This window comes from Marinactinospora thermotolerans DSM 45154 (assembly GCF_900167435.1).
In the GTDB taxonomy this organism is placed as follows: domain Bacteria; phylum Actinomycetota; class Actinomycetes; order Streptosporangiales; family Streptosporangiaceae; genus Marinactinospora; species Marinactinospora thermotolerans.
Map to the genome: position 1 here is coordinate 1 of NZ_FUWS01000017.1, position 56,499 is coordinate 56,499.

50 protein-coding genes and 1 tRNA gene are annotated in these 56,499 nt (G+C 72.6%); 26 read left to right on the top strand and 25 right to left on the bottom strand.

Annotation, left to right across the window (positions count from 1 at the left end; genetic code table 11):
* Window positions 1-28: 28 nt before the first annotated feature.
* Window positions 29-346, top strand: a complete 318-nt coding sequence (locus B5D66_RS22950; protein WP_144390282.1) for a hypothetical protein — start codon at window positions 29-31, stop codon at window positions 344-346.
* Window positions 347-575: 229 nt separating this feature from the next.
* Window positions 576-998 carry a hypothetical protein gene (locus B5D66_RS22955; protein ID WP_394330084.1) on the top strand — a complete coding sequence of 141 codons (423 nt, stop codon included), beginning with the start codon at window positions 576-578 and terminating at the stop codon, window positions 996-998.
* 39 nt (window positions 999-1,037) lie between these two features.
* On the opposite strand, the gene B5D66_RS22960 is transcribed toward B5D66_RS22955, so the two are convergent.
* Window positions 1,038-1,994 (bottom strand): HpcH/HpaI aldolase/citrate lyase family protein, encoded by a 957-nt coding sequence (locus tag B5D66_RS22960; RefSeq protein ID WP_078763899.1) that lies wholly within the window; start codon window positions 1,992-1,994, stop codon window positions 1,038-1,040.
* Between the two features lie 133 nt (window positions 1,995-2,127).
* Between B5D66_RS22960 and B5D66_RS22965 the strand changes: the two genes are divergently transcribed.
* From B5D66_RS22965 to B5D66_RS22980, 4 genes are all read left to right on the top strand, one after another.
* Window positions 2,128-4,464 carry a molybdopterin-dependent oxidoreductase gene (locus tag B5D66_RS22965; RefSeq protein WP_078763900.1) on the top strand — a complete coding sequence of 779 codons (2,337 nt, stop codon included), beginning with the start codon at window positions 2,128-2,130 and terminating at the stop codon, window positions 4,462-4,464.
* A gap of 145 nt (window positions 4,465-4,609) precedes the next feature.
* Window positions 4,610-5,713, top strand: coding sequence for a FecCD family ABC transporter permease (locus tag B5D66_RS22970; RefSeq protein ID WP_078763964.1), 1,104 nt, complete (start codon window positions 4,610-4,612; stop codon window positions 5,711-5,713).
* Complete coding sequence (locus tag B5D66_RS22975; RefSeq protein ID WP_078763901.1) at window positions 5,710-6,813, top strand: FecCD family ABC transporter permease; 1,104 nt, start codon at window positions 5,710-5,712, stop codon at window positions 6,811-6,813. Before B5D66_RS22970 ends, B5D66_RS22975 begins: the two co-directional genes overlap by 4 nt.
* 45 nt (window positions 6,814-6,858) lie before the next feature.
* The gene (locus B5D66_RS22980) at window positions 6,859-7,752 is read left to right on the top strand and encodes an ABC transporter ATP-binding protein (RefSeq protein ID WP_078763902.1); all 894 of its coding nucleotides are present in this window, start codon (window positions 6,859-6,861) and stop codon (window positions 7,750-7,752) included.
* An 829-nt stretch (window positions 7,753-8,581) separates the two neighbouring features.
* Here B5D66_RS22980 and B5D66_RS22985 read toward each other — a convergent pair.
* Window positions 8,582-9,355, bottom strand: coding sequence for an SDR family oxidoreductase (locus B5D66_RS22985; protein ID WP_078763903.1), 774 nt, complete (start codon window positions 9,353-9,355; stop codon window positions 8,582-8,584).
* 224 nt (window positions 9,356-9,579) lie between these two features.
* Here B5D66_RS22985 and B5D66_RS22990 point away from each other — a divergent pair, with 224 nt between their 5' ends.
* Together B5D66_RS22990 and B5D66_RS22995 are read left to right on the top strand one after the other, a co-directional pair.
* Complete coding sequence (locus B5D66_RS22990) at window positions 9,580-10,893, top strand: aminotransferase class I/II-fold pyridoxal phosphate-dependent enzyme (protein ID WP_078763965.1); 1,314 nt, start codon at window positions 9,580-9,582, stop codon at window positions 10,891-10,893.
* A 91-nt stretch (window positions 10,894-10,984) separates the two neighbouring features.
* Complete coding sequence (locus B5D66_RS22995) at window positions 10,985-11,614, top strand: DUF6069 family protein (protein ID WP_078763904.1); 630 nt, start codon at window positions 10,985-10,987, stop codon at window positions 11,612-11,614.
* A gap of 61 nt (window positions 11,615-11,675) precedes the next feature.
* Here the strand turns inward: B5D66_RS22995 and paaN are convergent, their stop codons facing one another.
* Entirely contained in the window at window positions 11,676-13,358 is a 1,683-nt protein-coding gene (gene paaN / locus B5D66_RS23000; protein WP_235001181.1) for a phenylacetic acid degradation protein PaaN, read from the bottom strand.
* 205 nt (window positions 13,359-13,563) lie between these two features.
* Here paaN and paaI point away from each other — a divergent pair, with 205 nt between their 5' ends.
* From paaI to B5D66_RS23025, 5 genes are all read left to right on the top strand, one after another.
* Window positions 13,564-13,950, top strand: a complete 387-nt coding sequence (gene paaI / locus B5D66_RS23005; protein ID WP_078763906.1) for a hydroxyphenylacetyl-CoA thioesterase PaaI — start codon at window positions 13,564-13,566, stop codon at window positions 13,948-13,950.
* Window positions 13,947-15,287: a phenylacetate--CoA ligase PaaK gene (paaK, locus tag B5D66_RS23010; protein WP_078763907.1), complete on the top strand. Its 1,341-nt coding sequence runs from the start codon at window positions 13,947-13,949 to the stop codon at window positions 15,285-15,287. The genes paaI and paaK overlap by 4 nt, the downstream gene beginning before the upstream one ends.
* Window positions 15,288-15,350: 63 nt before the next feature.
* Window positions 15,351-15,962, top strand: a complete 612-nt coding sequence (locus tag B5D66_RS23015) for a TetR/AcrR family transcriptional regulator (protein ID WP_078763908.1) — start codon at window positions 15,351-15,353, stop codon at window positions 15,960-15,962.
* A gap of 77 nt (window positions 15,963-16,039) precedes the next feature.
* Window positions 16,040-18,316 (top strand): hypothetical protein, encoded by a 2,277-nt coding sequence (locus B5D66_RS23020; protein ID WP_078763909.1) that lies wholly within the window; start codon window positions 16,040-16,042, stop codon window positions 18,314-18,316.
* Between the two features lie 361 nt (window positions 18,317-18,677).
* Window positions 18,678-19,043 (top strand): STAS domain-containing protein, encoded by a 366-nt coding sequence (locus tag B5D66_RS23025; RefSeq protein ID WP_078763910.1) that lies wholly within the window; start codon window positions 18,678-18,680, stop codon window positions 19,041-19,043.
* Between the two features lie 54 nt (window positions 19,044-19,097).
* Here the strand turns inward: B5D66_RS23025 and B5D66_RS23030 are convergent, their stop codons facing one another.
* Entirely contained in the window at window positions 19,098-19,808 is a 711-nt protein-coding gene (locus B5D66_RS23030; protein ID WP_078763911.1) for a M50 family metallopeptidase, read from the bottom strand.
* A gap of 155 nt (window positions 19,809-19,963) precedes the next feature.
* Here B5D66_RS23030 and B5D66_RS23035 point away from each other — a divergent pair.
* From B5D66_RS23035 to selB, 4 genes are all read left to right on the top strand, one after another.
* Window positions 19,964-20,058, top strand: a tRNA-Sec gene (locus tag B5D66_RS23035).
* Window positions 20,059-20,080: 22 nt separating this feature from the next.
* Window positions 20,081-21,427, top strand: a complete 1,347-nt coding sequence (gene selA, locus B5D66_RS23040; protein WP_078763912.1) for an L-seryl-tRNA(Sec) selenium transferase — start codon at window positions 20,081-20,083, stop codon at window positions 21,425-21,427.
* A 132-nt stretch (window positions 21,428-21,559) separates the two neighbouring features.
* Entirely contained in the window at window positions 21,560-22,243 is a 684-nt protein-coding gene (locus tag B5D66_RS26400; protein WP_078763913.1) for a YrdB family protein, read from the top strand.
* A gap of 22 nt (window positions 22,244-22,265) precedes the next feature.
* Window positions 22,266-24,155, top strand: coding sequence for a selenocysteine-specific translation elongation factor (selB, locus tag B5D66_RS23050; protein ID WP_078763914.1), 1,890 nt, complete (start codon window positions 22,266-22,268; stop codon window positions 24,153-24,155).
* A gap of 74 nt (window positions 24,156-24,229) precedes the next feature.
* Here the strand turns inward: selB and B5D66_RS23055 are convergent, their stop codons facing one another.
* The 3 genes from B5D66_RS23055 to B5D66_RS23065 are packed head-to-tail and all read right to left on the bottom strand — an operon-like array spanning window position 24,230 to window position 27,233.
* Window positions 24,230-25,147: a DUF4097 family beta strand repeat-containing protein gene (locus B5D66_RS23055; protein WP_078763915.1), complete on the bottom strand. Its 918-nt coding sequence runs from the start codon at window positions 25,145-25,147 to the stop codon at window positions 24,230-24,232.
* Window positions 25,144-25,866, bottom strand: a complete 723-nt coding sequence (locus B5D66_RS23060) for a response regulator transcription factor (RefSeq protein ID WP_078763916.1) — start codon at window positions 25,864-25,866, stop codon at window positions 25,144-25,146. Before B5D66_RS23060 ends, B5D66_RS23055 begins: the two co-directional genes overlap by 4 nt.
* 2 nt (window positions 25,867-25,868) lie before the next feature.
* Window positions 25,869-27,233 (bottom strand): sensor histidine kinase, encoded by a 1,365-nt coding sequence (locus B5D66_RS23065; RefSeq protein WP_078763917.1) that lies wholly within the window; start codon window positions 27,231-27,233, stop codon window positions 25,869-25,871.
* Window positions 27,234-27,461: 228 nt separating this feature from the next.
* On the opposite strand from B5D66_RS23065, the gene B5D66_RS23070 reads away from it, so the two are divergent.
* From B5D66_RS23070 to B5D66_RS25575, 5 genes are all read left to right on the top strand, one after another.
* On the top strand, window positions 27,462-27,872 hold the full coding sequence (locus B5D66_RS23070; protein WP_078763918.1) for a TOBE domain-containing protein: 411 nt from the start codon (window positions 27,462-27,464) through the stop codon (window positions 27,870-27,872).
* A complete protein-coding gene (gene modA, locus B5D66_RS23075; protein WP_078763919.1) occupies window positions 27,865-28,674 on the top strand; it encodes a molybdate ABC transporter substrate-binding protein in 810 nt (269 codons plus the stop codon). Before B5D66_RS23070 ends, modA begins: the two co-directional genes overlap by 8 nt.
* The gene (locus B5D66_RS23080; RefSeq protein WP_078763920.1) at window positions 28,671-29,504 is read left to right on the top strand and encodes an ABC transporter permease; all 834 of its coding nucleotides are present in this window, start codon (window positions 28,671-28,673) and stop codon (window positions 29,502-29,504) included. The genes modA and B5D66_RS23080 overlap by 4 nt, the downstream gene beginning before the upstream one ends.
* Entirely contained in the window at window positions 29,501-30,559 is a 1,059-nt protein-coding gene (locus tag B5D66_RS23085; RefSeq protein WP_235001183.1) for an ABC transporter ATP-binding protein, read from the top strand. Before B5D66_RS23080 ends, B5D66_RS23085 begins: the two co-directional genes overlap by 4 nt.
* Window positions 30,560-30,703: 144 nt before the next feature.
* On the top strand, window positions 30,704-31,078 hold the full coding sequence (locus tag B5D66_RS25575; protein ID WP_159457306.1) for a hypothetical protein: 375 nt from the start codon (window positions 30,704-30,706) through the stop codon (window positions 31,076-31,078).
* A gap of 202 nt (window positions 31,079-31,280) precedes the next feature.
* Here the strand turns inward: B5D66_RS25575 and B5D66_RS23095 are convergent, their stop codons facing one another.
* From B5D66_RS23095 to B5D66_RS23125, 7 genes are all read right to left on the bottom strand, one after another.
* On the bottom strand, window positions 31,281-31,715 hold the full coding sequence (locus B5D66_RS23095) for an SRPBCC family protein (protein WP_078763921.1): 435 nt from the start codon (window positions 31,713-31,715) through the stop codon (window positions 31,281-31,283).
* A gap of 96 nt (window positions 31,716-31,811) precedes the next feature.
* Window positions 31,812-32,738: a histidine phosphatase family protein gene (locus B5D66_RS23100; RefSeq protein WP_078763922.1), complete on the bottom strand. Its 927-nt coding sequence runs from the start codon at window positions 32,736-32,738 to the stop codon at window positions 31,812-31,814.
* Window positions 32,731-34,797, bottom strand: a complete 2,067-nt coding sequence (locus B5D66_RS23105; RefSeq protein ID WP_078763923.1) for an RNA degradosome polyphosphate kinase — start codon at window positions 34,795-34,797, stop codon at window positions 32,731-32,733. The genes B5D66_RS23100 and B5D66_RS23105 overlap by 8 nt, the downstream gene beginning before the upstream one ends.
* A 188-nt stretch (window positions 34,798-34,985) precedes the next feature.
* Window positions 34,986-35,912, bottom strand: coding sequence for a CPBP family intramembrane glutamic endopeptidase (locus B5D66_RS23110; protein WP_078763924.1), 927 nt, complete (start codon window positions 35,910-35,912; stop codon window positions 34,986-34,988).
* A 10-nt stretch (window positions 35,913-35,922) separates the two neighbouring features.
* The gene (locus B5D66_RS23115) at window positions 35,923-36,840 is read right to left on the bottom strand and encodes a CPBP family intramembrane glutamic endopeptidase (RefSeq protein ID WP_159457308.1); all 918 of its coding nucleotides are present in this window, start codon (window positions 36,838-36,840) and stop codon (window positions 35,923-35,925) included.
* 178 nt (window positions 36,841-37,018) lie between these two features.
* Window positions 37,019-37,960, bottom strand: a complete 942-nt coding sequence (locus tag B5D66_RS23120; RefSeq protein WP_159457309.1) for a CPBP family intramembrane glutamic endopeptidase — start codon at window positions 37,958-37,960, stop codon at window positions 37,019-37,021.
* A 556-nt stretch (window positions 37,961-38,516) separates the two neighbouring features.
* Window positions 38,517-40,193: a pentapeptide repeat-containing protein gene (locus B5D66_RS23125; protein WP_144390284.1), complete on the bottom strand. Its 1,677-nt coding sequence runs from the start codon at window positions 40,191-40,193 to the stop codon at window positions 38,517-38,519.
* Between the two features lie 1,372 nt (window positions 40,194-41,565).
* Between B5D66_RS23125 and B5D66_RS23135 the strand changes: the two genes are divergently transcribed.
* Window positions 41,566-41,982, top strand: coding sequence for an STAS domain-containing protein (locus B5D66_RS23135; RefSeq protein ID WP_144390285.1), 417 nt, complete (start codon window positions 41,566-41,568; stop codon window positions 41,980-41,982).
* A gap of 413 nt (window positions 41,983-42,395) precedes the next feature.
* Here B5D66_RS23135 and B5D66_RS23140 read toward each other — a convergent pair whose 3' ends face one another.
* Window positions 42,396-43,034, bottom strand: a complete 639-nt coding sequence (locus tag B5D66_RS23140; RefSeq protein ID WP_078763930.1) for a TetR/AcrR family transcriptional regulator — start codon at window positions 43,032-43,034, stop codon at window positions 42,396-42,398.
* Between the two features lie 500 nt (window positions 43,035-43,534).
* Here B5D66_RS23140 and B5D66_RS23145 point away from each other — a divergent pair, with 500 nt between their 5' ends.
* Window positions 43,535-45,814: a glycoside hydrolase family 3 C-terminal domain-containing protein gene (locus tag B5D66_RS23145; protein ID WP_078763931.1), complete on the top strand. Its 2,280-nt coding sequence runs from the start codon at window positions 43,535-43,537 to the stop codon at window positions 45,812-45,814.
* Window positions 45,815-46,043: 229 nt separating this feature from the next.
* Here the strand turns inward: B5D66_RS23145 and B5D66_RS23150 are convergent, their stop codons facing one another.
* The 9 genes from B5D66_RS23150 to ectA form a co-directional block, all read right to left on the bottom strand.
* Entirely contained in the window at window positions 46,044-46,505 is a 462-nt protein-coding gene (locus tag B5D66_RS23150; protein ID WP_078763932.1) for a flavodoxin family protein, read from the bottom strand.
* A gap of 77 nt (window positions 46,506-46,582) precedes the next feature.
* Entirely contained in the window at window positions 46,583-47,404 is an 822-nt protein-coding gene (gene ehuA, locus B5D66_RS23155) for an ectoine/hydroxyectoine ABC transporter ATP-binding protein EhuA (RefSeq protein WP_078763933.1), read from the bottom strand.
* Window positions 47,391-48,044: an ectoine/hydroxyectoine ABC transporter permease subunit EhuD gene (gene ehuD / locus B5D66_RS23160; protein ID WP_078763934.1), complete on the bottom strand. Its 654-nt coding sequence runs from the start codon at window positions 48,042-48,044 to the stop codon at window positions 47,391-47,393. Before ehuD ends, ehuA begins: the two co-directional genes overlap by 14 nt.
* Window positions 48,041-48,754, bottom strand: coding sequence for an ectoine/hydroxyectoine ABC transporter permease subunit EhuC (ehuC, locus tag B5D66_RS23165; protein WP_078763935.1), 714 nt, complete (start codon window positions 48,752-48,754; stop codon window positions 48,041-48,043). The genes ehuD and ehuC overlap by 4 nt, the downstream gene beginning before the upstream one ends.
* Before the next feature lie 10 nt (window positions 48,755-48,764).
* Entirely contained in the window at window positions 48,765-49,673 is a 909-nt protein-coding gene (gene ehuB / locus B5D66_RS23170) for an ectoine/hydroxyectoine ABC transporter substrate-binding protein EhuB (protein ID WP_078763936.1), read from the bottom strand.
* Between the two features lie 215 nt (window positions 49,674-49,888).
* Window positions 49,889-50,800: an ectoine hydroxylase gene (thpD, locus tag B5D66_RS23175; RefSeq protein ID WP_078763937.1), complete on the bottom strand. Its 912-nt coding sequence runs from the start codon at window positions 50,798-50,800 to the stop codon at window positions 49,889-49,891.
* A 55-nt stretch (window positions 50,801-50,855) separates the two neighbouring features.
* Complete coding sequence (locus B5D66_RS23180) at window positions 50,856-51,260, bottom strand: ectoine synthase (protein WP_078763938.1); 405 nt, start codon at window positions 51,258-51,260, stop codon at window positions 50,856-50,858.
* Window positions 51,261-51,361: 101 nt separating this feature from the next.
* Window positions 51,362-52,627: a diaminobutyrate--2-oxoglutarate transaminase gene (ectB, locus tag B5D66_RS23185; protein WP_078763939.1), complete on the bottom strand. Its 1,266-nt coding sequence runs from the start codon at window positions 52,625-52,627 to the stop codon at window positions 51,362-51,364.
* 98 nt (window positions 52,628-52,725) lie between these two features.
* Window positions 52,726-53,238, bottom strand: a complete 513-nt coding sequence (ectA, locus tag B5D66_RS23190) for a diaminobutyrate acetyltransferase (RefSeq protein ID WP_235001184.1) — start codon at window positions 53,236-53,238, stop codon at window positions 52,726-52,728.
* A gap of 803 nt (window positions 53,239-54,041) precedes the next feature.
* Between ectA and B5D66_RS23195 the strand changes: the two genes are divergently transcribed.
* Together B5D66_RS23195 and B5D66_RS26230 are read left to right on the top strand one after the other, a co-directional pair.
* Complete coding sequence (locus tag B5D66_RS23195) at window positions 54,042-54,305, top strand: WhiB family transcriptional regulator (protein WP_078763940.1); 264 nt, start codon at window positions 54,042-54,044, stop codon at window positions 54,303-54,305.
* A 106-nt stretch (window positions 54,306-54,411) separates the two neighbouring features.
* Window positions 54,412-55,623: a copper resistance CopC family protein gene (locus tag B5D66_RS26230; protein WP_235001185.1), complete on the top strand. Its 1,212-nt coding sequence runs from the start codon at window positions 54,412-54,414 to the stop codon at window positions 55,621-55,623.
* Between the two features lie 78 nt (window positions 55,624-55,701).
* On the opposite strand, the gene B5D66_RS23205 is transcribed toward B5D66_RS26230, so the two are convergent.
* Window positions 55,702-56,463 carry a PP2C family protein-serine/threonine phosphatase gene (locus B5D66_RS23205; RefSeq protein WP_078763941.1) on the bottom strand — a complete coding sequence of 254 codons (762 nt, stop codon included), beginning with the start codon at window positions 56,461-56,463 and terminating at the stop codon, window positions 55,702-55,704.
* Between the last annotated feature and the right edge of the window lie 36 nt (window positions 56,464-56,499).

Below are 56,499 nucleotides of genomic sequence, written 5' to 3' on the forward strand. Positions count from 1 at the left end.
CCCAACCTGCAAGCCCAGGAAGAGAGCTATGCGCGACCTTATCAGCCGCGTCATGGCCGCGTTCGCGGTCATGCTGCTGGCCCTCGCCCACCCCCGCACCGCCGAGGCCATCACGGCGGCGTTGACCGCCACCACCGCGCCCGCACGCCCCGAAACACCACCCCCGGCCACACCCGAACCCACGCCCCCACGGCCGGGCACCGAGCGCGTGCGCCCCTACGCCACCGCCTCCCACACCCCCTACGCCTTCGGCTCCCCACAATGGTGGGACGCCCACGCCGCCACCAAACGCCCCCAGACCTTCATCCACGACGGCCCGCCCTACCGCCCCTACCTGACCGCCTGACACACCCGGCGGCCGCCACGCCGCCGGGGTCCGCCGGCAGCCGAGGAGACGAGGCCGGCGTGCTCCCGTTGCCGGGCGGTAAAACCTGGGTCCGGTCCGGGAGGTCCGGCGGTGGCGGGGTAGCGGCGCCCCGAACACGTGCGGCCGTCGCGACGTTTCCGGGGCGGCGGCGAACCGACCACGCCTGGAGGACTCCATGGGAGCGTTGACCCGACCCCATCACATGCCGATGCGCCTGATCACCGGCGCGTTCATCCTCAACTCCGGCCTCAGTAAGCGCAACGCCGACGAGGACACGGCCTCCTACCTGCACGGTGAGGCGTCACGGGCGTGGCCGTTCCTCAAGGACATGGAGCCCAAGCGGTTCACGCAGCTGCTCAGCAACGGCGAGATCGCGCTGGGGGCGGCGCTGCTGCTGCCGGTCTTCCCCAGCGCCCTGGTCGGCACCGCCCTGACCGGCTTCGCGGGCGGCCTGCTGGGGCTGTACTTCAGCAACCCCGAAGCGCGCATGAGCGACGGCATCCGTCCCACGCCCGAGGGGCTGGCCCTGGCCAAGGACAGCTGGCTGTTCGGCATCGGGCTGAGCCTGATGATGGACGGGATGGCCCCGGCCCGGTGCGGGCGGAAGCACGTCAGGAAGCACCACCACTGAGCGCGGGTTCCGGGCCGGTCCGCTCGGCCCGGAACCGCCTCACTCCTCCTCGGGCACGAACTCCTTGGTCCTGCGCAGCCCCGCGGCCCGCCCCTTGGCCGCGATGACCAGGGCCATCTTGCGTGACGCCTCGTCGAGCATCTCCGCTCCGAGCATGACCGCCCCCCTGCGGCGGACCTGGGTCGCGTGGGCGTAGGCGTCCAGGATCAACTCGGCGTGGTCGTAGTCGTCCTGGTCGGGCGCGTAGACCTCGTTCGCGGCGGCGACCTGGCCGGGGTGCAGGACCCACTTGCCGTCGAACCCGAGCGCCGCGCTGCGCCGCGCGGAGCGGCGGAACGCCTCCACGTCGCGGATCTGGAGGTGGGGGCCGTCGATCGCCTGGAGGTCGTTGGCGCGGGCCGCCATGAGGATGCGCATCAGGACGTAGTGGTAGGCGTCACCGACGTCGTAGCCCGGCGGTTGCTCGCCGACCACGAGCGTCTTCATGTTGATCGAGGCCATGAAGTCGGCCGGGCCATAGACCAGGGTCTCCAACCGGGGCGAGGCGGCGGCGATCTCGTCCACGGTGACCAGGCCGCGGGCGTCCTCGATCTGGGCCTCGATGCCGATCCGGCCGACCTCCAGCCCGTTGGCGCGTTCGATCTGGGTCAGCAGCGTGTCCAGCCAGCGGACGTGCGAGGCGTCGCTCACCTTCGGCAGGACCAGGCAGTCCAGCATGGCTCCGGCGCCCTCCACCACGTCGATGACGTCGCGGTAGGTCCACTGGGTGGTCAGGTCGTTGACCCGGACGGTGCGGACCCGGCTTCCCCATCCCCCCTCGTTGAGCGCGGCCACGACGGCGCGGCGCGCGTTCTCCTTCTCCAGCGGGGCGACCGCGTCCTCCAGGTCCAGGAAGAAGGCGTCGGTCGGCAGCTCCCGCGCCTTCTCGATGAACCTCGGGTTGGACCCCGGAACCGCGAGCACCGACCTGCGCGGCCGTGTCTCGACCGAACCCATGCCCACCTCTCCTCCTCGACCGTGGTGTGGGGTCAGTCTGGCAAAGCCGGCCCTTCGGCGCCCGACCCACCTCCCCCGACCCGCGCATAAGCTGACGCGAGGGCAGCCCACCGGCCCGGGAAAGGACACGACCATGACCGTCTCCGAAGACGTCACCGCCCACTCGACCAGTTCGCACTGGGGGACCTATGAGGTCCTGGTCCGTGGCGGCACCGTCGTCGGCGCGCGCCCCGACCCCGCCGACCCCGCGCCCTCCCCGCTGTACGCCAACGCGCCCGCCGCCCAGCACCACGCCACCCGGATCGCCCGTCCGGCGGTGCGACGGCGCTGGCTGGACAACGGCCCCGGCCCCGACGACCGGCGCGGTCACCCCGACGACGAGTACGTCGAGGTCGACTGGGCGACCGCGCTGGACCTGCTGGCCGGTGAGCTGGAGCGGGTCCGCCGCGAGCACGGCAACGCCGCGATCTACGGCGGCTCCTACGGGTGGGCCAGCGCCGGGCGGTTCCACCACTCCCAGAGCCAGCTGCACCGCTTCCTCAACACGATCGGCGGCTACACCCGCACGGCCAACACCTACAGCCACGCGGCCGTCGAGGTGCTGTTCCCGCACATCGTCGGCCTTCCGGGCGCCTACGACCTGCTGTACCGTCCCCCCACGTGGGAGGCCATCGCCGGGCACACCGACCTGCTGGTCACCTTCGGTGGCCTGCGCGTGTCCAACACCTGGATCGCCTCGGGCGGCCGTGCCGCGCACACCGCAGAGCCCGACATGCGGAAAGCCGCCGGGCGCGGTACCCGGTTCGTCTCGTTCAGCCCGTTGCGCGACGACACGCTCGACGAGCTCGACGCCGAGTGGCTGGCCGCGGCGCCCGGCACCGACACGGCCATCCTGCTCGCGCTGATCCACGTGCTGTTCGACGAGGGGCTCGCCGACGAGTCCTTCCTCGACCGTTACACGGTCGGCGCCGACGTGCTGCGCGACTACGTCACGGGGGCCTCCGACGGTGTGGCGAAGACCCCCGAATGGGCGGCCGGCATCAGCGGGGTGGACGCCGCGACCCTGCGGGATCTGGCCCGGCGGATGGCGTCCGGGCGCACCCTGGTCAACGTCGGCTGGTCGGTGCAGCGCGCGCGCTACGGCGAGCAGCCGCTGTGGGCGGGCCTCGCGCTCGCCGCCTGCCTGGGGCAGATCGGCCTGCCCGGCGGCGGGTTCGCCAGCGGGTACGGTTCGATGGGCAACTACGGCGGCGGGGCCACCCCCCACGGTCTGCCGAAACTGCCCCAGGGGTCCAACCCCGTCGACTCCGTCGTCCCGGTGGCCCGCGTCTCCGACACGCTGCTGCGTCCCGGGGAGCCGTTCGACTTCAACGGCCGGCGGCTGACCTACCCCGACATCAGGCTGGTCTACTGGTCGGGGGGCAACCCGTTCCACCACCACCAGGACCTCCGGCGGTTGAGCCGTGCCTTCGGCCGTCCCGAGACGGTGGTCGTGCACGAGACCCACTGGACGTCCACCGCGCGCCACGCCGACATCGTGCTGCCCTCCACCACGACGCTGGAACGTGACGACATCGCCGCGAGCCGGGGCGACCTGCGGTTGCGCGTGATGCGGCGGGTGGTGCCGGCGCACGGCGAGGCGCGCGACGAGTACGCGATCTTCACCGACCTGGCCCGGCGGCTGGGCGTGGAGAAGGCGTTCACCGAGGGGCGCTCCACCGCGGAGTGGCTGGAGCACATCTACGAGGAGTGGCGGGCCGGCCTGGCCGAACCGGTCGCGCCGTTCGCCCGCTTCTGGGAGCAGGGCGGCATCGACATGCCCGCCCGGCACGAGGCGACCGCCCTGTTCGGCGCCTTCCGCGCGGACCCGCGGGGCAACCCGCTGCACACGCCCAGCGGGCGGATCGAGCTGTTCTCCGAGACGATCGCCGGCTTCGGCTACGCCGACTGCCCGGGGCATCCGGTCTGGTTGGACCCGTGGGAGGGGGCGGACCGCGACCCCGCGCGAAAGTGGCCCCTGGTGCTGGTCGCCAACCAGCCGAAGGGTCGGTTGCACAGCCAGCAGGACATGGGCGCGCACAGCCGGTCGGAGAAGATCGCCGGCCGGGCGCCGCTGCGCGTGCACCCGCAGGACGCCGCCGCCCGCGGCCTGTCCGCGGGGGACGTGGTGCGGGTGTTCAACGATCGGGGGAGCTGCCTGGCCGGGGTGGTGATCGAGCCGGGCATCCGGCGCGGGGTCGTGCAGCTGTCGACGGGGGCGTGGTTCGACCCGTCGGCGCCGTGGGCGGCGTCGTGCGTGCACGGCAACCCCAACGTCTTGACCGATGACGTGGGGACGTCGGCGCTGAGTCACGGCTGCACCGGGCAGCTCTCACGGGTGGAGGTCGGCCGTTTCGAGGGGGAGTTGCCGCCGGTGCGGGTGTTCGACCCGCCGCGGCTGGTGGCTGGGGAGGCCCCGGACGCCTCATGACCTGCGTCTCATAAGCCTTATGCCCCACTTCCTCCCGATTGAAGGATAGGTTAGCCTTTACTAAGTTCGAGCGACGTCGACACGGGAGGACCCTGGTGTCCCATTGGTTTCGGCGCGCCCTCCCCCCATGTCCGGGCGGCGCGCGATGACCTTGGAACGGCCCACGGCCATCGCCATCGGGACCGGGGACGGTGACGACCGCGTCGCCGCCGAGACCGCCCTCGAACAGCGCACCTCCGCCCAGGGCCGGGTCCACCTGCTGCGCACCGTGGGCCTGCTCGCGGCGCTCGGGGCGCTCGGGCTGTGCATCCTGCTCAGCATCGCGGTGGGCGCCAAGTCGATCCCGGTCTCCACCGTGTGGGCGGCCCTGTGGGACTTCGACAACGCCTCCTACGACCAGACCGTCGTGTTCGAGCTCCGGCTGCCGCGGACGATCCTGGGGCTGTTCATCGGCGCCGCGCTCGGCCTGGCCGGCGCGCTCATGCAGGCGCTCACCCGCAACCCCCTGGCCGACCCCGGTCTCCTCGGGGTCAACGCCGGGGCGTCGGCGGCGGTGGTGACCGCGATCTTCGTCTTCGGCATCACCTCGCTGACCGGTTACGTGTGGTCCGCGTTCGCCGGCGCCGGGCTGACCGCCATCGCGGTGTACTTCCTCGGCTCACGCGGCCGGGGCGGGGCCACCCCGATCCGGCTCGCGCTGGCCGGCACCGCCATCGGCGCCGTGCTCCAGGGGGTCATCCACGGCATCATCGTGCTCGACGACTACGTCTTCGACCAGATCCGGTTCTGGCAGGTCGGTTCGCTCGTCGGGCGGGACATGGGGCTGTTCGTCCAGGTCCTGCCGTTCATCGCCATCGGCATCGTCATCGCGCTGTTCCTGGGCCCCGCCCTGAACGCGATCGCGCTCGGCGACGACCTCGCCGCGGCGCTCGGCGCCCGCATCAACCAGATCAGGGCGATCACCGCGGTGGCGATCGTGCTGCTGTGCGGCAGCGCCACCGCGGCGGCCGGCCCGATCGGCTTCGTCGGACTGACCGTGCCGCACATCGCCCGCGCGATCGTCGGCCCCGACCAGCGCTGGGTACTCCCCTACTCGGCGGTGCTGGGCGCGATCCTGCTGGTCGGCGCCGACACTCTGGGGCGGGTGGTACTGCCCAACGGGGAGCTGGAGGTCGGGATCATCACCGCCTTCGTGGGCGCCCCCGTCTTCATCGCATTGGTCCGGCGCAAGAGGATGGCCCAGCTATGACCGCGTCGCTCACCGGCTCCGCGCCGCCCTCCGGCGGGACGGAGCCTCCCAAGGACGAGCAGGCCCCCGTACGGATCGTCCGCCTGTTCGGCGACCGCGTGTCCTTCCGGATGCGGACCCGCACGGTCACGGTCTACCTCGGCCTGGTCCTGGCGGCGGCGGTCGTCTTCGCGATCAGCCTCATGGTCGGCGACTACGAGATCCCGCTGCCCGACGCGCTGCTCGCGCTCACCGGCCAGGGCGAACGCCTGGACGTGTTCTTCGTCCAGGGGGTCCGGCTGCCGCGGGCGCTGACCGCCCTGCTGGTCGGCATGGCCCTGGGCGCGGCCGGCGCGGTGTTCCAGAGCCTGTCCCGCAACCCCCTGGGCAGCCCCGACATCATCGGCTTCACCAGCGGCGCGGCGACCGGCGCGGTGCTGACGATCCTCGTCTTCAACGGCACCATGGCCCAGACGTCGCTCGGCGCGATCGTCGGCGGTGTCGCCACCGCGGCCCTGGTCTACCTGCTGGCCATGAAGAAGGGCGTGCAGGGATACCGGCTCATCCTCGTCGGCATCGGCGTCAGCGCCATGCTGGTGTCGGTGCGCGACTACCTCATCACCCGCGCCGACCTGACCGACGCGACCAACGCCCAGGTGTGGCTGGTCGGCAGTCTCAACGCCCGCGACTGGGACCAGGTCGTCGCGGTCGCGATCGGGGTCGCCGTGCTGCTCCCGGTCCTCCTCGCCCTCGGGCCCCGGATGCGCCTGATGGAGATGGGCGAGGACACCGCGCACGCGCTCGGCGTGCCCACCCAGGCCACCCAGGTCGCCGCGCTGGTCGCGGCGAGCGCGCTGACCGGCGTGGCGATCTCGGTCGCCGGCCCGATCGGCTTCATCGCGCTGGCCGCTCCCCAGCTCGTCCGGCGGCTGGCCCGGGCCGACGGCACGGTCCTGGGCGGCGCGGCCATCATGGGCGCCTTCCTGCTGGTCACCTCGGACCTGGTGGCCCAGCGGCTGCTCGCCCCCACCCAGCTTCCGGTCGGCGTGATCACCTCGGTGATCGGCGGCGGCTACCTGGTGTGGTTGCTGTATCGGGAATGGCGCACCGGCCGCGCCTAGGGTTCCACCGTGACGTCCCGCAGGAAAACGCGACAAGGAGAGAACATGTCCGAACCGGCCCGGTTGTGGGGGGAGAACCTGACGCTGGCCTACGACCAGCGCGTCATCTCCCGTGAACTCGGGATCACCATCCCGGACAACTCCTTCACCGTGATCGTGGGCCCCAACGCCTGCGGAAAGTCGACGCTGCTGCGCGCGCTGTCGCGGATGCTCAAGCCCACCGCGGGGGCCGTGCACCTCGATGGACAGGTCATCAGCTCCTACCCCTCCAAGGAGGTGGCCCGGCGGCTGGGGCTGCTGCCCCAGTCCTCCATCGCGCCGGACGGCATCACCGTCGCCGACCTGGTGGCCCGCGGGCGCTACCCGCACCAGAAGTTCCTCAAGCAGTGGTCGCGCGCCGACGAGCAGATCATCACCGAGGCGATGGAGTCCACCGGGATCACCGACCTCGCCACCCGCATGGTGGACGAGCTGTCCGGCGGACAGCGCCAGCGCGTGTGGCTGGCGATGGTGCTCGCCCAGCAGACGCCGCTGCTACTGCTCGACGAGCCGACGACCTACCTCGACATCGCGCACCAGATGGACGTGCTCGACCTGTGCGCCGAGCTGCACCACGAACGCCAGTACACGCTGGTGGCGGTGTTGCACGACCTCAACCAGGCGTGCCGTTACGCCACGCACATCATCACGATGAAGGACGGCCGCGTCGTCGCCGAGGGCGCGCCCGCCGACATCATCACCGCCGAACTGGTCGAGGACGTGTTCGGGCTGCCCTGCCGGGTCATCCCCGACCCCGAGACCGGCACCCCGCTCATCGTCGCCTCCGACCGCCGTGGCGCCATCCGGCGGCGCGGCCGGCAGGAACGTCCGCAGGAGGGTAAGGACGCCGCGGAGGGGGCCGGGGAGACCGCCGGGATCGGCGCGTCCAGCAGCGCCTGACCCGTTCGGGCGGCCTCCACGGACCGGACGGTCCCCCTCCCCGGTCCTCGCCACGCCCGCCTCGGCATGGTCCCGCGGACGCGGGCGCGCCATGAGCGCCGGCGATGTCCGGGGCGCTCCTCGGACGACCGCCGCTCGCCGTGGGCGACCTGGCGCGCCCCGGGAGCCGGCACCACGAGCCGGCGCGGCGTGCGGCTCGGCACGTCCGCTCGGCGATGCGCCAGGACCCGGACGCCTCGAACACCGGCCGGCCCGGCCATGGGGTCGACCGCGCCCGGGGGTGTCGCCGGCGCTGAAGCCGTGGGTCATGGTGGACCCCGCCGAACCCGTCCCCGACGCCGGCGGGGTGGGCGACGCGAGGCCCCCACAGAGCGTCGCGCTGCTCAGCGCGACCGAGCGCGCGCCGGCCGCGACTCTCCCATGCCGTCGGCACGGCCCCCGGCGAGGCGGGGAACCAGGTCGGCGCCGGATTCGGAGGTCATGGCACCGGATACGCCCGCCCGGCCACACCGAAGACCGAGCAGCCCGGCAGCCGAGCGGCCCCGCAACAGCCCCGGAACGCTCGCCCCTCCCAGCGGCACGCCAGGGAGCGCATGGACCCCCGGCACCGGCTCCCCGGCACAGCGATGACCAGAACCACGCCCTCACAGCCGTCCCGCCGACCCCGGCCTTCGGACCTCTCGGTGAAGGCGTGCCCGCGCGGCGAGCGCGCCAGGTCGCGGGATAGGCCCGCCTCGACGTCGGCCGTACCGGACCGTCGGCCCCGGTGCCGAGGCACCGATCGGGGCCCGGCCGGCCCCAGGCGAGGGCGACCGGCGCGCTCGGGGTGTCACAGCGCGCGCAGGAGTCCCCCGTCGCAGCGGATCTGGCTCCCGGTCACGTAGGAGGCCGGGGCCCCGGCCAGGAACGTGACCACCGCGGCGAACTCCTCGGGCGTTCCCAGGCGGCCGACGGGGATGCGGGCGACGGAGTCCGCGCGCACCTGCTCGGGGGTGCGTCCGCTCCGGCGCGCCGCCTCCCGGTCCAGGTGCGCCACCCGGTCGGTGTCGATCCGGCCGGGCAGCACCATGTTCACGGTGACGCCGTCCGCGGCGACCTCGGCGGCCAGCGTCTTGAGGTAGGCGGCCAGCGCCGCGCGCCCGGTGTTGGAGCCGACCATGTTCGGCGCGGGTTCCTGGACGAACGCCGACCCGACGGCGACCAGACGCCCCCAGCCCCGTTCGCGCATCCCCGGAAGCACCGCCGCGGCCAGGCGCTGGTGGGTGAGCAGCTGGGTCTCGACGGCGCGGAGGAGGTCGGCGTCGGTCGCCTCCAGCGCGGTGCCCGGGGCCGGGCCACCGCCGTTGAGCACGCAGACGTCCACCTGACCGAACCTCTCGACGGCGGCCCCGACCAGCCGCCGCGCCGCGTCCGGGGCGGTGATGTCGATCTCGACGGCCAGCGCCGAGGGCAGCTCGGCGGCGTGGCGGCGCAGCAGGTCGCCGCGGCGCGCCGCCATGACGACGTTCGCCCCCTCGGCGGCGAGCGCCCGGGCGATGGCCAGCCCCAGGCCGCTGCTCGCCCCCGGTACGAGCGCGGTGCGTCCGGCGAGTCCGATGTCCATCTCGTGCCCCTTCCGTGCGGGCCCCCGCCCTCGCGGAGGAACCGTCGAACATTGTCGCCCTCCCCCGCCCACCGCCGGACCCGAGGCCGGCCGCGGAGACGTCCGCCGGTCCGCACGGGTCCTCGCTCACGCGTCGATCGCCCCGGCGGGACACCGTCGAGGAGGGCCGGCCGGCGCGGTGGCCGTGACACGGCCGGCGGCGCGGCTCGGGGATAATGCGGACCATGGTCATCACCGGGCGTGGATCGCATGAGATCGCGGACAGTGTGGAACGGGCGATCGCCACCGGGGAACTGACCGTCGACGCCGTCCTGCCCCCGATCCGGGATCTGGCCAGGGAGCTCGGCGTCAACCCCAACACGGTCGCCTCGGCCTACCGGCTGTTGCGCGACCGCGGCCTGGTCGAGACCGCCGGCCGGCGCGGAACCCGGGTGCGGGCCCAGCCGCCCGAAGCGCCGCGCGAGCCCGTGACCGGGGTGCTGCCCCCTGGTGTGCGCGACGCCGCCAGCGGCAACCCCGACCCCCGGCTGCTGCCCGACCTCGGTGACGCGCTCGCCGCCGTCGCCGCCCGGCGGCGCGGACGCCACCGGCTCTATGACGCTCCCCCCGTCCTGCCGGAGATGACCGAGGTGGCTCGCGCCTGCCTGGGCGGTGACGGCGTGGACAGCGCCGAGACGACCGTGACCTCCGGAGCGCTCGACGGAATCGACCGGCTCCTGCGTTCGGGGCTGCGTCCCGGCGACGCGGTGGCGGTGGAGGATCCCGGCTGGCACAGCGAGCTCGACCTGGTGGCCTCCCTCGGCCTGCGCCGGCTGCCCGTGCGCGTGGACGACGAGGGACCGCTCCCCGACGCGCTGGCCGCGGCGCTGCGGGCCGGCGCCCGCGCCGCCGTGCTGACCTGCCGCGCCCAGAACCCCACCGGAGCGGCGCTGGGCCGCGAACGCGCCGCGGAGCTGCGGGAGCTGCTGCGCGGGCACCCTCACGTGCTGACGGTCGAGGACGATCACGGTTTCGGGTTCGTCGACACGCCGTTTTGGTGTGTCGCCGGGGCCACCGACCGCTGGGCGGTGGTGCGCTCGGTGGCCAAGGGGTACGGCCCCGACCTCCGGCTGGCGATGCTCGCCGGTGATCCGGTGACCGTCGACCGGGTGCGGGCGGGCCAGCGCCTGGGACCGGGCTGGGTGAGCCACGTCCTCCAGGAGACGTTCGTGGAGCTGTGGCGTTCGGGGGTGGTGGACGCCGGCCGGGCCGCGCGCTCCTACACCGATCGCCGTGACGCGCTGATCGCGGAACTCGCCCGTTACGGGATGGCGGCCCACGGCCGGTCCGGTGTCAACGTGTGGGTCCGGGTCGCCGACGAGGCGATCGCGGTCGCCCAACTGCTGGCGCGGGGCTGGGCGACCTCGCCGGGAAGCCGGTTCCGGACCGAGAGCGAGCCGGGGATCCGGGTCACCGTCTCGGAGTTGACGGTGGCCGACATGCCGGCCCTGGCCGCCGACATCGCCGCCTCGGGCGGTCTGGCCGGTCCGCACGTCTGACCTCAAAGCGATATCACCCTATGTTACGAGCTGTAAACAGGGGGTATTGGGGCGTGTGACCGTGTTCGGCGCCGTATCGGGGGGTAACGGCATGAGCGGAAACGGCTACGGCGACAGTAGACGGCGGCTCAACGCCGCCCGGTTGTGGTCGGGCGGGTTGGCGACCGCGGTGGTGGCCGGCCTGGTGGTCCTGGTCGGCGCACTCGTGGCACGGGGCGTCCTGGGCGTTCCCGTCCTCGCGCCGGAGGAGGCGGGGTACTTCGGCGACGCCGGAACCGGCGTGTACGCCGCGCTGGCCGCCCTGTCGGCCCTGCTGGCCACCGCGCTCCTGCACCTGTTGCTGGTCAGCGCGCCGCGTCCACTGGCGTTCTTCGGCTGGATCATCGGACTGGCCGTGGTGATAGCGGCCGTCGGCCCCTTCGCCCAGGAGGCCCCGCTGGCCACCCAGGTCACCACCGCCACCATCAACCTCGTCGCCGGCCTGGCGATCGCGTCCCTGCTGGGCAGCGTGGGCGCCGGCGCCCGGACACGGCGGCCGGGGTCCCACGCGCCCGACGGTGTCGGACCGGCCGGAGGCGCGCGGCAGCGCCCCAGGCGCGGGGACGGGACGCTGCCCGGCACCGGTTACACCACGCAGCCCGCGGGGACGCCGATCCCGCAGCAGCGCAGCGGGCGCCACCGCGGCCCCGCCGACCCGACCCTCCGGCTGCCCCGCGACTGACCCGCCCCTTCTCACCGGCGCGCGGGCGGGCTCCGGGGAGCCCGCCCGCGCGGGGTCGGATTCAGACGGGCCGGCGCGACTGCACGAAGGAGAAGCGGCCGGCGACGAACGCCGGGTCGGTGAGCGAGGCCGTGGCCGCCGGGTTGGCGCCGGTCCCGTGGTAGTCGCTGAACGCCGCGGACTGGTTGACGAAGACCTGCCCGGTGAGGTTCTCCGAGAGGTTCACCCCGGCCTCCAGCGCCGTCCGCCGCGCCGCGTCGAGGACGCGCTCGTCGGTGGAGTGGACCGACGCGGTGAGCGCGCCGCTCTCGCCCACGGTCGAGCGGACCAGGCGCAGCGCGTGGTCGGTGTCGTCGGTGGCGACGACGAAGGAGACCGGGCCGAAGTGCTCGCGGCCGAACACGTCGTCGCGTCCGGCGTCCACGCGCACGATCGCCGGCGTCCGGACCGTCGCCTTCTCGAAGTCGGGGTGGGCGACGGGGCGCGGCGCCAGAACCGTCTCGCCGAGGGACCCGGCGTTCTCCAGCCGCGCCAGGATCTCGTCGCTGGCGATGGCCCCGAGGATCCCGACGGCGCGCGCGGGATCGGCGAGCAGGCGTTCGACCGCGGCGGCGAGGTCGGCGGCGAACGCGGCGGGCGACTTGACCCCCTCGTCGGTGGCGATCCCCCCGCTCGGAACGAACAGGTTCTGCGGGGTCGTGCACATCTGCCCGCTGTACAGCGACAGGGAGAAGGCGAGATTGCCCAGCATGCCGGCGTAGGCGTCGGTGGAGTCGATCACGACGGGGTTGACGCCGGCCTTCTCGGTGTTGACGAACGCCTGGGTGGCGTTGGCCTCCAGCCAGTTCCCGAAGGCGGTCGAACCGGTGAAGTCGATGACCCGCACCTCCGGGCGGGTGGCGAGGTCGGCCGCGAGCCGTTCCTCGGGCCGTTCGGCCGCCAGCAGCACGGTGTCGGGGTCGAGTCCGGCCTCGGCCAGCACCTCGCGGGCCACCGCGACGGTGATCGCCAGCGGCAGCACGGCGCGCGGGTGGGGTTTGACGATGACCGGGTTGCCGGTGACGAGGCTGGCGAACAGGCCGGGGTAGGAGTTCCAGGTCGGGAAGGTCGCGCAGCCGATGACGAGCGCGAGCCCCCGCGGCGCCACGGCGAACCGCTTGTCCATCACCAGCGGCCCCCCCTTGCGCTGGGGTTTCTCCCAGCGCACCGTCTCGGCGTAGTGGGTGATCATGTCGTAGGCGTAGGCGACGGCCTCCAGGCCGCGGTCCTGCGCCTGGGGGCCGCCCGCCTGGAAGGCCATGACGAACGCCTGTCCGGTGGTGTGCTGGACGGCGTGGGCCATTTCGAACGAGCGCGCGTTGAGCCGGTGCAGGATCTCCAGGCACACGCCGGTGCGCGCCCGGACGCCGGCGTCGCGCCAGGAGGGCAGCGCCTTCGAGGCGGCCGAGATCAGCGCGTCGGCGCCGGCGTGCGGGTAGCCGACGCCCAGTTCGACGCCGTAGGGGGAGCGTTCGGTGACGACGCGCTCGTCCCGGCCCGGCCCGTCGAGGGGGAAGTCGCGGTCGAGGTGGGCCTCGAACGCGGCCCGCCCCTGTTCGGCCGCTTCCGCGCCGTAGACCTTCGGGCTGGGCGACTCGGGGTAGGGCGTCCAGAAGTGCCGGCCGCGGATCGCGGCGACGGCCTGCTCCAGGGTGCCGCCGTGCCGCTCGAAGAACTCGGCCGGTGTGGTGATGACGTTGCCCACGATCCGTCTCCTGCAATCTCCGGTGCCTCGGCGGACGGTGCCGCCCCTTGACAGATCACCTGCCGGGGATGTTTCCCTTAGGTGTATTACTAACCGACCGTTCGTTAAGTACGCAAGGGACGGCGGACACGGGAGGCGGGTGCGCGTGGCAGTGGACACGAGGACGACGGACCCACGACGAGCGGCCGAGACGGCGGTCGCGGCGATGCTGGCCCGCGACGCCGCCTCCACCGGGCTGGGCATCGACGTCCACGACGTCGCCCCCGGCCGGGCCCGCGCCACGATGCGGGTCGGCGCGGGCATGCTCAACGGGCACGGCACCTGCCACGGCGGATACGTCTTCCTCCTCGCCGACACCGCCTTCGCCGCCGCCTGCAACAGCCACGGGACGACAACGGTCGCGGCCGGCGCCGACATCGTCTTCGCCGCCCCCGTCCACGGTGGCGACCTCCTCGTCGCCACGGCCACCGAACGCACCCGCTACGGCCGCAACGGCGTCTACGACGTCACGGTCGCGCGCGACGACGGCGCCGTCGTCGCCGAGTTCCGGGGCCGCAGCCGAGAACTCCCCCGGAGGGTGGAAGGTCGATGACCGAGCAGGCCACCCCGCGCGCCGTCGTCCCCCCGCTTCCCCGCCCCGCCCCCGCGGCCGGCGGCGCCGACCCGCTGGAGACCGCGCCGCCGGAGGTCCTACGCGAGCACCAGCTCCGGCTTCTGCGTCGAACACTGCGCCGGGCCTACGACGCCCAGCCCTTCTACCGGCGCAAGTGCGAGGCCGCCGGGGTGGTCCCCGAGGACTGCCGTGAGCTCGACGACATCGCCCGCTTCCCCTTCACCACCAAACAGGACCTGCGCGACGCCTATCCTTTCGACGCCTTCGCCGTCCCCATGGACCAGGTGGCGCGCGTCCACGCCTCCAGCGGCACCACCGGGCAGGCCACCGTCGTCGGCTACACCCGGGGCGACCTGGAGACGTGGGCGGAACTCGTCGCGCGCTGCATCCGCGCGGCCGGCGGGCGGCCCGGCGAGAAGGTCCACGTCGCCTACGGTTACGGCCTGTTCACCGGCGGCCTGGGGGCGCACTACGGCGCCGAACGGCTGGGCTGCACCGTCATCCCGATGTCGGGCGGTCAGACCGCCCGCCAGGTGCAACTCATCCAGGACCTGCGCCCCGAGACGATCATGGTCACCCCCTCCTACCTGCTGACGATCGCCGACGAGTTCCGCCGGCAGGGGATCGACCCCCGCACGACGTCGTTGCGCACCGCGATCCTCGGCGCGGAGCCGTGGACCGAGGACATGCGCGCCGAGATCGAGGAGACGTTCGCCCTGGACGCGGTGGACATCTACGGGCTCTCAGAGGTCCTGGGCCCCGGGGTGGCCGGCGAGTGCGTGGAGACCAAGGACGGTCCCCACGTGTGGGAGGACCACTTCCTGCCCGAGATCGTCGACCCGCTGGGCGACACCCCGCTCCCCGACGGGCAGACCGGCGAACTCGTGTTCACCTCCCTCACCAAGGAGGCGCTGCCGATCGTCCGCTACCGGACCCGCGACCTCTCGCGCCTGCTCCCGGGCACGGCCCGGCCGTCGATGCGGCGCATGGGCCGGGTGGCCGGGCGCAGCGACGACATGCTGATCGTGCGCGGGGTCAACCTCTTCCCCAGCCAGATCGAGGAACTGGTGCTGCGCGTGCCCGCGCTCGCCCCGCACTTCCAGCTCGTGCTGACCCGGCCGGACCGGATGGACGAGCTGACCGTGCGGGTGGAGCACCGCCCGGACGCGGGCGACGCGGACGCGGCCGGCCCCGCGCTGCGGCACGCGATCAAGGAGCACCTGGGGGTGACCGCGGACGTCGAGGTCGTCGCCCCGCAGACGCTGGAACGCTCGGTGGGCAAGCTCCGCCGCGTCGTGGACCACCGCCACCGTTGACCCGCCCCGGTGCCCGGCTCGGCCGGCCACGCCAGGGCACCGTGTTTGAGAACATGGGGAGCTGTGTCCGTCTCTCCCGCCTCAGGTCCCCTCCGCCGACGCTCCGGCCGCCCCGGCCACGACGCCGAATCCGTGCTGCGCGTGGCCGTCCGGGTGTTCAACGAACGCGGCTACGACGGCACCAGCATGGAGGACCTCGCCCGCGCGCTGGGCGTGACGAAGTCGGCGATCTACCACCACGTCGCCGGCAAGGAGGAGCTGCTGCGCCAGTCGCTGGACCGGGCGCTGGACGCCCTGTTCGCGGTGACCCGCGAACCCGGCGCGACCGACGGCCCGGCGATCAGCCGGCTGGACCACGTCCTGCGCGGCAGCGTCCGGGTCCTCGTCGAGGAGCTGCCCCACGTCACCCTCCTGTTGCGGGTGCGGGGCAACACCGGGGTGGAGCGGCGGGCGCTGGAGCGGCGGCGCGAGTTCGACCACTTCGTCGGCGCCCTGATGCGCCAGGGGGTCGCCGAGGGCGACATCCGCCCCGACATCGACCCGGCCCTGGCGGGCCGGCTGCTGTTCGGCATGGTGAACTCGATCGTCGAGTGGTACCGGCCGGAACGCGGCCTGGACGCGACCGCGCTCGCCGAGGCGCTCGCGTCGGTCGCCTTCGACGGATTGCGCGTCTAGGGCTCATCCCCCGGTCACCTCGTCCCGGCGGTTAGTGTGGGACGGGGACTGCCGGGAACGCGGAGGGGGTTCGCTCGGTGACGCATCGGAAGAGGTGGTCTCGGCTCTCGGTCGTCCTGGCGGCGCTGCTGACCGCGCTGTCGTCGATCGCCGCCCCCGCCCTGGCCAGAGACCCCGTGGCCGACCCCCCGGTCGGCCCGGTCGTGCTCGTCGGCGTGCCCGGGCTGATGTGGGAGGAGATCGACGCCGACACCATGCCGCACCTGTGGCGGCTCGCCCAGGACAGCGCCATCGGCAACATGTCGATCCGCACGGCGACCTCGCGCACGTGCCCCGTGGACGGCTGGCTGAGCGTCTCGGCCGGTCAACGCGCCTCCAGCGAACGCCAGACCTACTCCATCTGCGAGCTGCCCCGCGTCCCCGAACGCGAGGGCGAGGGCGCGTTCATCCCCGACTACACCGAGCACATCGCCTACAACGCCGACTCCAAGTTCGCCGCGCGGGTCGGCCTCCTCGGCGACACCGTGCACGCGGCCGGCGGGACCACGATGGCCGTGGGTCCCGGAGCCGCCCTGGCCGTCGCGGACAGCGAGGGACGGGTCGACCGCTATTTCAACGGTGTCGGATCCCTGCGGGCCCAGGACTGGGAGGGCCCCGCCCTCGTCGTCATCGAGCTCGACGACCTGGCCGACCTCTACCTCGACCTGCCGGTCAACCCCGACGCCGAGGTCGACGCCGAGGACGCCGCCGCCAGCGACGCCGAGGAACCCGAACCCGACCCCGTCCAAGACGCCGACCGGCTGGAACGGCTCGCCTCGGTCGACGAGCAGCTGGGGACGGTCCTGGCGGACCTGCCCCCCGGTTCCACCCTCGCCGTGGCGGGCGTGTCCGTCGAGGCGGGGGCCTCCAACCTGAACGCGGCGCTGTTGCACGGGATCGGCCCGAACGGGGAGGACTACGACCGCGGTTACCTGACGTCGGAGTCCACCCGCCGCGCGGGCCTGGTGACCCTCACCGACCTGACCACCACGCTGTTGCACGCGCTGGGGTTGGAGGCGCCGTCGCGGATGGTCGGACGCGCCTGGGACGAGACCGCCAGCCCGGGGGACTTCGAGGCGGCGGTGGAGTCGCTGGTGGAGTTCAACACCGCCGCCAAGGTCGTCGAGTCGTTGATGGCGGGCTTCTTCAGCGGCCTGGTGGCGCTCCAGCTGCTCATCTACGCTGCGGCGGCCCTGTCCCTCAAGCGCTACGGTGGCCGCGACCGCAAGAAACGCGCCCTGGCGCTGTCGGTGACGCGGGTGGTCGCGCTGGGCGGCGCGGCGTTCCCGGTGTCGAGCTACCTCGCCAACCTGATCCCCTGGTGGTCGGCGGCGGTCCCCGAACTGGCGTTGCCGGCCTGTGTGCTGCTGGCCGACGTGTTGGTCGTGTCGGTGGCGATGGCCGGGCCGTGGCGGCGCGACATCCTCGCGCCGACCACGATCGTGGCGGCGATCACCACGGTGGTGCTCTTCGTCGACATGTGCACCGGCGCGAACCTCCAGATGAACTCGCCGACCGGCTACACCCCGATCGTGGCCGGACGCTTCTACGGCCTGGGCAACATCGCCTTCGCGACCTTCGCCACGGGCATGCTGATGACCGTCGCCGGGATCGCGCACATCCTGCTGGCCCGCGGACACCGCACGTGGGCGGTGGCGGTGGCGATCACGGTGGGCCTCGCGACGCTGTTCGTCATCGGCTGGCCGGGGCTGGGAACCGACTTCGGCGGTGTGATCGCGCTGGTCCCCGGCCTGGCGGTGACCGTCCTGATGATCGCGGGCCGCCGGGTCACGGCGCTGCGGCTGCTCACCGTCAGCAGCATGGCGGTCGTGGTGATCGCCGCGCTGTCCTACCTGGACTACCTGCGCCCGGCCAACCAGCGCAGCCACTTCGGCCTGTTCGCGGCGCAGGTGGTCGAGGGCGAGGCGTGGACGGTGGTGTCGCGCAAGCTCGGCGCCATGCTGGGGACGCTGGGCAACTGGCAGATGACCCTGTTGTCGGCGTGCGCGCTGCTGTTCCTGTTCGCGGTGTTGAACAAGCCGACGGACTGGCGGATGGGGGCGCTCCAGCGTGTCTACGAGTACGCCCCGACGCTGCGGGCCGGGCTGACCGGTTCCCTGGTGACCGCGTTGGCCGGGTTCGCGGTCAACGACTCGGGGATCGCGATCCCGGCGCTGGCGTTGACCGTCGCGGTCCCCCTCACCCTGGCCGCGTGCACGTGGGTCCTGCGACGCGAGTGTCCACCCGCCTCGGCCCCCGATGAGGAGGTCCGATCGGGGTTAGAAGCGGAGTCGTCGAATTCACGGATCCATTGATCCCCATTGTGGTAATGTCCGGGGACGGATGCTTGTTTCGAGTGTCCTAGGAATCAACGGGCGAACGCTTGTAACACACAAGCCGTCTACTGGGCCTTCCCGCCGGAGTCAGACCGGACCTGGCCGCCCGAGCCACAGTCGAGAGCCACATCGGCCGACGACGATGACTTCACACGTGTCCGACACATCCTCGATGTCGGCATGAGGGGTACCAGGAAACATGAGAAAGCATCCCCGCCCTAACGGCGCGCCCGTGGACACGTTGTCCCGCGGCCCCGCCGGACGCCCCCGCAGGGGCCGTGTTCGGACCGCCTCGCCATCTGGCCGGGCAACGGCATTGGCGTACCACCCCGGAGCGAGCATGCCCGCGCTGAAGATCACCAGCCGTACCCATGACGACGGGACCGTTCTCGTCCTGGAGGGAGAGGTCGACATCGCCACCGAGGACGAGTTCCGCACCGCGGTGCTGGACGCGGTCTCGGAACGCCCCCACGGGCGTGTCGTCCTCGACTGTGACCTGTTGAGGTTCATCGACTCCAGCGGACTGCGCGTACTCATCCAGTGCCACAAGGCGGCGAAGGAGCGGCACAGCCGCCTGTTCGTCGCCTCGGCCTCCGAGCGTGTCGCGCAGATCCTGCACGTCACCGCCCTGGACACGCGCATCCCCGTGGTCCCCACGGTGGACAGCGCGCTGGCCGAGCCCCTGGACGCCCCCGGACAGGGCTGAGATCGCGCCGAGGGCGCCGCGGGAGCTCCCGTGGCGCCCTCCCCGCCCCCACGGTCACAGCAGGAGCAGCCACCCGCCGAACGCCAGCACCGCGACGTTGACCAGCCCGAACACCATCACCCACGCGGTCCCCGGCAGTCCGGTCAGCCGGGCGAGCTGGTCGGCGTCGGAGTGGGGCGAGGGTTGCCTGCGGCGCTGGGCCTGGAGCTCGAACACCGGACGCACCCCCGCGAACAGGAGGAACCAGGTGAAGAGATAGGCGAACGCGCCCTGCACCTCCTCGGGTGTGAACCACGAGATCAGGAAGACCAGCGCCCCGGTGGCCACCACCGAGATCACGCCGTAGACGTTGCGGATGAGCAGCAGCATCGCGGCGAGCAGCAGGATGCTGATCCACAGCAGCGCGGTGATGCGGTCGGCGAGCAGGAGGAGCAGCCCGCCCAGTCCGACCAGCGAGGGGGTCACGTACCCCGCGGCGACGGTGAGCACCATCCCGATCCCCTCGGGGCGCCCGCGCGAGACCGTCACCCCCGACGTGTCGGAGTGCAGGCGGATCCCGGTGAGCTGGCGTCCGCTGAGCAGGGCCACCAGAGCGTGGCCGCCCTCGTGGGCGATCGTCACCACGTTGCGGGCGATCCGCCAGGGTCCCCGGACCAGTACCGCGGCCAGCGCGACCGCGGCCGAGGCGATCACCACCCACTGCGGGGGCGGGCTCTGGGTGAGGAAGACGTCCTGCCAGACCTCTGCGAGCGTCGTTGCTTCCATGGCCCCCGCTATCCGAGTCGGTTCCGCACGCGCTAACGAACTGTAGGACATACCACCGCGACCCGAAATTCGGTTGAGAAGAATATGGCCCGTCGGCTCGCCGTAAAGGCGTCCGGTACAGCAGAATGACAGAGGACGAACGCCCCTCCCCTCGGGGAGGCGTACCCGGTCTGGTGACCGGCGCGGTCTTCAAAACCGTTGAGCGACAGCACCTGCCGCTGGCGGGTTCGATTCCCGTCCGCCTCCGCCATCCCTTCCCGGGAGCAACCGTCGTGACCGACCTTCGCAGACGTGTCCCGCGCACCGACGCCGTGCTCGCCGATCCCCGCCTCGCCGAGGCCGAACGGATCCTGGGGCGTTCCACGGTGAAGTCCGCGGTCGCCGCCGCGCAGCGGCGTGCCCGGGCCGGCGAGATCCCGCCCGAGGAGGTCGTCGCGGCGGCCGTCGCGGCCCTGCCGGCCACCGCGGCGTCCCTGCGCCCCGTCATCAACGCCACCGGTGTCCTCGTCCACACCAACCTGGGCCGCGCACCGCTCTCCCGCGCGGCGCGGGAGGCCGTCGCCGCCGCCGCGGGCGCCTGCGACGTCGAGTTCGACCTGGCCAGCGGCGAACGCGCCCGGCGCGGCCGGGGCGCCCTGGCCGCCCTGGCCGAGGCCGTGCCCGAGGCCGCCGCGGTGCACGTGGTCAACAACAACGCCGCCGCGCTGCTGCTGTGCGCGCTCGCGCTCGCCGGCGACGGCGGTGAGATCGTCGTGAGCCGCGGCGAGATGGTCGAGATCGGTGACGGCTTCCGGCTGCCCGACCTCCTGACCGGCGCGGGCGCCGTGCTGCGCGAGGTCGGCACGACCAACCGCACGACCGTGGACGACTACGCGGCGGCCGTCACAACGCGGACCGCGTTCGTCCTGCGGGTCCACCCGTCGAACTTCCGGATCACCGGGTTCACGTCGGCCCCGGAGACCGCCGAGCTGGCCGGGCTGGGCGTCCCGCTCGTGGTCGACGTCGGCTCGGGCCAGCTGACCCCCGACCCGCTACTGCCCCGGGAGCCCGATGTCACCTCGGCGCTGCGCTCCGGTGCCGCGCTGGTGACCGCGAGCGGGGACAAACTCCTCGGCGGCCCCCAGTGCGGCCTGCTGTTCGGAGCCGCCGACCTGGTCGAACGGCTACGGCGGCACCCCACCGCGCGTGCCCTGCGCGTGGACAAGCTGACGCTGGCCGCGCTCGAAGCAACGCTGCGCGGCCCCGCGCCCCCCGTACGCGCCCGGCTGGAAACGCCCGTCGCCGAGTTGTCCGCGCGCGCCGCCGCGCTCGCCACCCGGTTCCGGCGCGCGGGACTGGACGCCCGCGCCGAACGCTCTCAGGCGGCCGTGGGCGGCGGCGGGGCCCCCGGAGTGGAGCTGCCCAGCGCGGCCGTGAGCCTGCCGGCCGCCTTCGCCGCCCCCTTGCGCGCGTCCCGCCCGGTCCCCGTCGTGGGACGGGTCCGGCGCTCCCGTTGCCTACTCGATCTGCGCACGGTGGCGCCGGCCGAAGAGGAGGACCTGGCCGCCGCGGTGCTGGCGGCGGGCCGCCACCTCGCCCCTGTCTCTGTCTCCCCCGTCGCCGTGGACGGTAGCGCCTGATGTCCGCTGTCCACGGTCCTCGTCCCTTCCGCCCCCGACCCGACCCCACGGACCCGCGATGACCCTCATCACCGCGCCCCCCGGCGCCTCCCGGTCCCTCCTCCCTTCGACCACGCTGGGAGCGTGGGCCGCGTGAGCCGCAACTTCGTCCACGGTTCGCGCCTGCCCGACCAGCGACTGCCCTGGTGCTCCCGGCACGGCGGCCTCCCCCACCGCGCCGCCGCCCGCACCCCCCACCCCCTCGCGACGGCCCCGCACGCCGGTCACCGTCGCCTTCCCCGCGGCCACGACCACGCCCCCCGTTGCCGGCTGTCCCGCGGCCACCTCCCCCACCCGGCCGGCCCGCGAAGGCTCACCCGGGCCGGGAGCGGCCTGGACCTGTGCGGGCGTACCACCCCCACCGCGGCCGTCACCGCGCCGGCCGACCAGCCCCAACGGCTCCGGCCGTCCCGGGTGGTGGCGCGCGCGCTCAACTCCACGTTGCGTTTCACCCTGGAGCTGTGCGCCATGGTCGCCCTCGCCTTCTGGGGGTTCGAGGCCGGCGACGGCATCCCCGGCAAGGTCGGGCTGGCCATGGCCACCCCCTTGATGGCCGCCGTCGCCTGGGCCATGTTCGTCGCTCCGGGCGCCGAGATGTTCCTGCCGCTGCCGGGACGGCTCCTCATCGAACTCCTCGTGTTCGGCGGTGCCACCGCCGGCCTGGCCGCCATCGGCGAACCCGTTCTGGCCGGTGTGTTCGGCGCGCTCGCGGTGGGTAACAGCGTCCTCGTGCACGTCTGGCGCCAGGACGTGCGGACACGCCCCGTCCCCCTCTGAGGGGGCGACCCGAGGGGGGCCGATGCACGTCGTCGCGACCGCGGGCCACGTCGACCACGGCAAGTCCACGCTGGTCCGCGCCCTGACCGGAATGGAACCGGACCGCTGGCGGGCCGAACGCGAACGGGGTCTGACCATCGACCTCGGGTTCGCCTGGACCCGGCTGCCGTCGGGACGCCGGGTCGCGTTCGTGGACGTGCCCGGGCACGAGCGGTTCGTCCCGAACACGCTCGCGGGCCTGGGGCCGGTCCCCGCCGTCCTGTTCGTGGTCGCCGCGGACGGCGGGTGGATGCCGCAGTCCGCCGAGCACCTGGCCGCGCTCGACGCGCTGGGGGTGGGGCACGGACTGCTCGTGGTGACCCGGGCCGACCTCGCCGACCCCACTCCCGCGCGCCGCGTGGCGCTGGAGCGGATCGCGGCGACGACGCTGGGCGAGATCCCCTCCGTCGTGGTCAGCGGGGTCACCGGCGAGGGGATGGCCGAGCTGCGCGCCGGCGTGGACGCGCTGGTGGGGCGGCTTCCCCCCGCCGATCCGGACGCGGACGTGCGACTGTGGGTGGACCGGTCGTTCACCGTCGGCGGCTCGGGGACCGTGGTCACCGGCACGCTGGGCGCCGGGACGGTGCGCGCGGGTGACACGCTGCTGCTCTCCTCCACCGGCGAGCAGGTCCGGGTCCGCGCGGTGGAGTCGCTGGGCGAGGCCGTCGCCGAGCAAAGGGCGGTGGCCCGGGTCGCGTTGAACCTGCGCGGCGTCGAACGGTCCCGCGTGCGGCGGGGCGACGCCCTGCTCTCCCCGGGGGTCTGGCGGTTGACCGACGCTATCGACGTGGAGCTGCGCGGCTCTGCGGAGGCGCCCCCGCCCCGGCAGGCGATGCTGCACGTGGGGTCGGCGGCGGTCCCGGTGGAGACGCGCCCCCTGGGCGCGGCGTGGGCACGGCTGCGGTTGGCCCGGCCGCTGCCACTGCGCTTCGGCGACACCGCTCTCCTGCGCGACCCGGGCGCGCACCGGATCGTGGCCGGGGTCCGGGTGCTGGACGTCGACCCGCCGCCGTTGCGCCACCGTGGCGCCCCGGCCCGGCGCGCCGCCGAGCTGGCGGCGATCGTGGCGGGCGGCGCGCGCGAGGCCGCGCGCTCCCGGCTGCTCCGGTCGGGGTTCGTCCCGGTCGGCGAGCCCCGGGTGCTGGGGTTGCCCGCGCTGGGCGAGGTGCGCGCCGGCTTCCACGTCGCCCCCGAGGCGTGGGCGCGGCTGCGGTCGCGTCTGGGGTCCGTGGTCGCGGCCTGGCGGGGGCACCGCCCCCTGGAGCCGGGGCCGCCCGTCGAACAGGTGCGGCGCGAGCTGGGGCTGCCCGCCCCGCGTCTGGTGACGCTCCTGGCCCGGGAGTGCGGGCTGGAGGTGCGCGAGGGCCGGGTGCTGTCCCCCGACGCCGTGGGGGACCTGCCGCCCCGGGTGCGCGGGAGCCTGGAACGGCTCGCCCGCGACCTGCGCCGCGCCCCCTTCGCGGCGCCCGACACGCCCCGGTTGGCCGAGCTCGGGTTGGGTCCCCGCGAGATCGCGGCGTCGGTGCGGGCCGGACGGTTGATGCGCGTCGCCGAGGGGGTCGTCCTGCTGCCCGGGGCCGTCGAGCAGGCGCACGCCGAACTGTCCCGCCTCCCGCAGCCGTTCACCGTGAGCGCCGCCCGCCGCGCCCTGGCGACGTCGCGCCGGGTCGCCGTCCCCCTGCTGGAACTGCTGGACCGGCGCGGTCTCACCCGTCGGCTCGACGCCGACCTGCGCGAGGTGGTCGGCGAACCGGGGCGAGTGGGGACGGCCTTCCCCCGGCCGGAAGAGGCGTCCGCCCGGCCGGGGCCGCGACGCGGCCCGGCCCGGTGCGCGCCGCCCCCACCGGGACGGGACCGCGGACCGGCCGCCTAGGCCGGCCCCGAAAGGCAACGGCGCGTTCGTCCCCGTCCCCGTCCGGCGCGCCGGACGGGGACGGGGAACAGGCGTCAGTCGGTCTCGACGGTGACCGACCCGGTGCTCGTGGAGGCGTCGATCACCTGCTCCGCGTTGCGGTCCACGCGCACGTGGATGTCGCGGTCACCGGTCCCGGAGTCGCCGATGACGTCGTACTCGCCCGCGGGCACCTGGACCATGACGTCACCGGTCGTGGTCTGAACCGAGATCCGCTCGAAGGGCGACGCCGTGCCGACGTGGACCTCCCCGGTCGTGGCCGCGACGGTGAGGGTGGTGAAGCCGCCGGGCGCGTCGATGTTGCCGGTCGTGGCGCGCACCTCGGCGGTGGTGGCGGTGAAATCCTCCAGGTCGATGTCACCGGTCGTGCTCGTGGCGCGGACCACCTCGCCACGGCCCTCGGCGCTGATCTCGCCAGTGGTGGTCCGCAGATCCAGGTCGCCCTCGACACCGGACAGCTCGACCTCGCCGGTTCCGGCGGTGACGGTGATGTTGGCGGCGACCCCCTCGACCTCGACGTCGCCGGTCTCGCTCTCCACCACCACCTCGACGCCCTCGGGCACCTCGACGGAGTAGTCGACGGCGCAGCCCCCGAACATCTGCCACCCGTCGCAGTTCGCGGTGGCCCGCACCTCGTCGCCCTCCATGCCGACCCGCTCCGCGACCTCGGTGACGGGCGACTCGCGGGCCTCCCGCCCGACGACGACCTGGTCGCCGCTGGTTCCGGTGATCTCCACGTCGCCGTTGGTCCGGTTCTGGATGACCACCCGCGCGGCCCCGTCGAAGGAGTCGACGCGCTCGGCGTGGTTGGTGGAGAAGGAGGACAGGACGCTGGCCGCGGCGACGATCAGCGCCACGACGCCGACGACCGCGCCGATGAACAGCCAGCCGCTCCTGCGCCCGCGTGGTTCCTTGCTGGAGGAGGCGTACAGCCCCCGACCGGTGAACGTCATGGTCTCCCCTGCCTCGGGTCCGTCGGGAACGCGCCCCCGGGGCCGGCGGGCGCGGAATCTGGGTCGTGCGGGGCGCCCCCGCGCAGGTATTGCAGGACCGCCAGTACGCGGCGGTGCTCGTGGTCGTCGTGGCCCAGGTCGAGTTTGGTGAAGATGGCCCTGATGTGTTTCTCGACGGCGCGCTCCGAGACGAAGAGCCGGGCCGCGACGCCGGCGTTGTTGAGTCCCTCGGCCATCGCGGCCAGCACCTCGCCCTCGCGCGGGCTGAGCCGGTCGAGGGCGCTGTCCCGGTTACGGCTGAGCAGCTGTGCCACCACCTCCGGGTCGATGGCCGCGCCTCCCGAGGCGACGCGGCGCAGGGTCACGACGAACTCCTCGATGTCGGCGACCCTGTCCTTGAGCAGGTAGCCGATCCGGCCGGAGCCGCCGCCCAGTAGTTCGGCGGCGTAGCGTTCGACCACGTGCTGGGAGAGCATCACCACCGCCACCCCGGGATGCTCGCGGCGGATGCGGACCGCGGCGTGCATGCCCTCCTCGGAGTAGGTGGGGGGCATCCGGATGTCGACGATGCACAGGTCCACGTCGGGGTGCCGCTCGACGGCGGCGAGCAGTTCCTCGGCGTCCCCCACGGCGGTGACGACCTCGATCCCCTCGTCCTCCAGGAGCTTGACCATGCCGCTGCGCAGCAGCACGGAGTCCTCCGCGACGATGACGCGCACGTCTATGCCTCCCAGGGGATGTCGGCGGTGAGGACGGTCCCTCCGCCCTCGGGGCTGTCGACGCTCAGCGCGCCGTCGACCGCGTCGACCCGGTCCCACAGGCCGTACAGCCCGGTCCCGCGGTCGGGGTCGGCGCCGCCCCGCCCGTCGTCGGTGACGGTGAGCCGCAGCAGGTCGCCGGCGCGCCGGCGCACGCGCTCGGCGCGGACCGTGATTGTGGACGCGTCCGCGTGCTTGGCGACGTTGGTGAGCGCCTCGCAGGCGACGTAGTAGGCGACCCCCTCGGCGCGCGCCGAGGGGCGGGTGGGCAGATCGACCTCGACCCGCACCGGGATCGGGCAGCGCCCGGCGGCCACGGGCAGGGCGGCCTCCAGCCCGTGGTCGGTGAGGACCCTGGGGTGCAGGCCGCGCGCGACCTCGCGCAGTTCGGCCATGACGGCCTTGGTCTCCTGGCGCGCCTCTTCGACCAGGGCCCGCGCCTGGTCGGGGTCGCGGTCGAACTTGGCCCGCGCCCGGGTCAGCGTCATGGTGACGGCGAGCAGCCGTTGCTGGGCGCCGTCGTGGAGGTCGCGTTCGATGCGGCGGCGTTCGGCTTCGGCGGCGTCGACCATCCGCAGCCGGCTGTCGCGCAGCTGGAGCAGGCGGCGGCGCACCCGCGCCTCGGGGGCGTCGAAGAGCGGACTGCGGACGACCAGGTTCTCCAGGTCCACCAGCGCCGGGGCGACCCGCACGCCGACGAACGCGGCCGCCGGGCCGACGACGAGGACGGCGAGCGGGCCGGTGATCAGGGGGTCGCCGAGGGCCGTCGCCAGGGAGTCGTACACCACCGCGTAGCCGACGCCCATGAGGGCGCCCAGCGTCGCGCCGGTCCCGTAGGCGGCCAGGCCGAGCGCGAGCGCCCCCGCGGCCAGCCCGTAGGCGCCGATGACGGTGCTGTGCAGGACGCACGACCACGCCTCGCGGCCGTAGAGGAGGACCAGCCATCGCCAGGGGGCGACCGGCGTGGGCGAGAGGGGCTCGGTGACGACGGGAAGCGGCGTGTCGCCCAGGCGGACCCGCTGGATCCAGCGGTTGATCCGGGCCAGCAGAGTGGCGGCGGGGGCCAGGACCCCGCCCCACAACATGAGGATGTTGGCCAGGATCCCCCAGCGCCACTCTCCGCCGGGCGGGGCGAACAGCTCGCGGGAGAACATGTCGGCGCCGACCAGGAGCAGCAGCGCGGGAAACAGGTAGAGCAGGGACAGCGCCAGCGAGGTGAGCAGGTGCAGCACCGCGACGAGCCGCTCGCGGGGGGACCGGTGCGCCGTGATCCCGTCGAACACCGGTTTCAGCCACGTCATGGCCGTCACCGGTCGCGTGGTCGCCATGCGCCCCGTCCTCCCTCCGATCCTCCTCCACGTTAGGTCTTCGGTGGAAGGACGGCGATGACACGACCACGTGGAGGCGGAGTAGTGCTGGCACGACCCCGAGGTGACATGGCGTGACGTGCGGCGTTCGCTGGGAGCCGGTGCCCGTCCGCGTCACGGGGACGCCCTGGGCACACGCGAGGGCTTTTCCCCCTTTCCATAGGCATCTGCGAGGGATACGTTTGCCTCGTGCCGAATTTCCGTATCAGCGAGGTCGCCGAACTCGTCGGCGTGAGCGGTGACACGGTCCGCCGCTGGGTGGACTCCGGGCGCCTGTCCGCCGTGCGCGACGAACACGGGCACCGGCTCGTCGACGGCGCCGCCCTGGCCGCCTTCATGCGTGAGGGCGCGGACGAGGATCCGGCCCGGCGCTCCTCCTCCGCGCGCAACCGCTTCCGCGGTCTGGTGACGGACGTGCGCCGGGACGGGGTCATGGCGCACGTGGAGATCCAGGCCGGCCCTCACCGGGTGGTGTCGCTCATGAGCCGTGAGGCGGCCGACGAGTTGGGGTTGGAGGTGGGGGCCCCGGCCACCGCGATCGTCAAGTCGACCGCCGTCATCGTGGAAACCGGCTCGTCCTCGGGAGCGCGCCATGCCTGACCGCTCCGGCTCCCCCGCCCCTGGCCGCCGCGCGGCGCTCGCCGCCGCCCTCCTGCTGTCCGTGGTGGCGGCCTGCGCCCCGGTCGAGGAGGGCGCGGACGGCGCCACCTCAACGGACGCCTCCGCCGAGCGCACGCTGACGGTGTTCGCGGCGGCGTCGTTGACCGGCTCCTTCGAGGAACTGGCCGAACGGTTCGAGGACGGCCACGCCGGCACCCGCGTCGAGTTCAACTTCGCCGGCAGCTCCGACCTGGCCGCGCAGATCGCCGCGGGGGCGCCCGCCGACGTGTTCGCCTCCGCGAACACGTCCACCATGCGGCGCGCCGTCGAGACCGGCGCCATCGCGGGAGAACCGGAGGTCTTCGCCCGTAACGTCATGGAGATCGCCGTCCCCGCGGGCAACCCCGCCCGGATCGAGGACCTGGACGACCTGGCGCGCGCGGACGTGAAGGTCGCCCTCTGCGCGGAGGAGGTGCCCTGCGGCACCGCGGCGCGCACCGCCCTGGAGGAGGCCGGGGTGCAGGTCGACCCGGTCACCCTGGAACAGGACGTCAAGGCGGCGTTGACCAAGGTCCGCCTGAACGAGGTGGACGCGGCACTGGTGTACCGGACCGACGTGCGGGAGGCCGGCGACGCGGTCGAGGGGATCTCCTTCCCCGAAGCGCGGTCCGCCGTCAACGACTACCCGATCGCGGTCGTGGCCGAGTCCGCCCAGGCCGACCTCGCCGAGGCGTGGGTGGGGCTGGTGACCTCCGACGAAGGGCGCGCGGTCCTCCTCGACGCGGGGTTCCAGGCACCGTGACCGGGACGGGCCCGACGTCCGGACCGCCGCGCCGGGGGCGGCCGGCGGCCCGACGGCGCTTCCCCTGGCTCCTGGCGGTACCGGCGGCGCTGGGGTTCGCGTTCCTGATCCTGCCGTTCCTGGGGCTGCTGGCGCGCACCCCGTGGTCCACGCTCGGCACGCGCCTGCTGATGCCCGAGGTCCGCGACGCCCTGCTGCTGTCGTTGGGGACGGCGACCGTGACGACGGCGATCGCGCTGGTGCTGGGGGTGCCCTTGGCCTGGCTGCTGGCGCGGACCGAGTTTCCCGGGCGGGGGATCGTGCGCGCCTTGGTGACGGTCCCCCTGGTCATTCCTCCGGTGGTGGGCGGTGTGGCGCTGCTGCTCGCCCTCGGCCGCAACGGCGTCGTCGGCCGTCCCCTCTACGAGTGGACGGGCTACTCCCTGCCCTTCACCACGGCGGCGGTCGTGGTGGCGCAGCTGTTCGTCGCCATGCCGTTCCTGGTCATCAGCGTCGAGGGGGCGTTGCGCGGCGCGGATCGGCGCTACGAGGAGGCGGCGGCGACATTGGGCGCGTCGCGCGCGACGATCTTTCGGCGGGTGACCCTGCCGATGGTCGGGCCGGGCGTGCTGGCGGGCGCCGTGCTGTGCTGGTCGCGGGCGCTCGGCGAGTTCGGGGCGACGATCATGTTCGCCGGCAACTTCCCGGGCCGCACCCAGACCATGCCCCTCGCGGTCTACCTGGCGATGCAGCAGAGCCCCGAGGGCGCGGTCGTGCTCAGCCTGGTCCTGCTGGTGGTGTCGCTGGCGATCCTGATCGGGTTGCGCGACCGCTGGGTGGGCACGCCGTGAGGCCCGACGCCGCCCTGTCGGCCCGCCTGGTCGTGGAGCGCGCGGGTTTCCGCCTGGACGCCGGGCTGGAGGCGGACCCGGGGGAGGTGGTGGCCCTGCTGGGCCCCAACGGCGCGGGCAAGTCCACGGCGCTGCGGGCCCTGGCCGGGCTGGTCCCCCTGTCGTCGGGGCACGTCACCGTGGAGGGGACGGACCTGACCACCACCCCGACCGAGCACCGGCCGATCGGCATGGTCTTCCAGGACTACCTGCTGTTCGGCCACATGAGCGCGTTGGACAACGTCGCGTTCGGGCCGCGCTGTCAGGGGGTGGGCCGGGCCCGCGCACGCGCGTTGGCGGCCGACCTGCTCGACCGGTTCGGGCTGTCCGACCAGGCCCGGCTCCGGCCGCGCGAGCTGTCGGGCGGTCAGGCGCAACGGGTGGCGTTGGCCCGCGCGCTGGCGGCACGGCCGCGGCTCCTGCTCTTGGACGAGCCGCTGGCCGCGTTGGACGCGCACACCCGTGTAGCGGTCCGCTCCCGCCTGCGCGGGGACCTGGCGGACTTCGACGGCGCGACCGTTCTCGTCACGCACGATCCGCTGGACGCGATGGTGCTGGCCGACCGGGTGACGGTCATCGAGAACGGCGCGGTCGTGCAGCAGGGCCGGCCCGCCGACATCGCCCGGCGTCCGCGTACCGCTTATGTGGCCCGGCTGGTCGGGCTGAACCTGTATCGGGGTGTCGCCTCGGGAACGCGGGTGGAGGTGCGGGTGGCCGACGGAGGGCCGGTCGAGGTGACGATCGCCGAAAGGCGGTACGGCGACGTGTTCGTCGCCTTTGCTCCGCGCGCGGTGGCCCTGTATCGGGAGCGTCCTGGCGGTTCGCCGCGTAACGCCTGGCCGGCGCGGATCGACGGCGTCGAGCGTTTCGGCGACCAGGTCCGGGTGCACCTCGACGGCGATCTCCCCTTGAGCGCCGACGTCACCCCGGCGGCCCTGGCCGAACTGGGTCTGGGGGTCGGTGACCGGATCTGGGCGGGGGTCAAGGCGATGGAGATCGCGGCATATCAAGCCTGAATCGCCCACCAGTCCACTTTTCACCGTAAAAGACCGGCCATAGAACCGCGTGTCGATGCGCTTCTGATCACGGGAGGGCTGGGGTACGCTTCCCGCGAGTGATCACTCTACGCAACAATTCAGTTACATAGCGAGAGGAACAGCATGTCCCTGCAGCGCATCGTCGCGTCCGCTCTGCTCACCGCCGTCGCCGGCGCCTCCTTCGGCCTCCTGGGCGGCGCGCCCGCTTTCGCCGCGGAGGGCGCCCACACCTCCGACGGTTACTGCGCGAAGGCCGAGGAAGAGCGGAAGAAGGGCTACTGCGAGGAGAAGGACAAGGAGGAGGACAAGGACAAGGGCCACCACGGTCACGGCAAGGAAGAGGACAAGGGCAAGGACAAGGGCCACCACGGCTACGACAAGGACAAGGCCGAACACGACAAGGACAAGGGCAAGGGCAAGGAAGACGACAAGAAGGGCAAGGACAAGGGCCACCACGGTTACGGCCACGACCACGACCACGAGCACAGCCACTCCTGAGACACCCTGCCCCGGGGTACCGGCGGAAACTCCCCGGTGACGTCCGCGACGCCGCCGCACGCGGCCATCGATCCCTGAAAGACGGCTCGCACCGACGTCACGCCCATGAGCCCGGCCCCCAGCGCGCAACGGCCCCGGTGCCGAGGTCGATGACCTCGGCACCGGGGCCGCCGCCGTCTGCGGTCCGCCGGACCGCAGACGGCTAGTCGCCCTCGACGAGGCGCTTGAGACGCGGAAGGGTCCGTTCGATCCCGCGCGCGTTGCGCGCCGGAGCGCCGATCAGCTGGTAGACGAAGGCGCCGGCGTAGGAGTAGTCGAAGGTCTCGGTCACCAGCGTGCCGCCCTCCTCCAGCGGCTCCAGCCGCCAACGCCAACGGTGCGGTCCCGCGTGCCGCCAGGCGATGAGCCGCCCCTCCTCGAACTCCACCACGCGGTTGGTCATGCGGTAGGGGAGCCCGAGCCGCATCTCCATCCCGAACGTGTCGTCGAGGGCGAGCCGTTGCGGGCCGTGCACCACGCCCTGCACACTGCCCGAACCGTCGAAACGGGGGTGCTGTCGGGGGTCGGCGAGGAGGTCGAAGATCTTCTCCGCCGGGGCATCGACCACGATGCTCCGCGAAACCTGGTGTCTGGCCATGTCTGCACGTTCTCCGGTCGGTGCGTCCGGGACCGCGGGCCGGGCCCGGCTCGTCGCCACTCTATCGACGGCGATCCCGAGCGCCCCCACGCCCCGTCACTCCCGGGGACCGTACCGTTCGAGTCCGGCGAGCCCTCCTCCCGCCGCCGGAAGGTGCACCACCCAGAACGCCCCCTTCGCGAGTTCGGGATCGGCGGGCGGGGTGGTACCGGCCGTCGCCTCGGCCACCAGGTCGGGAACCAGCTCGCCGTGCGTGCAGACCAGCACGGGGGTGCGCCGCGCGAGGAGCGCCGCGAAGGCGGCGCGGGCCGCGGCGCGGTCGAACGGGTCGCGGGCATCGCCCGTCCCCACCGTGAACGCCGGCTCGCCCCGGACCGTCGCGGCGGTACGGGCCTGGTAGGGCCGGACCGTCTCGACGCAGCGCGACGCGGTCGAGGTGACGACGGGCGGCGCGCCGAAGGTCTCCAGCACCTCGGCCAGCCTCCGCGCGTCGTCCCGGCCGGTGTCGTCCAGGGGACGCCTGAGGTCGTCGCCGTCCCAGGCGCGCTTGTCGCCGGCCGAGGCGTGTCGGAGCAGGATGACGGGGACGGTCGCGCTGGGCCGGGCCGCGAGGTCGGCGAGGACCTCCCGCTCCGCCGCCGTCACCCGGTCGCGGGCCGCGGTCAACGGCGTCCAGACGGCCTCGCCGCCGCGCCCGACGACGGTGGGGCGGGCGGGCGGCGCCGCAGCCGACCACCACCTGACCGGAGCGGACCGCCCCAGCGAGACGGCGGGGGACAGCCTCGGCCCCAGGACCGGCCGGACCCCGGCCTGCTCGGCGAGCACCCGCGCCACGGCGGTGAGCGGGTGCTCGTGCCGGCCGGACGCGCCGCGCGGCAGCGCCCATCCGCCGCGACCGGGACGGCGCACGAGCGCCACCTCGCGTTCGGCCGCGCCCGGACGCCACAGAACCGCGCCGACCTCGCGCGCGGGCGACGGGCGCGAAGCCGTCCCCGCCACGGCGGACCCGCGCGGATCACCCATCGACGACCCGGAGATGGCGGTCGCGGCGCAACGTGTTCTGAAGGTCCAGCAGGGGCACCCCCGAGGCGCCGAGGGTGTGCCGGGTCCAGCTTCCGTCGGGGTTCATGTGCCACGTCGAGGTGGTGTCGGCCATCGCGAGATCCATCATCCCGACCAGCCGTGTCCGCTGCCCGGAGTCGATGACCCGGACCAGGGCCTCGACCCGGCGGTCGAGGTTGCGCGGCATCAGGTCGGCACTGCCGATCCACACCTCCGGGTCCCCGCCGTTCTCGAAGAGGAAGACACGGGAGTGCTCCAGGAAGCGGCCGAGGACACTGCGGACCCGCACGGTCTCGGACAGGCCGGGCACGCCCGGACGCAGCACGCAGCTTCCCCTCACCCACAGGTCGATGGGGACGCCCACGCGCGACGCCTCGTACAGCACGTCGATGAGCTCCTCGTCGACCAGGGAGTTGACCTTGATGCGGATGCGCGCGGGCTCGCCCTTGATCTGGTTGGCCATCTCGTGCCGGATCCGCCGGGTCAGGCTCTCACGCAGCGCGTCGGGGGCGACGAGCAGCCGCCGGTAGTGCTTCTTGCGGGAGAAGCCCGTGAGGTGGTTGAACAGGTCGCTCAGGTCCTCGCCGAGCTTGGGGTCGGCGCTGAACAGGCCGAAGTCCTCGTAGGTGCGAGCGGTACGCGGGTTGTAGTTTCCGGTCCCCACATGACAGTAGCGGCGTAGCACGCCGTCGTTGTCCTGGCGGACGACCAGGGCGAGCTTGCAGTGGGTCTTCAGCCCCACCACCCCGTAGACGACGTGACAGCCGGCGTCCTCCAGCTTGCGCGCCCACTCGATGTTGTTGCGCTCGTCGAAGCGCGCCCGGATCTCGACGAGCGCGACGACCTCTTTCCCCGCCCGAGCCGCCTCGATCAGCGCCTCGACGATCGGGGAGTCCCCGCTCGTGCGGTACAGCGTCTGCTTGATGGCGAGGACGTCGGGATCGGCGGCGGCCAGCGCGAGGAAGCGTTCGGTGGTCGTCGCGAACGACTCGTAGGGGTGGTGGACGAGGAGGTCGCGTTCGCGGATCGCGGCGAAGAAGTCCTCCTGGGCCAGTGCCCGCGGCTCGGCCGGGACCATCGGCGGGTAGGACAGCTCGGGCCGGTCGAGGTCGGCGATCTGGTGGAGGCCGGCCAGGTTCAACGGCCCCGGCACGCAGTAGACCTCCTCCTCTTCGGCGCCCAGCTCCTCGCGCAGGATCTCCAGCACCGAATCGGAGATCGTCTCCTCGACCTCCAGCCGGACCAGGGGGCCGAACCTGCGGCGCAGCAGCTCGTTCTCCAACGACTGCACCAGGTCGTCGGTCTCGTCCTCGTCGACCTCCAGGTCGGCGTTGCGGGTGACCCGGAAGGCGTGGTGCTCCAGCACCTCCATGCCCTCGAACAGTTGGGGCAGGTGCGCGGCGATCACGTCCTCGACGGGGACGAACCGCTCGGAGCAGGCTTCGAGGAACCGGGGGAGCACCGAGGGGACCTTGATCCGGGCGAAGGCGCGGCGGCCCGTGTGCGGGTCGCGGACGGTCACCGCGAGGTTGAGCGACCGCCCGGAGATGTAGGGGAACGGGTGGGCCGGATCGACGGTGAAGGGGGTGAGGACCGGATAGATCGAGTCCCGGAAGAAACGGTGCATGCGGCGCCGCTCGTGCTCCTCCAGCTCCTCCCAGCGCACGATGGCGATCCCCGACTTGGCCAGGGCCGGGGCCACGGAGCCGCGGAAGCAGTCGGCCTGGCGCACCACCAGCTCGTGGGTGACCTCGGCGATGCGCTCCAGGAGGGCCTGGGGAGGGTGGCCGCTGGGCGAGACGACCGCGACACCGGTGGCCATGCGCCGTTTCAGCCCGGCGACGCGCACCATGAAGAACTCGTCGAGGTTACTGGAGAAGATCGCGAGGAAGCGGACACGTTCGAGCAACGGGATGTCGGTGTCCTCGGCGAGTTCGAGGACACGCTGGTTGAAGCGGAGCCAGCCCTCCTCCCGATCCAGGAAGCGATCAGCGGGGAGGTTCTCTCCGCCCCGGGCCATGGGAACCGGTTCCACACTCACAGCTCGCAGACTCCCCCATCACCATGAACGACGCCGGAAGGGACGGTTTCCGCCCCGTTACGGACCCGAGTGGTCCATACCCGTTCCCCAGGAGTTTTGAGCAATCCGGAACGCCCTATCGACCGACGGCAAGGCGCCACGCCGGGCGACCCCTCACCTGAAGGTCGCTACACCGACCCCGTCCAGCCGAGGAACGGGAGCAGTGCGACGGCGTTGACACCGGTGTGCAGCAGGAAGTTCAACCACAGGTTGTGGTAGCGCGACCACAGGTAGCCGTACATCAGCCCGGCGGCGCCCTGCACCGAGACCACCATCGCGACGAGGACCAGCGGGTTGGTGTCGACGCCGAGCCCGATGGCGCTGGAGACCGCGTAGATCAACGACGTGAGCACGATCCCCGGCCAGCGCCCGTACAGCAGCGCCAGCCGGGACTGCAGCATCACCCGGTAGAACGCCTCTTCCAGCAGCGACACCGTCGCGAAGGTGAGCAGCACCGACAGCAACGGCTGGTAGTCGTCGGGGAGCCGGTCGTAGGTCGGCACGGGCGCGGTCCAGGGCGGGAAGACCGCGAAGTAGAGGTAGGCGGCGACCGCGAACAGCCCACCCCAGCGCCACCCCTGCGGCACCCACAGCGCGAGCCGGGGCAGGTCCGGCCCCGTCGCCCTGCGCAGCACCCCCGATGACCCGACCAGCATCACCGGAACGAACAGCAGGAAGAAGACCTTGGCCGTGTGATAGGAGAGGTCGACGAGGGAGGGGCTGATCAGCCCGAACACGATCTGGAGCACCCGCTCGCCCACGGCGAAACCGAGGATGCAGGCGAACAGCACCATCACCTCGCGCCCCAGCGAGTGCCCTTTGAGCGCGGTGCGCAGCCGTTCCTCGAAGTCGTCGGCGGGAGTCCGCCAGGGGAAGAGCCGCACGCACACCATCCCGGCGACGACCGGAATCCACAGGGACCACAGCTCCCCCCGGGCGTACTCCTCGCCCGGGCGGATCCGGGTGTTACCCGTGGCGTAGAGCAGGACGGCCGAGGCGACGTAGACCGCGGCGCCCGCGACGAGCACCCGGCGTTGGGCGGCGATCGAGAGCATCCGCGCCCCCTCACTCCAGGATCGACACGGCGGGACCCGTGATCAGGGTGATCACACCGGCCCGTAGGAGGATGTTGAGCCAGATGTTGCGGTAGCGCGACCACAGGTAGCCGTACATCAGCGAGGACACCCCGAAGGTGGCCAGCGACAGCAGGAGGTTGCTCGCGCCGAGGGTCCAGGGGTCCCCGCGCGCGACGTCCTCGTAACCGCCCATCAGCGCGTAGACCAGTCCGAACACGGCCGCGGCGAGGACGATCCCACCGTGCCGTCCGAACAGGCATTCCAGCCGGCTCTGCAACATGCCCCGGTAGAAGATCTCCTCCGGGAGGGCGACCGCGAACAGGATGCCGAACAGGGTGATCAGCCACTCCAGGGAGAACGGGAGGAAACCGTCCCACTGGCCGGCCAGGATGAGGGCGAGGACACCGGCCACGGCGACGGCGCCGCTCCAGCGCCACGGCTCGTCGATCCGCATCGCGATGCCCGCCATGGTGTCGCCCTGCTCGGACCTGATCATGCCGGCGCGGTCCACCAGCAGCACCGGTAAGAGGAGCAGGAAGATGAAGCGCACCGCGGGGGCGGCCAGCCAGGGAAAGCCCTCGCTCACCAGACCGAACACGTAGGACATGATGGCCAGCCCCAGGAGGAAGCCCGCCAGGCACAGGCCGAGGAGCGCGGTCTCCCGGACGATGGGATGGGGCTTGAGGGTGTCCTGGACACGCCGGTCCAGCGCCTGGTGACGCCGCGATGGGGTGAGCATGCGCAGCAGGAGAATGCCCGCGCCCATCGGAATCCAGGTCACCCAGAACGGGGATGGCCCCTCCTCGATGAGGGATCCCTCGACCGCGGTGATCTCCATGGTGGCCGTCGCGACCAAGGCGACGGCGAACAGGGCGATTCCCGCCCACAACACCGCCCGTCGCGCCATGTCCACCGGCATCCTCCCAGTTCAGGGTCCCAGTTTGCCCCGATCGGAACATTCAGTAGGAGAATGAATGTGGAATGTCGCGATTTCTTTTCCGGTCCATCGGAAATGGGCGGCACTGGGCATGGGCCCTCTGCCCTGGACGGCCGTCCACAACCACGGCGGGACGCCCCGCCGCAGGTCAGGCGGCCCCCAGCAGGAACGGGACCAGGCCGAGCGCGTTCGTACCGCCGTGCAGCAGGATCAGCAGCCACAGGTTGCGGTAACGGCTCCACAGGTAGCCGAAAAGCAGGCCCGCCGTCCCCTGGACGGTCACCACGACGGCGAGGTCGAGGCCCAGGTGGCCGATGGCGCCATGGCTGACGACGTGCATCGACGCGAACACCAGCGCGGACAGCACGATCCCGGCCCACCGCCCGAACAGGACCTCCAGCCGGCTCTGCAACCACAGCCGGTAGAAGAACTCCTCCAGCACGCTCGCGGTGAGGAAGGTGACCGTCATGACCACGACCGTGACCGCGTAGGGCGGCAGCTGTTCGGCGGTGGGCGGAGCGGGCGCCCACGGGGAGAAGACGGTCGCCCACAGGTAGACCACCACCGCGACCAGACCGCCCCAGCGCCACCCCCGTCCCGGACGCGCGCCCAGGGCTGTCGGCCCGGGGGCGAGACGACGGTCGGGCCGCCACAGGCGCATCAGGACGAGCGGCACGACCAGCAGGAACACGACCTTGGTCAACGGATAGACCAGTGACGCCTCCTCGTCGCCGAGCACCAGGCCGGCCGACGCCTGCGCCGCCACGAACAGCGCCGAACAGGCCAGCAGGCCGAGCGTCTCGCGGCCGACCGGACGGCCGTGCAGACCGAGGCGGAGGGCGGGATCGAGGTCGGGGACCCGCGGCGGCACCGACCGGACCAGCAGCAGTCCGACGGCGACCGGTCCGAGCAGGGTCCACAGTGGTTGCGCGCCGTACTCATCGGCGGAACGTTCCGCCTCGGTGTGTCCGGTCAGCACGAGGGCGAGCAGCGCGGCGGCGAAGACCGCGACGCCACCGGCCGGCCATATCCGGCCGGCACGGGCGGGACCGGTGCGCGCGTGCCGCGCCGCCTCCGGGGAATCGGCCATGGGAGCCCCTTCGTCGCCGTGGGCGGAACCCCCATCATCGAACGGGGCGGTCCGGGGCTCCTCCTCCCAGAGAAGGAAACCGGTGTCGTCGGTTCGGCGCACCATTCGCCTCCCCGCCGCGGTCGCCGGCCCGAAGGCGAGGACGTCCCGGTCCGCAGCGGCCACGGTGGCGGACACCGCGTCCGAAACGTCGTCGAGGGCGCGAAGGTCCGCGCGGCCTCTCCCCGCACGGGCCGGCCGGCCCGGCCGGCGTCTCCGGCTCTTCGCCAGGGGCACGGCGCGATTCACCGCGGAGTCAGGCCGGCCGGCGGCGACCACGACCGGCAGCCCGGCGGGCACCAAGGAGAGGCCCGCACCAACCCGCCGACCACCACCGCCGTAGGCAGCAGCCAGGGCGATCGCGTGGACCGGAACAGCAGGAGTAAGCGGCGCGACAGCGCCGGCCCGGCCGCGGTCCCACCCGGCGGGACGGAGGGGACGCACGTCGAGGTTCGCTGCCGGTGGACGTCGACGGGCAGGTCGGCGAGTGGCGGGACCGCGCCGGCCCGTGGCGCGGCTACGTGGTGGTGTCCCACCCCGCCGTGTCGGTCCGCCACCCGTCCGGCAGGGCGACCCCGCCGGGCCCGCCCCGCGTCAACGCCTCCCCCAGTCCCCTGGGACAGGGCCCCTTGGCGGCACGGACGCCGTCGGTGAAGGCCACCTGGGCGCCCGTGAACGCGGCCCCGGCGAAGGAGACCCCCTCGCTCGTGAAGTCGGCGTCGGTGAAGGACACCCGGTCCCCTCCGAACCCGGCGCGTTCGAACGACACCCCCTCCCCCGCGAACCTGACGCCGCCGAATGACACCCAGTCGCCCGTGAACACGGCGCCCTCGAAGGCGGCCCGTCCGCCATCGAACGCGGCGCTGCCGAAGGACACCCAGGTACCGACGAACTCGGTGCCGGTGAAGGAGACCACGGCCCCGCGAAACCCGGTCCCGTTGAAGGACACCTGGTCACCCGCGAACACGGCACCGTCGAAGGACGTCCGGTCGCCGGCGAACACGGCGCCGTCGAACGACATCCGGTTCCCCGTGAACCTGAGGTCGTCGAAGGACACCAGCGCCCCGGAGAACGCGGCCCCGTTGAAGGAGACCCGGTTCCCGGCGAAACCGGCGCTGGTGAAGGTCACCTCGTCGCCGACGAACTCGGCCCCGGCGAAGGAGACCCGGTCGCCCGCGAACTCGGCGCCGTCGAAGGAGACCCGGCCGGCGAAGACGGCGCGGACGAAGGAGACCTGTCCTCCGGTGAAGCGGGCGCCGTGGAAGCCGCCGCCGTCGAAGCGCACGCCGGTGAAGTCATAGTTCCTGCCGCGCCAGCGGGTGTCGGCGCGCAGGTGGTCGCCGATGACGCGGACGATGGTGTAACGGACCTCGCGCAGGGCGGCGAACTCCAGTCCGGCCGCGCGGTGTTCGCGGACCTGGTCGGGGTCGGCGTCGGCGGGGAGGGGACCGGGGGCCGGGGCGTAGGGCATGCGCAGGTAGGCGCAGAGCACGTCGACGACCATCTGCACCAGTTCGTCGCGGCCCTGGGGGGCGTCGTCGGCGAGGTGGGCCAGGGCGTGCACGCCGGCGAGCTTGACGGCGGGCTCGGGGTCGCCCAACTGGGCGGAGGCGGTGGTGAAGCGCTCGGTGAACAACCGGGTGTCCTCGCGCACCACCGCGAGCTCGGCGCGGGCGTCCTCGGCCTCGGTGGTGCGCTGACGCCGGTAGTTGATGACCAGCAGCGCCACCCCGCCCAGCCCGGCCACGATCGCGAAGGCTCGGGTGGCGATGGAGTCCAGCGCCTTGGGCGTCAGACTGGCCGGCGGATCCCACGCCGGGGTCCCCAGCACCCACCAGGCCCCCACCACCAACGCGGCCACCACCCCCACGGCGACCGCCCACGCCCCCAGGATCAGCCGGCCCAGCCACACCGGTCCGTCGCGTTCGCCGCGCAGCCGCGCCAGCCCGGCCGAGGCCGCTATCAGGCAGACGATCACCCCCACGGCGCGGAGCACCTGGGCGGTGGGAGGGGCCAACGACTCCCACGCCGCGACCGCGACCGGCCAGGCCAGGACGGCCGCGCCCGTGATCGGCACGCCCACCGCCGACACCGACAGGAGGAAGGTCCGGCGCCCCGCGCGCGGGAACACGGTTGTGAGGCGAGCACGTGGACGTTCGTGTTCGGGGGATCCGGGGGTCTGCTCCGCGCTCATGAACGCACCGTAGCCAGGATCGCCCCTCGCCTCGAAGGCGGTATCCGCAACCGGCCGGACACGCCCCATGGCGTTGCGACGGACGACCGGGGCGTTCCACGCGTTCCCCCTCGCCGCGCCGGCCGTCCGGGGTGACGGCCATCGCCGTCCCGCCAGGTGCCGGGGGCGGTGTGGCGGGCGGGGCGGCGCGACGGGTTTTCCCGTCCTCCGTTCCGGCCTGCTCCGGCGCGTCCTGGATCGTCCGTGACGGCGTGGAGGTGGTCGGGCTCGTCGCGGAAGGAGCGGGGACGAGCGTGTCCGGTCCCGACACGCCGCAGACGGTGGGGCGGGGCGTCACGGCAGGGCGCGTTTCTCCCCGAGGTGCCAGGAACAGGTCCGACGCGGATGCGCCGCCTCCGTGGCCGTTCCCTGAGAGGAGCGCCGGTCGCGCCGTTTCCTCGGGTCTTCACGGTGGCCGGGTACGGCCAGGCCGCCTTCTCCGGCGCCGCGGAGTGGCCGACGGCCCCGATCACCCTCTGGTGAAATGTCGCTTTTCTAGAGAAAAGGAGTGTTTGGTCGTTTTTTCGGCGAAGGTGATGAGAAGCCGCGGGCCGAAGGGCGGGTGAAGCCGTCGAAGGACCTCACCACACTCCGAAGGGACGGCCATGGCACGGGGCTACTCGATGTTCGCGCCCAGGCAGGCCGGCGGTGAGCAGGGTGACGGCGCCCCGGCAAAGCGTCAGGAGGCGAAACGGATCACGAGCCGCCGTTGAGCCGGCGGACGCGCCGCGAGGGACCGGCCCCGGGGCGACGCACCCGGGAGAGGGAGGAGCGGGGACCCTTCCCCGTCCCCGCTCCCCCACGTGGCCGGGGACCGCCGGCCGGAACCGCCGGCCGGATGTCCTCGGCCCCGGCTCCGCCTGGCCCAGGCGTGGGGGTGCCTCGGCCGGCTCCGGGACGCGAACGATCGCGGACGCGGCCGGAGACCGCCGGGTACGGAGCCCGAGAGGAGGCGGACACCGGTCCCGAAAGCACCACCCGTCCCCGTCCACCCCGTCCCGTACCGGCCGACGCGGCCCCCTCCCGCCACGACCACAATCGGCCAGGGCGTTTCCGACCTTCGTCCCTGGCCTCCTTCCCCTTCGTCTCTTCACCAGGTCGCCCCCCGGACTCCCACGGCCGGTTTCCGCCGGCGCGCCCCCGCTGACCACGGTTCCTTCCCTTCTCCGCGCTGACCTAGGGGAGAGGGATGTTTACCCTCCGCAGGCGGGGCATCGAAAGGGCACGCGCCGCCCGGACGGCGCGCGGAGCGGGCCCTCGCCCCCCTCCTCCCGATACGGCGCCTTTCTCCCCTCCGGGCGCCTGAGGGCCCGCTCTCCCATAACAACCCGCTTTGCCCTCACTCCGACCACAGTGCAACGATGACGGCGACGAATCGCGACTCGCCCTCCTCGTCCTTCGGAGCTGGAAGGTCTCCGCCCACATGCACGCGCCCTGCGCCCACGACGCCCCACTCCTGGTCCCCGCTCCCGTGGAGATCGACATGGACGTGGCCGATGAGTTCGGGAGGCATCTCACCGAAGCCATCGCGGCCGGTCCACGCCGCGTCATCGTGGACATGACCCGCACGGTCTTCTGCGACTCCTCCGGCATCTCCGCGATCATGGCCGCGTTCAACCGGATCCACGCCGGCGGACCGCTCCTGTGCCTGGCCGCGCCCCACCCCCGGGTCCGCCGGGTCCTCACCATCGTCGGCCTCGACCTGCTCATGCCCGTCCACGCCGACCTGGACGAGGCCTTGACCGGTTGACGAGGCGTTTCCACGTGGGAGCGCGGACACCCTGATCCGGGCGCCCGCCCCGCGCTCCCGGGAGACGGCCCCTCACCGGGCCGGTCCTCCCCGGAGAGGATCCGGGGGGCGACGCCGCTCTCGGACGGCCGCTCTCAGGGGGATCGGCCCGGATCACCCGTCGCGGGCCTCGCGTCCGTGCCGACGGCACCGGGCCGCGCCCTGGACGGCCGTGTCCGCTCGGCGGCGGTGCCGACGCCTCCCCGAAACCGCCCAGCGGGCGGGGACCGCCGACCTCCTTCGGTGAGCCGACCGCCACGTTCCCCTCACCATGGGCGAGGCGTTCTCCGACGTCACACCCCCGTGACGTGGCTCGTGGTGCCGGCGTTCTCGGGGCGTGGGCGGGCCGGGCGCCGGTCCGGGAGCAGGGGCGCTCAGGAGCCGAGACCCGCGAACAGCACCTCGGCCGCGGCGTTCCACTCCTCGACGAGATCGGTGGTCTCGGGCGCGCGCAGCCACTGGGTCTGGAGGCCGTCCATCATCGCGACGAGCTGCCGGGCCAGCGACTCCGGCCGGTCGGTGAGGTCCCTGGCGAGCGCGGCGAGCACGGTGACCACCCGCTCCTGCCGGGCCACGAAATAGGCGTGGGCGGGGTGGCCGGGGTTCAGGGACTCGGCGTCCAAGACGGTGAACAGCCGCACGATCTCGGGCTGGGACGCGTTGCGGCGCACCAGGGCGGAGCACATGCGCCGCAGGTCGACGCCTGAGGGGGGCCCGGCGGACAGGTCGCCGGGCAGGTCGTGCTCGTCGACGCCGAGCTGTTCGGCGAGGGCCCGGGCGTCCTCGGCGTCGCGGTGGTCCAGGACCGCGATGAGCAGCCCGTCCTTGGAGCCGACGTGGTGCAGCAGCCCGGGGACGGTCAGCCCGCAGCCGTCGGCGACGTCCTGCATCGACAGTCCCCAGAAACCCCGTTCGGCGATCAGGCGGGTCGTCACCTCGACGATCTGCCGGCGTCGCTGCTCCGCCGGCAGACGCGGCCGATCCCGTCTATAGGTCGGCGCGCTCTCGGCCATGTTCGAGCACCTCTCCCACCGGATACCTCTTGCCTGGTCAGCACCAGGATGGCTAGATTAACGTCTACCTACTAACTACTAGGTAGTAGGTAGACGTCGTGGTCCCGTCCACCGAGCAGGGGGCGATCGCACAGCATGGCCCGAACACCAGCGGTCCGACCGTCCCACGGCCCGCCCGGCGCGAGCGCCGCTCCCCTCCTCGCGCCCCGGACTCCGGGAGGACGGAGGGCCCGCCCGTGAGGGCCCGCCCGCTCCGGCCCCCGCCGGCGCCCTCCCCGCCACGCGACCCCGCCCGCCCAGACGCCTCCCCGCCCGCTCGACAGGGCCGGACCGTGGACGCGGCGGGAGCGGCGGGGCGCCCGGGAACCGGCGTCCGCGGCCCTTCCCAGGCCACACGACGCCCGCGCGCGGCGGTTCCGCGTCCGGACAGGGCCGCGTCCACCGCGGGCGTCCCGTTCCTTTCCGGCACCCCGTCCGACCACCAGTCACGAGAGGAAGCCATGAGCGAAACCACCGACCTCAGCCTGGAGGAGAGGGCCGCGCTCGGCAGCGGCGCCGACTTCTGGACCACGAAGGCCGTCGGCCCCGTCCCGGCGATCTCACTGACCGACGGGCCGCACGGCGTGCGCAAGCAGACCGGCGCGTCGGACCACCTGGGGCTTTCGGCGAGCATCCCCGCGACGTGCTTCCCGCCCGCGGTCGGGCTCGGCCAGTCCTGGGACCCCGAACTCGTCGAGCGCGTCGGCGCGGCCCTGGGCGACGAAAGCCGGGCCGCCGGGGTGAACGTGCTGCTCGGCCCCGGTGTGAACATCAAGCGCGACCCGCGCTGTGGCCGCAACTTCGAGTACTACTCGGAGGACCCGCTCGTCTCCGGCGTTCTCGGCGCGGCCTGGGTGAAGGGACTGCAGAGCCGCGGCGTGGGCGCCTCGGTGAAGCACTTCGCGGCCAACAACGCCGAGCATGACCGGATGCGTTCGAGTTCCGACATCGACCCCCGCACGCTGCGCGAGATCTACCTGCGCGCGTTCCAGCGGGTCGTCGAGGAGGCGCGCCCCTGGACGGTGATGTGCTCCTACAACCGGATCAACGGGACCTACGCCGGTGAGAACGCGTGGCTGTTGACATCGGTCCTGCGCGACGAGTGGGGTTTCGACGGCGTCGTGGTCAGCGACTGGGGTGCCGTGCGGGACCGGGTCGCCTCGGTGGCGGCCGGCCTGGATCTTGAGATGCCGGCGACCGGTGGCGTGTCGGACGCGCGCGTGGTGGCCGCGGTCGCCGCCGGCGAGCTGGACGCGGCGGCCGTCGACCGTTCCGCGCGGCGCGTCGCGCGGCTCGCCGCCCGGGCCGCCGAGGGGGCGCGCGAGGGGGCGACGTTCGACGTCGACGCCCACCACGCCCTCGCCCGCGAGGCGGCCGGGCGCGGCGTCGTCCTGCTCAAGAACGACGGCGCGCTGCTTCCGCTCGCGCCCGGCGGCTCGATCGCCGTCATCGGCGAGTTCGCGCAGGCGCCGCGCTACCAGGGCGGCGGCAGTTCGCACGTGAACCCCACCCGCCTGGACGTTCCGCTCGACGAGGTGCGCCGGCTCGCCGGCGACGGCGACGTCTCCTTCTCCCCCGGTTTCACGACGGACGGGTCCGGCGACGCCGAGGCGTTGCGCGCCGAGGCGGTGCGGGCCGCGGCCGCCGCGCGGACCGCCGTCGTCTTCCTCGGGCTGGCCGCGCGGCAGGAGTCGGAGGGCTTCGACCGGGAGCACATCGAGCTGCCCCGGGAGCAGGTCGAACTGCTGGAGGCCGTCGTGCGGGCGCAGCCGCGCACCGTCGTCGTCCTCTCCCACGGGGGCGTGCTGCGGCTCGCCCCGGTCGCCGAGCTGGCGCCCGCGATCCTCGACGGCGCCCTGCTCGGGCAGGCGGGCGGCGGCGCGATCGCCGACGTGCTGTTCGGTGTCGTCAACCCGTCGGGGCGGTTGACGGAGACCGTCCCGGTGCGGTTGGAGGACTCCCCCGCCTACCTGTCCTTCCCCGGCGAGCACGGGCACGTGCTGTACGGTGAGCGGATCTTCGTCGGCTACCGCTGGTACGACGCCCGCGGCCTGGAGGTCACCTTCCCGTTCGGGCACGGCCTGTCCTACACCGAGTTCACCTACTCCGGCCTGGAGCTGGCGCCCTCCGAGGCGGGGGTGGCCGTGCGGCTCACGGTGTCGAACACGGGGACGCGGGCCGGGCGCGAGGTGGTGCAGGTCTACGCGGGGCTGCCGGCCTCGGAGGTGGCCCGGGCGCCGCGCTGGCTCGCCGGGTTCGCGGGGGTCACGTTGGACCCCGGCGAGAGCCGCACCGTCGAGCTGCTGCTCCGCCGGGAGGACCTCGCCTATTGGGATGTGCGGCAGGACCGTTGGGTGGTCGAGGGCGGCGACTACGTGATCTCGGTGGGCGCCTCCAGCCGCGACCTGCGCCTGACGGGGACCGTGGCCCTCGACGGCGACGGCGTCCGTCCGCCGCTCACCCTGGAGTCGACTCTCGGCGAGGTGCTCGCCGACCCCGTGGCCGGCCCGGTGCTGATGGAGGCCATGAGCGGCAGCGCCCTTCCCGGTGTAGCCGGCGATGAGGGGGCCGACCTGGGCATGGACATGCAGCGGATGATGGCGTCGATCCCGATCGACCGGATGGTCGCCTTCTCCGGCGGCCGGGTGGACCGCGCCCGGCTGGAGCAGCTGCTGGAGCACGCCAACGCGCGGCGCTCGACCGGTGCCCCCGCCGCGACCGGGACCGGGAAGGACTCCTGAGCGACGCGGCGGGCGCCCCACCGGACCCACCGGCCGGGGCGCCCGCCGCGCCGTGATCTCCCACGGAGGAACGGCACGGCCCCCGTGAAGAGGGCGCCGAGCTCCCCCGCCACGTGCCCCGGCACGATGCGGAGGATCGACGACGGCGCAGGCCGAGCGTCCGGACCGCGGCGACCGCGTGGTCCCTCGTCGGGCCGGACGCTCGCCGCGAGGACCGCGAACGCGTCCCCTAACCGACCCGTTCCAGGGTGGCGAGCGCGCTCAGCGCACCCAGCTCCCAGCACGCCTCGCGGGCCGCGGCGTCCGGGGCGCCGGTGACGCTGACCGGGGGACGGTGCCGGTGCCAGGACATGCCCTTGGCGATCGCCTCGACGGCGCGGACCGCGCCCGCGGTGTCGTCGTTGCCGTGCACGTACAGCGCGTAGGGCAGGCCGGCCGTGTCGGTCAGGCACGGGTAGTAAACACCGTCGAAGAAATGTTTGAGGGCGCCGGACATGTAGCCGATGTTGGCGGGCGTGCCGAGGACGACGCCGTCCGCGGCCAGGACATCGACGGCCGTCGCCGCGAGCGCGGGACGGGTGACCACCTCGACGCCCTCGATCTCGTCGGTGCGCGCCCCCTCCAGCACGGCCTCCAACAGGACCTGCGTGGCCGGTGACGGGGTGTGGTGCACGATCAGCAGTCGGGCCATGCCACCAGCTTCGCAGAGGAGCCGCCGCGCCGGGGAGAACCGGGCCGGCCGGGCCTGCGCGGCCGGCCCGGCGGGTCTCACCCCTCCAGGACCGCGTGCAGGAACTCCTTGGTGCGTTCCTCGTGGGGGTCGCCGAAGATCTGTTCCGGCGGCCCCTCCTCGACGATCCGGCCCTGGTCGAACATCAGCACCCGGTGAGAGACGTCCTTGGCGAAGGCCATCTCGTGGGTCACCGACAGCATCGTGATGTCGGTGGTGCGCGCGATCTCGCGCAGCACGTCCAAGACCCCCGCGACCAGCTCGGGGTCCAGGGCCGAGGTCACCTCGTCGAGCAGCAGGATCTGCGGGCGCATCGCCAGCGCCCGGGCGATCGCGACCCGTTGCTGCTGCCCTCCGGAGAGCTGGGTGGGGTGGGCGTCGATCTTCTGCCGCAGCCCCACCATGTCCAGCAGCTCCTCCGCCCGCTGGTCGGCCTCCTCCCGGGAGATCCCCAGCGTGTGGACGGGCGCCTCGGTGATGTTGCGGCGCACGCTCATGTTCGGGAACAGGTTGAACTGCTGGAAGACCATCCCGATCTTCTTACGCACCTCACGCTGGTGCTTCTCGTTGGCCGGGACGAGCCGCCCGTTACGCCGCATGTGGCTGAGCGAATCGCCGTTGACCCAGATGACGCCGCCGTTGACCCGCTCCAACGTCATCAACAGCCGCAGGATCGTGGTCTTACCCGAACCGCTGGGACCGATCAGGGTGACCCGTTCGCCCGCGTCCACGGTGAAGTCGAGTTCACGCAGGACGACGTTGCGGCCGAACCTCTTGACCACCTTGTCGAACCGGATCAGCGGCTCCTCACCGGGGGCGTGACCCGCGGCGCCGGCCGGGAGGTTGTCAGATTGCGGCATAGCGTCGCTCCAGGAATCGGATCAGGATCGCGGCCGGCACGCTCACGCAGATGAAGAGCAGGCCGACCACCGTCATCATTTCGAGGTACTTGAAGTACTGGCCACCCAGGCGGTTGGCCTCGAACAGCAGCTCGGGCACGGTGATCGCGAACAGCAGCGGGGTGTCCTTGAACATCGAGATCAGGTAGTTGCCCAGCGCCGGGATCACCCTGCGCACCGCCTGCGGCAGGACCACCGCCGTCCAGGTGCGGCGGGCCGGCAGGCTCAGCGCCCGGGCCGCCTCCCACTGGCCGCGCGGCACCCCCTCCAGACCCGAGCGGTACACCTCGGCGGTGTAGGCCGCGTAGTGGACGCCCAGTCCGATGATGCCCGCCGTCAACGGCGAGAGCTGGACCCCCACAGATGGCAGCACGTAGAAGACGAAGAAGAGCTGGACCAGCAGCGGCGTGCAGCGGATGAACTCCATGACCCAGTGCACGACGGCGGCCACCGGACGCGGCGCCGCGCGCCGGACCATCGCCACGACCAACCCCAGGACCAGCGCGAACGCATAGGAGACGACCGTGGCCAACAAGGTGTAGCGCAGGCCCAGCAGCAGGTCGGGCAGGACCTCGCCGACGAATCCCCAGTCGAACGTCACGCTCCACCGCCCTTCACCGCGGCGGCGATCCGGCCGCCGCGCCTCGTCGGCTTCGCCGGAGCCCGGCCCAGCCGCCGGTCGGCCCGGCGCTCGGCCATCCGCACGAAGAACAGCAGGACCTGGGCGATGATGAAGTACATGACCAGGGCCGCGGTGAACGCCAGCGCCGTGTCACCGGAGAAGGTGCGCAGCTGCTGGGCGACGAACGTCAGGTCCGACACCGCGATGAGCGAGACGACCGCGCTGCCCTTCATCAGCTCGATCGCCAGGTTGCCGAACGTGGGCAGCATCTGCGCCCACGCCTGCGGCAGGATCACCATGCGCATCCGCTGCACGGGGGTCATGTTCAACGCCACCGTGGCCTCGTACTGGGCCCGGGGCACGGCCTTGATCGCGCCGCGCACGTTCTCGGCGCCATAGGCCCCGACGTTGAGCCCGAGCGCGAGGATCGCGGCGAACACCGGTTCCACCCGGTAGCCGGTGACCAGCGGCAGGGCGTAGAACAGCCAGAACATCAGCACCAGCGCCGCCACACCGCGGAACACCTCGACGTAGACGGCCGCGGCCGCGCGCAGCACCGGGTTGCGGACGCTGCCCACGATGCCGACCGTCATCGCGATGACGAACGCCAGGGCGCAGCCGCCGAGCGTGATCAGCAGGGTGTACCAGGCGCCGTTGAGGTACAACGGCAGGAGGTCGAAGAAGGTCATCGTGGTCTCCTCACGCCCGGCACAGACGGTCGGCGGTCAGATCGCCGGGGAGTTCCTCCTCGGTGAACCCGAACGGTTCGATGATCTCCAGCAGGCGCCCGCTGTCCTTGAAGTCGGCCAGGACACCGTTGAAGGCGTCCCGCAGGTCGGTGTCGGCCGGGCGCACCGCGAACCCCCCGCCGCCGATGATCTCCTCGCCCGTCTCCTGATCGATCGGGAAGAACCCCTCGGTCACCTCGAAAGGGCCGCCCCGCTGGTCCAGCATCCAGCGCAGTGAGATCGCGGTCAGCGCGACCGCGTCGATCCGGCCGGTCTCCAGCAGCTCATAGGCGCTGGGCGTGTCCGGGGCGGTCTGGATCTGGGCGGCGGGAACCCCCTGCCCCTCGGCCATCTGCTGTTCGACGGTCGCGTTCATGACGCACAACACGGCGTCGGGGTTGTCGGCGACGTCGCCGAACGTGGTGATGCCGAGCGGGTTGCCCTCGCGGACCAGGAAGGCGGTGCGGCTGAGGTAGTCCGGGTCGGTGAACGCGACCTGCTCGCAGCGTTCGGGGGTGATCGCCATCCCGGCGGCCACCATGTCGAACTGGCCGCCCACCAGGCCCGGGATCAGGCCGCTGAACTGGACCGGGACGCCGCGGATCTCCTCGATCCCCAGCTCGGCGAAGATCGCCTTGGCGAGTTCGGGGGCCTCGCCGGTGAGTTCACCGGTGGCCAGGTCGGTGTAGCCGTAGGGGGCCTCGTTGGCGAATCCGACGTTGATGTACCCCTGTTCGCGGATCCGGTCGAAGGTGTTGCCGGTACCGACCTTCGAACAGCCGCTCAACAGCGGCGGTGCAAGGAGCGCGGCCAGACCGGCGCCGCCCGCGCTCGCGAAGAAGCGCCGGCGGTCCGGACCGCTTCCTCGAATCCTCGTCATGCTCTTCTCCTCGGGGAACCACGCGGCGCCCCCTCCCCGAGGGAGGGGGCGCCGCGCGTCTTGTGCGGGATGGGGGTGGGGTGGCCCGGTGGAACCGGTCCCGCCCCACCCCCGTGCCCCGCCGGGCGGACGGTACCCGGCCGGTCACGGGCGCGTGCCCGCCAAGCGGGCGTGCCCGCGATCGGCCGGTCCTAACATCCGCTCCGGCGAAGGCGTCAGATCACCGGCGTGAAATCACGCGCGCCGACGAACGTGGGCCGCGGGCTGGGCGCCGCGAAAGGCTCCCCGCACGTGTTGTCGACGCTGTTGAAGACGATGAACACGTTGGAACGGGGATAGGGCGAGATGTTGCCGCTGGACCCGTGCATGCAGTTGCAGTCGAAGAAAAGGCCGGTACCGGCCGGTCCGGTGATCATGTCGATGCCGTGCTTGTCGGCCAGGATCGTCAGGCTGCTCGGATCGGGAGTGCCGATCTCCTGCTTCTTCAGCGAGTCGCGATAATGCCCCTCGGGCGTCTCGCCGACACAGCTCACATAGGTCTTGTGCGACCCCGGCATGATCATCAGGCACCCGTTGTAGGGGTGGTTGTCGGTCAGCGCCAGCGAGAGGCTGACCGCCCGCGGCCGGGGCATGCCGTCCTCGGCGTGCCAGGTCTCGAAGTCGGAGTGCCAGTAGAAGTCACCCCCGCCGAAGCCCGGCTTGTAGTTCACCCGGCTCTGGTGGACGTAGACGTCGGAGCCGAGGATCTGGCGGGCGCGGCCCACCACGCGCGGGTCGCGGACCAGCTTCGCGAACACCTCGCTGATCTTGTGCACCTCGAAGATGGAACGGACCTCGTCGGAGGAACGCTCGACGATGGTGCGCTCGTCCCGCTTGATCGCCTCGTCACCGGCGAGCCGGTCCAGCTCGGCGCGGTAGATGGCGAGCTCCTCGGCGGTCACCAGCGCCTCGGCCTGGTAGTAGCCCTTGGTGTCGAAGGAGTCCAGCTCCTCCTGGGACATCGGGCCGTCGGCCGCGGTCCCCCAGACCGCGGGGTCCCTGCGGTAGAGCAGTGCGGGTTCGGTTCCCTTGCGCGTCGGGTAGTCGTCCGTGGTCGGCTGTTCGAAGTCGGTCGTGATCAGTGTCATCTTCGAGCCCCCTCCAGGGATCTCTGTCCTGCGCTGTGCCCGGACCGGTCGCGCCCTACCTCTGTGCCGCGGGCTCCTCGTGCAACAACGGGTAGACCCCGTTCTCATCGTGAACCTCGCGGCCCGTCACCGGCGGGTTGAACACGCACAGCACCCGGAAGTCGGTCTTGGGACGGACCGTGTGGTGCTCGTGCCCGTCGAGGAGGTAGAGCGTGCCGGGCGTGATCAGATGGGTCTCGCCCGTCTCCTCGTTGGTGACCTCCGCCTCGCCCTCGATGCAGTGCACGAGCTCGATGTGGTTGGCGTACCACATGCGCGTCTCGGTGCCCGCGTACAAGACGGTCTCGTGGAACGAGAAACCAACACCGTCCCTGGCGAGCACGACGCGGCGGCTGCGCCAGGTCTCGGTCTTGATGTCGGCGTCGGTGTCGTTGACGTCGTCCAGGCTGCGAACGATCACGGCGGTCGCGTCTCCTCTTCCTTCTCTCGCGGTGGGGACGGTGTCCCCGAGTACGGGGCCCGGATTCGCTCCGGGCCCCGGGTCCTTCTGCCGGCCGCGGCTCAGGCCGGCTGCGGCACCTTGACGGCGGCGCGCACGGATTCGGCGATGATGTCCAGGCCCTGTTCCAGCTCCTCGCGGGAGGTGGTCAGCGGCGGCAGGAGCTTGGCGACCTCGTCCTCGGGACCGGAGGTCTCCATGAGCAGGCCGCGCTGGAACGCCTCGGCGCACACGGACTTGGCCAGGCCCTCCTCGGTGAAGGCGAGGCCGCGAGCCATCCCCCGGCCGCGGGCGTGGGCGCCCGTCTGCGGGTGCTCCTCGGCGATGGCCTCCAGGCGGGAGCCGATCAGCTCGCCCTTGGCGACGGTCTCCCGCTGCAACTCGTCGTCGCGCCAGAAGGTGGTCAGGGCCGCGGTGCCGGTGACGAAGGCGGGGTTGGGGCCCCGGAAGGTGCCGTTGTGCTCGCCCGGCTCCCACACGTCCAGCTCGCGCTTGAACAGGGTGAGGGCCATCGGCAGGCCATAGCCGCTGATGGACTTCGACAGCGTGACGATGTCCGGCTCGATACCGGCCTCCTCGAAGGAGAAGAACGGCCCGGTCCGGCCACAGCCCATCTGGATGTCGTCGACGATGAGGAGCATCTCGTACTCCTTGCACAGCGCGGCCAGGCCGCGCAGCCACCCGGCGCTGGCGACGTTGATGCCGCCCTCCCCCTGCACCGTCTCGACGATGACCGCCGCCGGCTTGTCCAGGCCGCTGCCGCTGTCCTCCAGCAGGCTGCGCAGCCACAGGAAGTCCGGCGTCCGGCCGTCCATGTAGCCGTCGAACGGCATGGTCGCGGCGTGGCCCAGCGGAACGCCGGCGCCGCCGCGCTTCATCGAGTTGCCGGTGACCGCGAGCGCGCCCAGGGTCATGCCGTGGAAGCCGTTGGTGAAGCTGATGACGGTCTCGCGGCCGGTGTACTTGCGGGCGAGCTTGAGCGCCGCCTCGACCGCGTTGTTGCCGGCCGGGCCGGGGAACTGGACCTTGTAGTCCAGCCCGCGGGGGGCGAGGATCACCTCGCCGAAGGTTTTCAGGAAATCGCGTTTGGCCGTGGTGTAGGCGTCCAGGCTGTGGACGATGGAGTCCCCGATGAGATAGTCGAGGAGCTCGGTTTTGAGGCGGGGATTGTTATGCCCGTAGTTGAGCGATCCCGCGCCCGCGAAGAAGTCGAGATAGGGACGGCCGGATTCGTCGTAGACGTGACTGCCGCGCGCCTCGTTGAAGACGACCGGCCAGCCACGGCAGTAACTACGGACTTCCGATTCGAGGCGTTCGAAGATCTCCATCGTTTCCCCTTGTGTCCTTTCCGCAATCCACCGCGTGCGGGGCGGCGGGGTCGGGATGAGTCGGGCGTCGCTGTGAACGTCGAGTCGGGTGGAACGGGTCAGCCGATCGGACCGATGCGCACGAGTTCCTCCGGTTCGTGCCCGTCAGGGCCGTCGGCGGGGAAGTGCTCGCGTCCGAACAGGGGAGTCCAGGCGATGTGGGCGCCACGGTCGCGGGCGAACGAGGCGAACAGCGCGCGCGAGGCCGTGTTGCCGGGGGTGACGGTCGCCTCCAGGCGGGTGAGGCCAGTGGCGACGACGCGATCGGCGATGTGGTCGAGCATCCTCCGGGCCAGCCGGCGGCCGCGGAACGCGGGGTCGACGCCGACCTGCCACAGGAAGTAGGTCTCGGGGGAGTCCGGGCGGACGTAGCCGGTGACGAAACCGCGGACGACGCCCTCGGCGTCGTAGGCGACCAGCGAGGTCCGCGCGAAGTCGCGGCACCACAGGGCGTAGGCGTACGGGGAGTTCACGTCGAGCCCGCAGTCACCCGCCAGGCGCCACAGGTGCCGTCCGTCCTCCAACGATGGCGCGGCCAGACGCACCCCGTCGGGGTCCACGGGAGCGTCCACGCGACGGTCGTGGACGTATCCGGAATCGTCTCGGTCGGCTGGAGCTGTTCGTTGAAGAGGCACGTCGCAGGAATTTAGCGAACGTTCCTGAGCGAAATTTCCGGGATTTCAGTGGTGAATGTTTCGGCGATGTTGCACCGGGTAGGGCTCGTTCATTTAAAAACGCGGTTCCCGGCGTCGCCGCGCTGGTCACGGCCGCTCTCGGGGTCGCTCCGCGCCGGCCCTCGGTTGCCACCAGGGGGTTCGAAACGCCTCGGGCGCGGCCGTGGAAACGGGCCGCGCGGATCGCGTTCCACCCTTCGCGTGGAACCACAGCCAAACATAGGGCCTCACACACGGAACTTTAAGGGTGGCATAGATCACACGGAATCTATCGAAGTAGGGATATTCATCGCCATTATCGACACCCTCTGTTCCACATGAGGCAACACGCCCCCCTCGCCCCGGACCGCGCGCACCTCCCGCGACGACCACCGCCGGGACCGCCCCCGCCCGCCCCGCGACCGCCCCATCCTCGTGTGAGCTTTTGCACCGTATGCACGAAAAGTGCCATAACAGCGGCGCTTCCAGGGGAATTTTCTCGCTGACCTTCTGTAGTACGACCCGGCGTAGTACTACAATCGGTCGAGACGCGACGGTGCTTCCCTGGCACATCCACGGGTAGCCCGCGCGCGGGCCCCGTCGCCCTTCGACGGGACCCGAGGTCCGCCCGCGGTGCAGCGAACGGCCATCCGCGGCCACCTCATCCCACGGTGGATCACCGTGGGTTCCGAGGACACGAGCCAGGGATTCGGAGGCACCTGGTGAACCGCCTTTACCACGAAAGCGAAGACTGGGTCGCGCAGGGCGCCTGCCGCAGCTACGACCCCGAACTGTTCTTCCCGGTGAGCACGACCGGGCCTGGGCGGCATGACGCGGAGCTCGCCAAGGCCATCTGCCGTACGTGTACTGTTCGCCAAGAGTGCCTGCGGTGGGCACTGCGCGCCGGGGAGGCGCATGGGATCTGGGGTGCGACAACGCCCGAGGAACGCCGCTACATGCGCCGCGAGCTGGTCCCCGCCAGCTGACCCGGCCATGCGCCATCGGCCGTCAGACCCTCCGGTCTGACGGCCCTTCGCTTCCGCGGTACCGGTTCTCGGCCGGTCCCTTGGTCACCTGTTAGGTTCTGAGACCGTGCACCTGCCTACCCGGGGCCCCCTGTGGCTCCTGCGGACGGCCGTCCTGGCCCTGGCGTGCACCGGCCTGTCCTGGTCCGGCCACGCCGCGTGGTCGGACGGTACCGCCCCGCCCGGGACCCTGGCGCTCGCGACGCTGTTCATGGCGTTCGCGCTCACCCCATTCACCCGGGCCCGGCGCGGCCCCGGCGAGATCTTCGCGGTCCTGGCCCTCGCCCAGGCGGGGCTGCACCTGCTGTTCCAGTCCCCCCAGGCGGGGCCGGCGAGCACGTCGCTCGCGCACATCGGCCACTTCTGCCTGGCCGGGTACTCCCCCGGCATGCTGGCCGGCCACCTGTGGGCCGCGCTGCTCGCCACGGCCCTGCTCTCCCACGGCGAAACCGGGCTGTGGGCGCTGGCCACCCTCGTCCTGCGCGCGCTTCCCCGCCCGGTGGCGGCGCCCCTTCCGCCCCTGCCCCCGCGCCCCCTCCTCCCCATCCGGCCGCCCGCCATGCGCCCTCGCTCGGGTCTGGCGCGCCGGTCCCGCCCCCGCGGGCCACCATCCGTTGTTCGTCGTCCCCGTCCGAAACGAATCCGACGAGCACCGGAAAGGTCTCTCATGGCATCCACCATCACGTCCCGGCGCAGGTCCCGCCTGCCGATCGCGTTCGGCCTCTCGTTGCTGCTGGCCCTGGCACCGGCGCAGAGCGCGCTGGCCCACAACGTCTTGCTGTCGTCCTCCCCCGAGGACGGGGCGACCCTCGACGAGGCGCCCCAGGAGGTGGTCCTCACCTTCAACGCCGAGGTCAACGAGGGCGGTAACGGCATCGTCGTCTCCGACCCCAACGGGGAGAACGTCGCCGAGGGCGAGGTCCGTCTCGACGGCGAGAAGGCCGCGATCGACCTGGTCCCCCTGACGGAGTCCGGCGAGTACACGATCAACTACCGGATCATCTCGGCCGACGGCCACCCGCTGGAGGACGAACTGGCCTTCACCCTCTCCGAGGAGGCCGTCGCCGCGGCGTCCCCCGAGGCCGAGGAGAGCCCGGCCACCCAGACATCCCCCACCGCCGAGGAGAGCCCCACCTCCGAGGAGGGGCCGGTCGCCAATCCCACCTCCACCGCGGGACCGTGGGGTCCGGCGCTGGCGGTGGTCGGCGCCCTGGCCGTGGTCGGCCTGATCGTCATCGTCATCGTCCGGCTGCGCAGGCGCCCCGGCGGGCAGGGCTGATCCCCGGCTGAAAAACACCGCGGCCCCGCGGGGGAATCCTCCCCGCGGGGCCGCGCGCGTTCCCGTGCCGCCGGGGTCTCAGCCGCGGCGCACGAGCAGAATGCTGATGTTGTCGCGTCCGGAGGCGTCCATGGCGGCCTGCCACAGGTTGAACACGGCCGCCTCGTCACTGCCGGAGCCCGCGATGATGCGCTCCATCTCCTCCAGCGCCACGAGGTCGGACAGGCCGTCGCTGCACATCAACCACGCCCCGGGACCGGGTTCGGGGTCGCGGCCGACGTGGGGCTCCATCGGGCTGGCGCCGCTGCCGCCGAGCGACTGGGTGATGAAGTTCGTGGTGACCGGCTTGCCGTCCTCGGAAGGGGGCAGCGCCGGCGAGTCGTCCTGGGAGAGCTGGTAGAGCCGGCCGTCTTGGAGACGGTAGGTGCGCGAGTCGCCGACGTTGAACCAGTAGTTGCCGTCGGCGGTCAGCAGCATGCCCGCGACCGTCGTGCCCATGCCGGAGAACTCGGTGTGCTGGCTGGCGTGCTCCTTGATCTCCTCGTCGATGTGCTTGAGGAGTTGTTCCACCGCCTCGGGGCCGACCAGGTCGGCGCCGCTCTCGGCCATGCGATGGACGGCGTGCTCGGAGGCGATCTCTCCCGCGGCGTGTCCGCCGAGGCCGTCGGCGACGGCGACGACGAGGGGCTCGGCCAGGGGGAGCACGCAGCGCGCGGGCATCTTCATGTCGGCGCCGGCCACCGTGAGCGCGCCCATCACCACGGCGTCCTCATTGGCCTGGCGAACAGCGCCCCGGTGCGTGAGGGCCGTTACCGCGACTGCCCCGCCATCGACACCCATGCACCCTACCTCCTGTTTCATCGGCAGTACCTGCCG

What these genes read in the sequence shown, in the direction of transcription:
- B5D66_RS23025 (WP_078763910.1), top strand. Translation starts at nt 18,678, where the DNA reads ATGCCCGCGCTGAAGATCACCAGCCGTACCCATGACGACGGGACCGTT.
- B5D66_RS23030 (WP_078763911.1), bottom strand. Translation starts at nt 19,808, where the DNA reads ATGGAAGCAACGACGCTCGCAGAGGTCTGGCAGGACGTCTTCCTCACC.
- selB (WP_078763914.1), top strand. Translation starts at nt 22,266, where the DNA reads ATGCACGTCGTCGCGACCGCGGGCCACGTCGACCACGGCAAGTCCACG.
- B5D66_RS23065 (WP_078763917.1), bottom strand. Translation starts at nt 27,233, where the DNA reads ATGGCGACCACGCGACCGGTGACGGCCATGACGTGGCTGAAACCGGTG.
- B5D66_RS23055 (WP_078763915.1), bottom strand. Translation starts at nt 25,147, where the DNA reads ATGACGTTCACCGGTCGGGGGCTGTACGCCTCCTCCAGCAAGGAACCA.
- ehuA (WP_078763933.1), bottom strand. Translation starts at nt 47,404, where the DNA reads ATGCCGCAATCTGACAACCTCCCGGCCGGCGCCGCGGGTCACGCCCCC.
- B5D66_RS22990 (WP_078763965.1), top strand. Translation starts at nt 9,580, where the DNA reads ATGGTCATCACCGGGCGTGGATCGCATGAGATCGCGGACAGTGTGGAA.
- B5D66_RS22950 (WP_144390282.1), top strand. Translation starts at nt 29, where the DNA reads ATGCGCGACCTTATCAGCCGCGTCATGGCCGCGTTCGCGGTCATGCTG.
- ehuB (WP_078763936.1), bottom strand. Translation starts at nt 49,673, where the DNA reads ATGACGAGGATTCGAGGAAGCGGTCCGGACCGCCGGCGCTTCTTCGCG.
- B5D66_RS23120 (WP_159457309.1), bottom strand. Translation starts at nt 37,960, where the DNA reads ATGGCCGATTCCCCGGAGGCGGCGCGGCACGCGCGCACCGGTCCCGCC.
- B5D66_RS22995 (WP_078763904.1), top strand. Translation starts at nt 10,985, where the DNA reads ATGAGCGGAAACGGCTACGGCGACAGTAGACGGCGGCTCAACGCCGCC.
- thpD (WP_078763937.1), bottom strand. Translation starts at nt 50,800, where the DNA reads ATGACACTGATCACGACCGACTTCGAACAGCCGACCACGGACGACTAC.
- B5D66_RS23140 (WP_078763930.1), bottom strand. Translation starts at nt 43,034, where the DNA reads ATGGCCGAGAGCGCGCCGACCTATAGACGGGATCGGCCGCGTCTGCCG.
- B5D66_RS23105 (WP_078763923.1), bottom strand. Translation starts at nt 34,797, where the DNA reads ATGGCCCGGGGCGGAGAGAACCTCCCCGCTGATCGCTTCCTGGATCGG.
- modA (WP_078763919.1), top strand. Translation starts at nt 27,865, where the DNA reads ATGCCTGACCGCTCCGGCTCCCCCGCCCCTGGCCGCCGCGCGGCGCTC.
- B5D66_RS23115 (WP_159457308.1), bottom strand. Translation starts at nt 36,840, where the DNA reads ATGGCGCGACGGGCGGTGTTGTGGGCGGGAATCGCCCTGTTCGCCGTC.
- ectB (WP_078763939.1), bottom strand. Translation starts at nt 52,627, where the DNA reads ATGGAGATCTTCGAACGCCTCGAATCGGAAGTCCGTAGTTACTGCCGT.
- B5D66_RS23125 (WP_144390284.1), bottom strand. Translation starts at nt 40,193, where the DNA reads ATGAGCGCGGAGCAGACCCCCGGATCCCCCGAACACGAACGTCCACGT.
- B5D66_RS23145 (WP_078763931.1), top strand. Translation starts at nt 43,535, where the DNA reads ATGAGCGAAACCACCGACCTCAGCCTGGAGGAGAGGGCCGCGCTCGGC.
- B5D66_RS22980 (WP_078763902.1), top strand. Translation starts at nt 6,859, where the DNA reads ATGTCCGAACCGGCCCGGTTGTGGGGGGAGAACCTGACGCTGGCCTAC.
- B5D66_RS22955 (WP_394330084.1), top strand. Translation starts at nt 576, where the DNA reads ATGCGCCTGATCACCGGCGCGTTCATCCTCAACTCCGGCCTCAGTAAG.
- B5D66_RS22970 (WP_078763964.1), top strand. Translation starts at nt 4,610, where the DNA reads ATGACCTTGGAACGGCCCACGGCCATCGCCATCGGGACCGGGGACGGT.
- B5D66_RS23205 (WP_078763941.1), bottom strand. Translation starts at nt 56,463, where the DNA reads ATGGGTGTCGATGGCGGGGCAGTCGCGGTAACGGCCCTCACGCACCGG.
- B5D66_RS22960 (WP_078763899.1), bottom strand. Translation starts at nt 1,994, where the DNA reads ATGGGTTCGGTCGAGACACGGCCGCGCAGGTCGGTGCTCGCGGTTCCG.
- paaI (WP_078763906.1), top strand. Translation starts at nt 13,564, where the DNA reads ATGCTGGCCCGCGACGCCGCCTCCACCGGGCTGGGCATCGACGTCCAC.
- paaK (WP_078763907.1), top strand. Translation starts at nt 13,947, where the DNA reads ATGACCGAGCAGGCCACCCCGCGCGCCGTCGTCCCCCCGCTTCCCCGC.
- B5D66_RS23095 (WP_078763921.1), bottom strand. Translation starts at nt 31,715, where the DNA reads ATGGCCAGACACCAGGTTTCGCGGAGCATCGTGGTCGATGCCCCGGCG.
- B5D66_RS23150 (WP_078763932.1), bottom strand. Translation starts at nt 46,505, where the DNA reads ATGGCCCGACTGCTGATCGTGCACCACACCCCGTCACCGGCCACGCAG.
- B5D66_RS25575 (WP_159457306.1), top strand. Translation starts at nt 30,704, where the DNA reads ATGTCCCTGCAGCGCATCGTCGCGTCCGCTCTGCTCACCGCCGTCGCC.
- B5D66_RS22965 (WP_078763900.1), top strand. Translation starts at nt 2,128, where the DNA reads ATGACCGTCTCCGAAGACGTCACCGCCCACTCGACCAGTTCGCACTGG.
- B5D66_RS22985 (WP_078763903.1), bottom strand. Translation starts at nt 9,355, where the DNA reads ATGGACATCGGACTCGCCGGACGCACCGCGCTCGTACCGGGGGCGAGC.
- ehuC (WP_078763935.1), bottom strand. Translation starts at nt 48,754, where the DNA reads ATGACCTTCTTCGACCTCCTGCCGTTGTACCTCAACGGCGCCTGGTAC.
- B5D66_RS23100 (WP_078763922.1), bottom strand. Translation starts at nt 32,738, where the DNA reads ATGGGTGATCCGCGCGGGTCCGCCGTGGCGGGGACGGCTTCGCGCCCG.
- B5D66_RS23110 (WP_078763924.1), bottom strand. Translation starts at nt 35,912, where the DNA reads ATGCTCTCGATCGCCGCCCAACGCCGGGTGCTCGTCGCGGGCGCCGCG.
- B5D66_RS22975 (WP_078763901.1), top strand. Translation starts at nt 5,710, where the DNA reads ATGACCGCGTCGCTCACCGGCTCCGCGCCGCCCTCCGGCGGGACGGAG.